This window comes from Hymenobacter arizonensis (genome assembly GCF_900115775.1).
Classification (GTDB): Bacteria; Bacteroidota; Bacteroidia; order Cytophagales; family Hymenobacteraceae; genus Hymenobacter; species Hymenobacter arizonensis.
Genome location: NZ_FOXS01000011.1, coordinates 50722 through 95452, shown reverse-complemented (window position 1 = coordinate 95452; position 44731 = coordinate 50722). Strand labels below are relative to the sequence as shown.

50 protein-coding genes are annotated in these 44731 nt (G+C 62.5%); 21 read left to right on the top strand and 29 right to left on the bottom strand.

Features of this window, described 5'->3' with window-relative positions:
• Positions 1-111: 111 nt before the first annotated feature.
• Complete coding sequence (locus BMZ66_RS25905; RefSeq protein ID WP_214607064.1) at positions 112-312, top strand: hypothetical protein; 201 nt, start codon at positions 112-114, stop codon at positions 310-312.
• A gap of 21 nt (positions 313-333) precedes the next feature.
• Here the strand turns inward: BMZ66_RS25905 and BMZ66_RS25900 are convergent, their stop codons facing one another.
• From BMZ66_RS25900 to BMZ66_RS24425, 4 genes are all read right to left on the bottom strand, one after another.
• Positions 334-801, bottom strand: a complete 468-nt coding sequence (locus BMZ66_RS25900) for an MBL fold metallo-hydrolase (RefSeq protein ID WP_214607063.1) — start codon at positions 799-801, stop codon at positions 334-336.
• Between the two features lie 165 nt (positions 802-966).
• Positions 967-2151 carry an acyltransferase family protein gene (locus tag BMZ66_RS24435; protein ID WP_092679012.1) on the bottom strand — a complete coding sequence of 395 codons (1185 nt, stop codon included), beginning with the start codon at positions 2149-2151 and terminating at the stop codon, positions 967-969.
• Positions 2152-2268: 117 nt separating this feature from the next.
• A complete protein-coding gene (locus BMZ66_RS24430; RefSeq protein ID WP_092679011.1) occupies positions 2269-3630 on the bottom strand; it encodes a M23 family metallopeptidase in 1362 nt (453 codons plus the stop codon).
• On the bottom strand, positions 3627-4574 hold the full coding sequence (locus BMZ66_RS24425) for a GlxA family transcriptional regulator (RefSeq protein WP_234795220.1): 948 nt from the start codon (positions 4572-4574) through the stop codon (positions 3627-3629). The genes BMZ66_RS24430 and BMZ66_RS24425 overlap by 4 nt, the downstream gene beginning before the upstream one ends.
• Before the next feature lie 410 nt (positions 4575-4984).
• On the opposite strand from BMZ66_RS24425, the gene BMZ66_RS24420 reads away from it, so the two are divergent.
• Together BMZ66_RS24420 and BMZ66_RS24415 are read left to right on the top strand one after the other, a co-directional pair.
• Positions 4985-8188 (top strand): PAS domain-containing sensor histidine kinase, encoded by a 3204-nt coding sequence (locus BMZ66_RS24420; protein WP_177204908.1) that lies wholly within the window; start codon positions 4985-4987, stop codon positions 8186-8188.
• Positions 8189-8217: 29 nt separating this feature from the next.
• Positions 8218-8640 carry a response regulator gene (locus BMZ66_RS24415; RefSeq protein ID WP_092679008.1) on the top strand — a complete coding sequence of 141 codons (423 nt, stop codon included), beginning with the start codon at positions 8218-8220 and terminating at the stop codon, positions 8638-8640.
• A 139-nt stretch (positions 8641-8779) separates the two neighbouring features.
• On the opposite strand, the gene BMZ66_RS24410 is transcribed toward BMZ66_RS24415, so the two are convergent.
• Positions 8780-10072, bottom strand: coding sequence for a sensor histidine kinase (locus tag BMZ66_RS24410; protein ID WP_177204907.1), 1293 nt, complete (start codon positions 10070-10072; stop codon positions 8780-8782).
• A 333-nt stretch (positions 10073-10405) separates the two neighbouring features.
• On the opposite strand from BMZ66_RS24410, the gene BMZ66_RS25395 reads away from it, so the two are divergent.
• From BMZ66_RS25395 to BMZ66_RS24400, 3 genes are all read left to right on the top strand, one after another.
• Entirely contained in the window at positions 10406-10672 is a 267-nt protein-coding gene (locus tag BMZ66_RS25395; protein WP_143080447.1) for a hypothetical protein, read from the top strand.
• Between the two features lie 83 nt (positions 10673-10755).
• Positions 10756-12753 (top strand): sensor histidine kinase, encoded by a 1998-nt coding sequence (locus BMZ66_RS24405; protein ID WP_177204906.1) that lies wholly within the window; start codon positions 10756-10758, stop codon positions 12751-12753.
• A gap of 28 nt (positions 12754-12781) precedes the next feature.
• Positions 12782-13186, top strand: a complete 405-nt coding sequence (locus BMZ66_RS24400) for a response regulator (RefSeq protein WP_092679005.1) — start codon at positions 12782-12784, stop codon at positions 13184-13186.
• 125 nt (positions 13187-13311) lie between these two features.
• On the opposite strand, the gene BMZ66_RS24395 is transcribed toward BMZ66_RS24400, so the two are convergent.
• The gene (locus BMZ66_RS24395; protein WP_092679004.1) at positions 13312-14070 is read right to left on the bottom strand and encodes a DUF72 domain-containing protein; all 759 of its coding nucleotides are present in this window, start codon (positions 14068-14070) and stop codon (positions 13312-13314) included.
• 544 nt (positions 14071-14614) lie between these two features.
• Between BMZ66_RS24395 and BMZ66_RS24390 the strand changes: the two genes are divergently transcribed.
• From BMZ66_RS24390 to BMZ66_RS24375, 4 genes are all read left to right on the top strand, one after another.
• The gene (locus BMZ66_RS24390) at positions 14615-15079 is read left to right on the top strand and encodes a hypothetical protein (protein WP_092679003.1); all 465 of its coding nucleotides are present in this window, start codon (positions 14615-14617) and stop codon (positions 15077-15079) included.
• Between the two features lie 265 nt (positions 15080-15344).
• Positions 15345-16088 carry a hypothetical protein gene (locus BMZ66_RS24385; protein ID WP_092679002.1) on the top strand — a complete coding sequence of 248 codons (744 nt, stop codon included), beginning with the start codon at positions 15345-15347 and terminating at the stop codon, positions 16086-16088.
• Positions 16089-16241: 153 nt separating this feature from the next.
• Positions 16242-16745 carry a hypothetical protein gene (locus BMZ66_RS24380; protein ID WP_092679001.1) on the top strand — a complete coding sequence of 168 codons (504 nt, stop codon included), beginning with the start codon at positions 16242-16244 and terminating at the stop codon, positions 16743-16745.
• A gap of 103 nt (positions 16746-16848) precedes the next feature.
• Positions 16849-17364: a hypothetical protein gene (locus tag BMZ66_RS24375; protein ID WP_092679000.1), complete on the top strand. Its 516-nt coding sequence runs from the start codon at positions 16849-16851 to the stop codon at positions 17362-17364.
• A gap of 183 nt (positions 17365-17547) precedes the next feature.
• On the opposite strand, the gene BMZ66_RS24370 is transcribed toward BMZ66_RS24375, so the two are convergent.
• On the bottom strand, positions 17548-18183 hold the full coding sequence (locus BMZ66_RS24370) for a Type 1 glutamine amidotransferase-like domain-containing protein (RefSeq protein ID WP_092678999.1): 636 nt from the start codon (positions 18181-18183) through the stop codon (positions 17548-17550).
• Positions 18184-18438: 255 nt separating this feature from the next.
• Complete coding sequence (locus tag BMZ66_RS24365) at positions 18439-18921, bottom strand: hypothetical protein (RefSeq protein WP_092678998.1); 483 nt, start codon at positions 18919-18921, stop codon at positions 18439-18441.
• A 160-nt stretch (positions 18922-19081) separates the two neighbouring features.
• On the opposite strand from BMZ66_RS24365, the gene BMZ66_RS24360 reads away from it, so the two are divergent.
• On the top strand, positions 19082-19345 hold the full coding sequence (locus BMZ66_RS24360; RefSeq protein ID WP_092678997.1) for a hypothetical protein: 264 nt from the start codon (positions 19082-19084) through the stop codon (positions 19343-19345).
• Between the two features lie 150 nt (positions 19346-19495).
• Here the strand turns inward: BMZ66_RS24360 and BMZ66_RS24355 are convergent, their stop codons facing one another.
• Positions 19496-19822, bottom strand: coding sequence for a hypothetical protein (locus BMZ66_RS24355; protein ID WP_092678996.1), 327 nt, complete (start codon positions 19820-19822; stop codon positions 19496-19498).
• Between the two features lie 178 nt (positions 19823-20000).
• Between BMZ66_RS24355 and BMZ66_RS24350 the strand changes: the two genes are divergently transcribed.
• Complete coding sequence (locus BMZ66_RS24350; RefSeq protein ID WP_092678995.1) at positions 20001-20519, top strand: DUF6896 domain-containing protein; 519 nt, start codon at positions 20001-20003, stop codon at positions 20517-20519.
• Between the two features lie 87 nt (positions 20520-20606).
• Here the strand turns inward: BMZ66_RS24350 and BMZ66_RS24345 are convergent, their stop codons facing one another.
• Together BMZ66_RS24345 and BMZ66_RS24340 are read right to left on the bottom strand one after the other, a co-directional pair.
• Complete coding sequence (locus BMZ66_RS24345; protein WP_092678994.1) at positions 20607-20819, bottom strand: hypothetical protein; 213 nt, start codon at positions 20817-20819, stop codon at positions 20607-20609.
• A 214-nt stretch (positions 20820-21033) separates the two neighbouring features.
• Positions 21034-21309 (bottom strand): hypothetical protein, encoded by a 276-nt coding sequence (locus tag BMZ66_RS24340; protein WP_092678993.1) that lies wholly within the window; start codon positions 21307-21309, stop codon positions 21034-21036.
• A 155-nt stretch (positions 21310-21464) separates the two neighbouring features.
• Here BMZ66_RS24340 and BMZ66_RS24335 point away from each other — a divergent pair, with 155 nt between their 5' ends.
• From BMZ66_RS24335 to BMZ66_RS24325, 3 genes are all read left to right on the top strand, one after another.
• Positions 21465-21749, top strand: a complete 285-nt coding sequence (locus BMZ66_RS24335; protein WP_092678992.1) for a hypothetical protein — start codon at positions 21465-21467, stop codon at positions 21747-21749.
• 170 nt (positions 21750-21919) lie between these two features.
• Positions 21920-22834 carry a hypothetical protein gene (locus BMZ66_RS24330; RefSeq protein ID WP_143080446.1) on the top strand — a complete coding sequence of 305 codons (915 nt, stop codon included), beginning with the start codon at positions 21920-21922 and terminating at the stop codon, positions 22832-22834.
• Between the two features lie 74 nt (positions 22835-22908).
• A complete protein-coding gene (locus BMZ66_RS24325; protein WP_092678990.1) occupies positions 22909-23259 on the top strand; it encodes an SCO4402 family protein in 351 nt (116 codons plus the stop codon).
• Positions 23260-23285: 26 nt separating this feature from the next.
• Here BMZ66_RS24325 and BMZ66_RS24320 read toward each other — a convergent pair whose 3' ends face one another.
• The gene (locus tag BMZ66_RS24320; RefSeq protein ID WP_092678989.1) at positions 23286-23903 is read right to left on the bottom strand and encodes an SMI1/KNR4 family protein; all 618 of its coding nucleotides are present in this window, start codon (positions 23901-23903) and stop codon (positions 23286-23288) included.
• Between the two features lie 72 nt (positions 23904-23975).
• A complete protein-coding gene (locus tag BMZ66_RS24315) occupies positions 23976-24311 on the bottom strand; it encodes a hypothetical protein (protein WP_092678988.1) in 336 nt (111 codons plus the stop codon).
• Between the two features lie 249 nt (positions 24312-24560).
• Between BMZ66_RS24315 and BMZ66_RS24310 the strand changes: the two genes are divergently transcribed.
• The 3 genes from BMZ66_RS24310 (at position 24561) to BMZ66_RS24300 (ending at position 26635) form a co-directional block, all read left to right on the top strand.
• Entirely contained in the window at positions 24561-25676 is a 1116-nt protein-coding gene (locus tag BMZ66_RS24310; RefSeq protein ID WP_092678987.1) for a PDDEXK nuclease domain-containing protein, read from the top strand.
• Between the two features lie 132 nt (positions 25677-25808).
• On the top strand, positions 25809-26147 hold the full coding sequence (locus tag BMZ66_RS24305) for an Imm32 family immunity protein (protein ID WP_092678986.1): 339 nt from the start codon (positions 25809-25811) through the stop codon (positions 26145-26147).
• 80 nt (positions 26148-26227) lie between these two features.
• Positions 26228-26635, top strand: coding sequence for a hypothetical protein (locus BMZ66_RS24300; RefSeq protein WP_092678985.1), 408 nt, complete (start codon positions 26228-26230; stop codon positions 26633-26635).
• Between the two features lie 130 nt (positions 26636-26765).
• Here the strand turns inward: BMZ66_RS24300 and BMZ66_RS24295 are convergent, their stop codons facing one another.
• The 8 genes from BMZ66_RS24295 to BMZ66_RS24260 form a co-directional block, all read right to left on the bottom strand.
• Positions 26766-30332: a M1 family aminopeptidase gene (locus tag BMZ66_RS24295; RefSeq protein WP_092678984.1), complete on the bottom strand. Its 3567-nt coding sequence runs from the start codon at positions 30330-30332 to the stop codon at positions 26766-26768.
• A gap of 12 nt (positions 30333-30344) precedes the next feature.
• Entirely contained in the window at positions 30345-31241 is an 897-nt protein-coding gene (locus BMZ66_RS24290; RefSeq protein WP_092678983.1) for an ABC transporter ATP-binding protein, read from the bottom strand.
• Positions 31242-31448: 207 nt separating this feature from the next.
• A complete protein-coding gene (locus BMZ66_RS24285; protein ID WP_092678982.1) occupies positions 31449-32189 on the bottom strand; it encodes a LytR/AlgR family response regulator transcription factor in 741 nt (246 codons plus the stop codon).
• A gap of 29 nt (positions 32190-32218) precedes the next feature.
• Complete coding sequence (locus BMZ66_RS24280; protein ID WP_092678981.1) at positions 32219-33502, bottom strand: sensor histidine kinase; 1284 nt, start codon at positions 33500-33502, stop codon at positions 32219-32221.
• Between the two features lie 567 nt (positions 33503-34069).
• A complete protein-coding gene (locus BMZ66_RS24275; protein ID WP_092678980.1) occupies positions 34070-35188 on the bottom strand; it encodes a Fic family protein in 1119 nt (372 codons plus the stop codon).
• 53 nt (positions 35189-35241) lie between these two features.
• Positions 35242-35856 carry a recombinase family protein gene (locus BMZ66_RS24270; RefSeq protein ID WP_092678979.1) on the bottom strand — a complete coding sequence of 205 codons (615 nt, stop codon included), beginning with the start codon at positions 35854-35856 and terminating at the stop codon, positions 35242-35244.
• Positions 35857-36036: 180 nt separating this feature from the next.
• Positions 36037-36870, bottom strand: a complete 834-nt coding sequence (locus BMZ66_RS24265; RefSeq protein WP_143080445.1) for a hypothetical protein — start codon at positions 36868-36870, stop codon at positions 36037-36039.
• A 105-nt stretch (positions 36871-36975) separates the two neighbouring features.
• Positions 36976-37245, bottom strand: coding sequence for a DUF1294 domain-containing protein (locus tag BMZ66_RS24260; protein ID WP_092678977.1), 270 nt, complete (start codon positions 37243-37245; stop codon positions 36976-36978).
• A 127-nt stretch (positions 37246-37372) separates the two neighbouring features.
• Between BMZ66_RS24260 and BMZ66_RS24255 the strand changes: the two genes are divergently transcribed.
• Positions 37373-37702, top strand: coding sequence for a hypothetical protein (locus BMZ66_RS24255; protein WP_143080444.1), 330 nt, complete (start codon positions 37373-37375; stop codon positions 37700-37702).
• A gap of 54 nt (positions 37703-37756) precedes the next feature.
• Here the strand turns inward: BMZ66_RS24255 and BMZ66_RS25390 are convergent, their stop codons facing one another.
• From BMZ66_RS25390 to BMZ66_RS24215, 8 genes are all read right to left on the bottom strand, one after another.
• Positions 37757-37993: a hypothetical protein gene (locus tag BMZ66_RS25390; protein ID WP_143080443.1), complete on the bottom strand. Its 237-nt coding sequence runs from the start codon at positions 37991-37993 to the stop codon at positions 37757-37759.
• Positions 37994-38628: 635 nt separating this feature from the next.
• Positions 38629-39252 (bottom strand): hypothetical protein, encoded by a 624-nt coding sequence (locus tag BMZ66_RS24245; RefSeq protein ID WP_092678974.1) that lies wholly within the window; start codon positions 39250-39252, stop codon positions 38629-38631.
• A 162-nt stretch (positions 39253-39414) separates the two neighbouring features.
• Positions 39415-39792: a TrbG/VirB9 family P-type conjugative transfer protein gene (locus tag BMZ66_RS24240; RefSeq protein WP_143080442.1), complete on the bottom strand. Its 378-nt coding sequence runs from the start codon at positions 39790-39792 to the stop codon at positions 39415-39417.
• Between the two features lie 71 nt (positions 39793-39863).
• The gene (locus BMZ66_RS24235; RefSeq protein WP_092678972.1) at positions 39864-40985 is read right to left on the bottom strand and encodes a Fic family protein; all 1122 of its coding nucleotides are present in this window, start codon (positions 40983-40985) and stop codon (positions 39864-39866) included.
• Between the two features lie 217 nt (positions 40986-41202).
• Entirely contained in the window at positions 41203-41559 is a 357-nt protein-coding gene (locus tag BMZ66_RS24230; RefSeq protein ID WP_092678971.1) for a hypothetical protein, read from the bottom strand.
• A gap of 127 nt (positions 41560-41686) precedes the next feature.
• Positions 41687-42472 carry a toxin-antitoxin system YwqK family antitoxin gene (locus BMZ66_RS24225; RefSeq protein WP_177204904.1) on the bottom strand — a complete coding sequence of 262 codons (786 nt, stop codon included), beginning with the start codon at positions 42470-42472 and terminating at the stop codon, positions 41687-41689.
• Positions 42473-42596: 124 nt separating this feature from the next.
• Positions 42597-43121 carry a hypothetical protein gene (locus BMZ66_RS24220; protein WP_092678969.1) on the bottom strand — a complete coding sequence of 175 codons (525 nt, stop codon included), beginning with the start codon at positions 43119-43121 and terminating at the stop codon, positions 42597-42599.
• Positions 43122-43251: 130 nt separating this feature from the next.
• A complete protein-coding gene (locus tag BMZ66_RS24215; protein WP_092678968.1) occupies positions 43252-43638 on the bottom strand; it encodes a hypothetical protein in 387 nt (128 codons plus the stop codon).
• A 137-nt stretch (positions 43639-43775) separates the two neighbouring features.
• Here BMZ66_RS24215 and BMZ66_RS24210 point away from each other — a divergent pair, with 137 nt between their 5' ends.
• Both BMZ66_RS24210 and BMZ66_RS25895 read left to right on the top strand, forming a co-directional pair.
• A complete protein-coding gene (locus tag BMZ66_RS24210) occupies positions 43776-44297 on the top strand; it encodes a hypothetical protein (protein ID WP_092678967.1) in 522 nt (173 codons plus the stop codon).
• A gap of 76 nt (positions 44298-44373) precedes the next feature.
• A partial coding sequence (locus BMZ66_RS25895; protein ID WP_214607062.1) for a hypothetical protein occupies positions 44374-44731 on the top strand: 358 nt, incomplete at its 3' end.

Here is a 44731-nt window from a genome sequence, read left to right as displayed (position 1 = left end):
TTACGTCGTTGGTCGGGCGACGACCCGCTCTTTTTGGCTGTCATAACAGAAGAAATATACGTCCTTCTTCTGTCCGGCATTCCTAGACCACCTCAATTCTAACCCCCCGGCTTGGCCATGCCCGGGGATGAGCACCCGCGCATGGGGGTAGGTTTGTTTGAGCTTCGCCACAGTCCGGGGCCACGCCCCCACGTTGGCGTCTCCCAGGAACCCCTTGCCGGCGCCCAGCTCTTTGAGCAGGCACCCGCCGAAGAGCACCTGCTCGGCGGGAACGTAGGCGACGACATTGTCCTTCGTGTGCCCCTCGCCTAAAAAGTGGGCGATGACTTCGTACTAGCCCACGCGCAAGGCGAGCCGTTCCGCAAAGCCCCGTTGCGGCACCACGGCCTGGCTGCCCGCCGCTAAGGCGATGGTCGATATCAGGGCGTACGAACGAATGCGGCGGCGGTGAAATTCGGCCAGTCCGGCCACGCAGTCGGCATGAAAATGCGTGGGCACCACGGCCTTTACCCGGACCTTTAGTACCCGTTCGGTGTAGTTCAGCAGTTCGACGGTGGCGCTGTCGGTGGCGGGGGTATCGAACACAACGGCCTCTCCTGCATCGGCGACGATCATCCCGTTGCAGGCAACCCGGCCGAAGCTGTTGGTTTGGAGAAAGGAGGTGTGCCGGTAGACGTGCGGGGAGACCTGTTGAATGGAGAGCGTGACGGACTGGTAGGGCACAAACCCTTGCTTAGGGCCGGAAGAACGGCAGCCGTTGAGCAACAACAGCAGACAAGCAAGAGCACGTACAAGGGGCATTTTCAAGGGAAAGAGCCGGAAGGCGGGGGTAAAAACGATGTCAAAAGTGCCGTTTTCGTGAACTGGTATGATGACCCTGAGGCCGCTCAAGTAGTGATTTTCTGCGGACTGCCTGGTCCGTTACGGGCAGCTCTCTTCCATCCCCTGGTCAAGGGAATGCCGGGATCAGACCTCCAGGGGTTGCACGGGTTGCACGAGTGGGACGGTCCGGGTGGGTTGTTTCGCCCGCAACACCCGCTGGCGCAGGGCCAAAAAGGGCTTTTCCACCACCCGATGCAACACATAGGCGCTGCTCCCAATGGCCACCATGCACAGCCCCAGCATCGTGTTGCTATCCGCCGGCACTTGCCACGCCTCGGCTTGCCCCTGCACCAGGTGAATGATGCCTTTATGAATGAGGTAGATGCCAAAGGAGAGGGCGGCGAGCTGGGCCGTGACGGGCGATTTGAGCCGGTATAAAAAGCAGGTCGGGCTGATGGCTCCCACGAGCAACAGGCCGTAGCCAAGCGCTACGACCGGGAACCCGTAGAGCGAAGCCGCGTACCCGCGGGCGTCTTGGCAGAGGAAGTACGCGCCGGTGAGCACCGCCGCGCTGGCCAGCACCCACCAGTTGCCATACCCCCGCATCCGTGCACTCCACGCGGGGTGATAGTGACAGAACGCGGCGATGGCGATGCCCACGACCAAGCCGTCTAAGCGGTTGTAGGTCGGATAATATATCCACTGGTACCACGCCAGGGCCACGTCCTCTTGCCCCAGCCGCGGGGCCACGAACTGGTGCCAACTGCTCCAGCGGGCCAGCAGGCCCACGACCGGTAAGCCGAGCAGCACCCAAGCGAAGCGTTTTTCGGCCCGGAAACGGACCATCGCGGCCACGCACAGGGGCAGGACCAGGTAAAACTGTTCCTCGATGCACAGCGACCAGGCATGGGAAAAGGTGCCCGTTGTTCCCAGATCCAACCCAAAGTTTTGGGTAAAGGTCAAGAAGCGCCACAGCGGCGGCAGGGCCACCCGCTCCCGGAACGCGGGCACGAGGAAGTACACGGCCACGACCAGCAGGTAGGCCGGCAGGATGCGAAAGGACCGTTTAAGGAAAAACTCCCGCAACGAAACCCGCTGCCGATGCGTGGCTTCCCCGAACAACTGCGTGGCAATGAGGTAGCCGCTCAACACAAAGAACAGGTCCACCCCGGTCCAGCCAAACGCGCCCACGGCCGTTAGCCACTCCGGATGGGCAAAAATGCGGTAGTGAAAACCCAAAACCAGGACAATCGCCAGGGCGCGCAGGTGGTCCAGGCCGTGCAGTTTCGGGAGCGTGGGGACAGGGCTCCCGCCGTTTAGGTGATTCATGGCGCAAGATGCGAAGAATGCCTTTCAAGAGATACAAACCCTCCATTGCTTGAACTACCGTTTCGTTCAACTAAATGCAGGAGGCAATGAAAACTCCTTTTAACGGCCTTAAAACGTTTAAAATGCGCCAGTTTGAAAGGGCATGCCGGTCGTTTTCCCATGGCGCATCTGCCGATTTTTGGGCTCTTTCCCAAACACGACGATGTGGTCATCCAAAGGCAATTCCCGCCGGCGGGGTTCTGTCGCCCCGTTCCTTGCCGTCTGACAGCGATAGCGGTCAATGAGATAGGGCACGCCCTCCCCCCGCAGCAGCCGGGGAGACGTCGTGACTTCGAAATGCAGGTGCGGCTCGCGGGCATCGCCGGAACCGCCGATGGCCGCCAGCACCTGGCCCCGCCGCACGCGTTCCCCGGCCTTCACGCGCACACTGCCCGGTTGCAGGTGCAGGTAATGCGCAAAATGCCCCCCGCCCAGGTCCAGCACAAGGAAATTCCCGGCCACGGTTTCCAGGGTAATCGGCACGGCCGGGCGAAACGAACCCCCGTGTCCTGGGAGGTTGTCGGGCAAGCCGTCGCGGGCCGTCACGACGCGACCGTCCGCGACGGCCAGCACGGCCTTTCCGTAGCAATGGTAGGCCCGCACCTCCCGCGCATCGCCCGCGAACGACGCGCCGTCCCGGAGCTGTTTCCAGTCGATGGCGTAGCGCCGGGAGTCCACGGCCTGCCCGCCCAACACGAGCACGCCGCGCCGGTGGTGGTTGTCCGCGTCGTTGCTGGGCCCGTCGGCGGCCAGCCAATTTGGGCCGTCAACCGGTGGGCCAAGCACTGGCAGAACCGTGTGATGAGTCCCGATGAGTGCGCCCTCCACGGCCGCGCCGTCCGTGTGCAGGCGGTGCACCAATTGCTTGGGCATCCGGGCGTTTCGGTCGACCGCGACGGCCATGAACACGATGACGCTCTGACCAGGTGCCAGCGTGAGCCGCTGCTGAGGGGTAGCCGGCGTGAAAACGCCACTGGACGGCAGCATGGCAGCCAGTGGCGCTTGCTGGAAGGTTGCCAGCGGCTGGGCACCCCTGGCGTTTGCGTCGAGCACCTCCAGCCGACGGGCCACCAGCGGAACCGGGCCAAAGTTTGTCAGGTACAACTCGTACAGCAGATGGGCATTCGCCCCGCTGGGAAATGCGGTGGGCTCAAACGGCACACGCATCTCCAGCTGCACGGGCCATAGCGACGGTTCGGCAGCCCCCGGTTGGCGTGCGGAGGCCTGGGCCCGCAGCGAATCGCGCGCCGCGCGTGGCACCAACGCCATGCCGCAATGCGTGCACGCGCCCGGCGCGGCGTAGGGGTCCGCGTCACAGGCCTTGCCGCAGGGCTCGCAAACCCAGGCCCCGGGGCCTTGTGCCGGGGCCCCTTGGGCAGTGGTGCGACCGGAACACCAACCAATCAACAGGAAAGCAATGAGCAGTCGGGCAGTTTTCATATGGTTGATTCGCCGGTTCGGGTTAGCTCCAGGCGCCGCAGTTGCCGCACGTTGCGGAAGCCGCACTGCGCGGCAATGCTTTCCTGGGTCAGGGCGGGGTTGTGGCGCAACGTAGCCGCCAGTTCCCGGCGCAGGGCCGTGGTGTAGGCGTGAATGCTGAGGCCGGTGGCCTGGCGGAAGGCGCGGGTGAGCGTGCGGGGGCTCATGTGCGCCACGTCCGCCAAGGCAGCGAGCGTGGCCCCGGCGGCGAGGTTGTCGGCCAGCCAGTCCTGCACCCGGTGCACGCCCGAGTGCAGGTGGTTGCGGTAGGCGAGGTAAACACTGCGCTGGCCGTGCTGTGCGCCGCGCCGGGCATAGACCACCAGTTCGCGGGCTACCTTGGTTGCGAACAAGGGCCCGTGCCGTTCCTCCAGCAGGTACAAGGCCAGGTCAATGCCCGCCGTTAAGCCCGCGCTGGTGTCGATGCCCCCATCCCGCACAAACAGCGTGTCGGGCTGCGCCCGCACCCGCGGGTAGCGGGCCTGCAGTTCGGCCAGTCGCCGCCAATGGGTCGTGCATTTTTTGCCGTCCAAGAGCCCGGCGTGCGCCAGGATGAACGCACCGGTACAAACGGAACACAAGTGCACGCCCCGGGCGTGCTGTTCGCGGAGCCACGCAAAGAAGGCGGCCCCTTCTTGCCGAAAGGCATCCGAGCGCAGGTAGTCCATGGCCAGCCCGGGGAGGAACACCCTGTCACCCGGGTCCAGGGGTACCCCGGCGAAGGGAACCAGGGGCCCCAGCCCGAGGCCGGCCGCACTGTTCACCAGGGGCTGATACGAACAAAACGTCAGCCGGTAGGACTGGCCGTAGGTAGCGGCTTCGTAGAAGACCTGGACCGGGCCGGTCAGGTCCAGCAGTTGCACCGCGGGCGGCACCACGAACACGAGATGAGGAAGAGGTTTCAAGCAGGCGACTAAGACAGGGGCAAAAGTACCGCATGGCAACCGCAACAATGGGCCGTTTACCGGACATTTCGGGCCAATCGCCCCCGGCAAAACCAGGGGCCGCCTCATCGGGCGCCCGAGCCGCAACTCCACCTGGCCAGCGAGTTCGATTTCTGCGAAGAGCCCCGGATGGAGGCGCTCGCGTGCAGACGGACACGACCTTGCAGGCGTAGCGCAAGAAAGTGTGCTAGGTGCAGCAAGCAGCTTCGCCTACAGGTCGGAGGCGAAAAGGGCCAGCAATGGCTGTTCGCGCAAGGCAGACGGTTTCATTACACTTGCGATTATTTACGCTGGCAGCGGCGGTTTTCGCCACTGTCTGGTCATATCAAGCCAGCTTTCGTATCCCAACATCCGAACCCAACCCTGTATTGATGCCCCAGGCCCCGCCACTGCCCGACCCGCTGCTCATCTTCAACGCCCAGCCCGGGGCCAACCTGTTGCTCTCGCCGGCGTGGGTAATTATGGGCGCCAGCGACGACTACCTGGCCGCGACGCTGACCGAACGGGCCGTCATCGTCGGGCAGTACATCTTCGACGCCTTTCCCGACAACCCCGACACGCCCGAGGCCAACGACATGGCCAACGTGCGCGCCTCCCTGGAGCAGGTGCTGGCCTCCGGCCAGCCGCACGAAATGGCCCCGCAGCACTACGACGTGCCCGACCGTGCCCACCCCGGCCGGTTTGTGGAGCGCCACTGGCTGCCGCGCCACACGCCCGTCCTCGACGCGGCCGGGCAGGTGCAGTGCATCATCCAGTCCGTGCAGGACATCACGGCCACCCGCGTGGCCGAGCGGCAGCTGCGCGAAAGCCAGGCCAGTGAGCAGGAAGCCCGGGCCGACGCCGAGCAGCAGCGCCAGCGCCTGCACGAGGTGCTCATGCAGCTGCCCGCCTACGTAGCGGCTTACCAGGGCCCCGACCACGACTACCAGTTCGTCAACCCGCCCTACCAGGGCATGTTCCCGCACCGCACCTTCCTGGGCCGGCCGTTTCGCGAAGGCATCCCCGAGGCCGAAGCATTGGGCGTCGTGGCCTTATTTGACCAGGTCTACCAAACCGGCGAGCCGTTCTACGCCCACGAAATGGAAGGCTGGTTCGACTTCCACGGCACCGGCGAGCCGGAGCAGGTGTTTCTCAACCTCTCCCTGCACCCCTTGCGTAACGCCCAGGGCGCAGTCGACGGGGTGCTGGATTTCTCCTACAACGTCACCGAGCAGGTCCGGGCCCGCCAGCAGCTGGAGCAGTTCAACCAGGAGCTGGAAACCCAGGTGCAGGCGCGTACCCGGCAAGCCCTGGCCCTGCAGGCCGAGGTGCTGGCCGCCGCCCAGCGCCAGGCCGGGGAACGCGCCCTGGTGTTTCAGGTCTTCGAGCAAACCCCGGCCTGTATTGCCCTGCTGCGGGGCCCCGAGCAGCGCTTCGAATATGCGAACCAGGCCTACCAGTCGCTCTTCCCGGGGCGCGAGCTGGCGGGCCACCCCCTGGCCCAGGTGCTGCCCGATGCTGCCGAACAGGGCTTCCTGGCGCTGCTCGACGGCGTGTACCGCACCGGCGAAACCTTCTTTGGCAGCGAACTGCCCCTGGCCATTGCCCAGCCCGACGGGCAGCCGCCGCGCCAGGCCTACTTCACCTTTACCTACCAGGCCTATTACGAACACCGGCAGGTCGTCGGCACCAGCATCTTCGCCTTCGACGTCACCGAGCAGGTGCTGGGCCGCCAGCAGCGCGAAGCCGAGCGCCAGCAGCTCCACGCCTTGTTCATGGGCGCCTCGGCCCCCATCTGCATCCTCGACGGCCCCGACCTGGTGTTTCAGCTCGTCAACCCGGCCTACCAGCGCATCTTCCCGGGCCGTGAGTTGCTCGGCAAGGCCCTGTTGGAAGCCCTGCCCGAGTTAACCGCCACGCCCGTTTTCACCGAATTACAGGCCGTGTACGACACGGGCGCTCCCCTCATTGTGCAGGAGCGGCGGGTGCCGTTGGCCCGCCTCGAGGGCGCCCGGTTGGAGGACCTGTATTTCACGTTCAACTACGAGGCCCGGCGCACGGCCGCGGGCGCCGTCGACGGCGTGCTGTGCATCGGCCACGAAGTCACCGAGCAGGTCCGGGCCCGCCAGCAGGCCGAGCTCAACCGCGAGGAGCTCAAACGCTTCCAGTTCATGGCCGACCAGGCCCGCGACCCCTTCATCTTGATGCGCGAAGACGGAACCTTCGCCTACCTCAACCCCAAAGCCCTGACTGCTTGGGGCTACACCGCCGAGGAGGCCCGCCACCTGCGCGTGCCCGACGTCGACCCGATTTACCAGGATGCGGAGTTCACCCGGGTCTTCGCGGAGGCCCAGCGCGACACCCTCCCGCAGTTTGAAACCCTGCACCGGCACAAGGACGGCCGCATCTTCCCCGTGGAGGTCAGCATGGGCGGACTTCGGCTAAACGGGCAGCCCCACCTGTTCGCCATTGCCCGCGACATCACCGAGCAGAAGCGCTACGTGGCCGCCCTGCAGGAAAGCGAAGCCCGCTTCCGCACCATGGCCGACGCCGCCCCCAACCTGGTGTGGGCCGTGCACCCCGATTCGTCGGTCCGCTACATCAACCGCGCCTTTCTTGACTTTGTGGGGCTTGACCGCGTGGAGCAGTACGTGGCCTCGGGCTGGAGTCCTTACCTGCACCCCGACGAACTGGAGCCGACCCGAAACACGCTGACGCAGGCCATCGCGCAGCGCCAGCCCTACGTGATGGAGCACCGCATGCGCCGCCACGACGGGCAGTACCGCTGGCTGCTGGCGCAGGGCGCGCCGAGCTACCTCTCGGACGGCGAGTTGTACGGCTACGTGGGCTCCGCCATCGACATCACCGACCTCAAGCAAACCAACGAGCTGCTCACGCGCACCAACGTCGACCTGGACAACTTTATTTACACGGCCTCCCACGACCTCAAAGCCCCCATCTCCAACATCGAGGGCCTGCTCTACCTGCTGCAAGAGGAATTGCCCGCCACCGTGGCGCAGGCCGAAGCGGTGGGCCCCACGCTCACCCGCATGCTCGACGCCGTGGAGCGCTTCAAGCGCACCATCGACCACCTCACCGAGGTATCAAAGCTGCAAAAGGAGCACACCCCCGCTACCGTTGCGGTCAACCTGGCCGCCATCATCGAAGACGTGCGCCAGGACCTGGTACCCCAGCTGCAGGCCGCCGGGGCCAAGCTCGTGGTCAACGTGGGGGCCCTGCCGCCCATTCAGTTCTCGGAAAAGAACCTGCGCTCGGTGGTGTACAACCTGCTCAGCAACGCCGTGAAATATCGCTCACCCGACCGCCCGTCCCGCGTCGACGTGCGGGGCCACGTCCGCGACGGCTACACCGTGCTCGAAGTGCACGACAACGGCCTGGGCCTGGCGGCCGACCACCTGCCGCGCCTGTTCACCATGTTCCAGCGCTTCCACGACCACGTCGACGGCACCGGCATCGGCCTCTACATGGTCAAGCGCATGGTCGAGAACGCCGGCGGCCGCATCGAGGTGCACAGCCAACTCGGGGCCGGTACTGCCTTCTTTGTGTTCCTGCCCCAGGCGGCCCCCACCGCGTAGTTTTCTTCTCTGACTTCTTCCTCCCCGCCATGTCCGCCATTTCGTGCGCCTTGCTTGTCGACGACGACGACACGACCAACTACCTCAACCAGCGCCTGCTCCAGCGAATGGCCATCACCAACACGGTGCTGGTGGCCGGCAACGGCCAGGAGGCCCTCGACCTGCTGCACGCCCATTGCGAAAGGGCCACCTCGACCACCTGCCCGGCCCTGATTCTGCTCGACATGAAAATGCCCCGCATGAACGGCTTTGAGTTCTTGCAGGCCTACGCCCAGCGGCCGGAACGCCAGAACCCCACGGTGGTCATCATCATGCTCACTACCTCCCTCAACCCCCGGGACGTCGAGCAAATGCAGCACCTGCCCATCGCCGGCTACCTCACCAAGCCCCTCACCCGCGAGAAAATCGACCACGTATTGCAGGAGCATTTCGGCCAACCCGCCAGCAGCTAACCGGTGGACCTCACGGCTCATCTACCCAAAGAGCGGAGCCGCTGGTTCGCTCTTTTTTATCCTTCCAATACCTTCAAAGCCCAGAATCTCAACACAGGAAGCCGTCTTTCGCAGGCCGGCTCATTTTCCCGAACTGCAGCTACGTAGCAAAGACCACAGTAAACGTGGTGCCCTGGCCCAGCTGGCTGTCGACGCGGATGGTGCCGCCCGCGTTGTCGAGGATTTTCTTCACCAGGTACAAGCCTACCCCGGTTCCCTCGACCTGCGGGTGAAAGCGCCGAAACATGCGAAAGAGCTGCCCTTGCTGCGACTCGCTCAACCCCAGTCCGTTGTCGTGCACCCGCACGACTAGCCGGCTCGCGTCGCGGTGGCCCTCCACGCGCACCACGGGCGGTCGGTCGGGGTGCGCGTATTGGAGCGCGTTGCTCACCAGGTTGAGCACCACCGTGTGCACGTGCTTGGCCGGGAACCAGAGGGCCGGGTCGCCGGTCAGCTCCACGTCCAGCCGCCCGGCCGAGGCGGCCAGCAGGGGCAACACGTCCTGCCGCACCTGCTCCAGCACGGCGGCCAGCACCACCTGTTCCCGCTGCCCGACCCGGTCCTGGTGCACGGCGCCGAAGTCAGCGAGGCGGTTCAGGGCATGGAGCAGGCGAACCAGCGAAACCTGCATCATGCCCAGCAGGGGAGCTATGGGCTCCGCGGCCCCGTCCGGAGCGGGCAGGTGCTCGCGGAGTGCGTTGAGGAGGCCTTGTAGGTTGGTCAGCGGCGTGCGCAGGTCGTGCGAAGCCGCGTACACGAACGTGTCCAGCTCCGCGTTGGCGCGGGCCAGCAGGGCGTTGGTTTCCTGCAGTTCTTCGTTGGCCGCGTGCAGCTCTTCGTTGTAAGAGGCCAGTTCCTGGTTGGCCTCCTGTGCTTCCCGGACCTTCTCCGCAGCCTGCGCTTCCAGGGCCCGGCGCTCCGAAATGTCTTCCAGGCTGGTGTAGCCCAGGTCACCGTTTTCGCCCGGCAGGAGCACCGACGTCACCCGGCACCAGCGATGGGAACCATCGGGCTGGAGCAGGCGGGTCTCCAAGGCAAACCAGGGCCGGCGGTGAGTCCACAGCTCCTGCTGCAGGCGGCGCCAGTGGGTCCAGTCGTCGGGGTGCGCATACTCCAGGATGGAGTGCCCCAACACCTCCACCGGCGAGTCCAGGCCCAGCAGCGTGGCCACAGCGGTGTTGGCATCCTGGATGCCCAGGTCCGCCCCAATGATTTTCATGCCCAGCGGCGAGTGCTCGAACACGGTGCGGAAGCGCGCTTGGTGGAGCTGGTGGTCCGCGGCGGCATCGGCGCGAACGGCCGCGGCCCTCAAGGCCTTGTTCTCAGCCCGTAAGGCCCTGATTTCTTCTTCCAACGAGGAGCGGGAGGCGTTGGAAAATGGGGGTGTGGGCATGCGAAGGGAGAGGGGTGCTTCTACTACTAAGATACGGCGAACCGGCACAGTAAGGCGGCCGCCCGGCCTCAACACCATACCCACAGCTAAGCGGTAAATTCTACAATTTGCTGAAACGCAAACGAGCAGGCTAGCTGGCTTAATTATTCTGGTTGTGGCCCAACCCCAAACACCGAATTCGTGCCCCGAATACCTAATTTGAGGCGAAGTGGTCAGCACCCTGGATTCGCTCAGCTGCCCCGGCCCTGATTCTGCTTGACCTGAAAATGGCGCGCAAAACAGCTTCGAGTTCCTGCAGGCTTACCCGCGCACCAGAACCCCACGGTGGTCATCATGCTCACCACCTTCCTCAACTCCATCGCCGGCTACCTCACCAAACCCCTCACCCGCGACGAAATCAACCAGGTGCTCCAGCAGCATTTTGCCAAATCCGCCGGGGCTTGGCAGGATAGTGGCTCTCGCCTGATTTCAGCCAGTTGTCTGGCCGCTCCCCGGTCCGCTTTGGCCCCGTGCTGTGCCGCAGGGGCCATAATTCTGACTCCCTCACAAGGGCAACTACCTAGCTGCGCTGGTGTTTTATTTTCAGTTATTTACAACTAATTCGCCTCCCCGGCCTACCGCCGGGCCGGGCCGCCGTACAGCAGGGAATAATGTCGGGGTGCTCCCTTCGGCTCCCTGTGCTTATGACCCCCCGTGTAGAATCGCAACCCCCCGGACTTCCCGCTTCGTTTCTGCCGGCCCTGCTCCAGCTCCTGCCCAACGGCGTGATGTACTACCTGCCCGCGTACGACGCCGCCGGCACCGTGGTCGACTTCCGCATTGCCTACCTCAACCCCAGCGCCCAGCGCATGCTCGGGCTGCCAGCCGAGCCCACCGCCACCTACCTGCAGCTCTGGCCGGGGACTGCCGCCAGCGGGGCGTTTGCCTTTCACCGCGACGCGTTCAATTCTTCCCAGCCGGCCCGGCTCGACGAGTTCTACCAGGCCGATGGCCACGACCTCTGCATTCGGGCCCACGCCTGCCGGCTCGAAGGGGGCTTGCTGGTGAGCTTCACCGACGCGGCCGACCAGCCCCGCACCGCCGTGGAGGAAGCCCTGCGCCAGCGCCAGGCCTTCCACGACATCTTCGAGCAAACCCCGGCCCTGATTGCCTTGCTGCGCCAGCCCGGCCACCGCTTCGAGTACGCCAACGCCGCCTACCAAGCCCTCTTTCCCGGCCGCCAGCTCGTGGGCTTGGACCTGGCCGCGGCCGTGCCCGAGCTCTACGCCCAGGGCTACGTGCAGGTAATGGACCAAGTATACCGGACCGGCGAAACCTTTGTGGGCGAGGAGCTGCCCTTTGTGCTGCCGGGCGCGGCCGGCGAGGCGCCCCGCACCCGCTACTTCAACTTCACCTACCAGGCCTACCGCGAGTCCGGCGCCATTGCCGGCGTCAGCATCTTTGCCTTCGACGCCACCGAGCAGGCCCTGGCCCGCCAGGAACGCGAAACGCATCGCCAGCAGCTGCACGACTTGTTCGAAAAAGCCCCGGTGGCCATTGCCATTTTCCGGGGGCCGCGCTACGTCATCGAGCTGGCCAACCCCGCCGTGTGCGCCATTTGGGGCCGCACGCCCGCCCAGGCCCTGCACACGCCCTTGTTCGAGCTGCTGCCCGAAGCCGCCGGCCAGGGCTTTGAGGCGCTGCTCGACGGCGTGATGGCCACCGGCGTGCCCTACTTGGCGCACGAGCTGCCCTCGGTCATCGACCGCCACGGGCGCCGCGACACCGTGTACTGGAACTTCCTCTACGAGCCCCTGCCCGACGCCAGCGGCGCCATCACGGGCGTCACCGTGGTGGCCACCGAAGTCACCGAGCAGGTGCGGGCCCGCCAGCAAGTCGAAACGCTCAACCGCGACCTGGCCACCGCCAACACCCACCTGCACAGCCGCAACACCGAGCTCGGCCACAGCAACCACGAGCTCACGCGCACCAACGTCAACCTCGACACCTTCATCTACACGGCCTCGCACGACCTGCGCGCCCCCATCACCAACCTCGAAGGGCTGCTGCATGCCCTGTGCGAAGAGCTGCCCGCCGCCGTGCAGCAGGCCGACGGCGTGCCCCCGCTGCTCGACCGGATGCAGCTGTCCGTGGACCGCTTCAAGCTCACCATTGCCCAGCTCACGGACCTGACCAAGCTGCAGCGGGCTGACCAACAGCCCGCCGAAACCGTGGACCTGGCCACCCTCGTTGCCGACATCCGCCTCGACCTGGAGCAGCAGCTTACCGACGCCCGGCTAACCGTCGACGTCGCCGGCTGCCCGAACATTTCCTTCGCGCCCAAAAACCTGCGCAGCATCGTCTACAACCTGCTCAGCAACGCCCTGAAGTACCGCTCGCCGGACCGCCCGCCCCAGGTGCGGCTGCGCTGCCGCAGCGCCGCGGACGGCACCGTGGTGCTCGACGTGCGCGACAACGGCCTCGGCCTGACCGTCGCCCAGCAAAGCCAGCTCTTTGGCCTGTTCCGCCGCCTGCACGACCACGTCGAGGGCTCGGGCATCGGCCTTTTCATGGTCAAGCGCATCGTGGAAAACGCCGGCGGCGCCATCGCCGTGCAGAGCGCGCCCGGCGTGGGCACCACCTTCACCATCACGCTCCCGGCACCCGTACCCGCGGCGGCTGAAGTCCTGCCCGCGCTTTAATTTTTTATCCTATCCTGGTATCCGTGCTATGTGCAAAATTCCCAGTATCCTGCTGGTCGACGACGACGAAACCACTAATTTTCTCCACCACCGACTGCTGTTCCGCCTCAACGTTTCCGACCAGGTGCTCGTGGCCAGCAACGGCGCCCAAGCCCTGGCCATGCTAACCCAGCCCAACGGCCCGTTTAGCCCCGCCAACCCCGTGCTGGTCCTGCTCGACCTCAACATGCCCGTGATGAACGGGTTTGAGTTTCTCGAAGCCTTCCAGGCCCTGCCGTCGGCCCAGCAGCAGTCCGCCGTCGTGGTCGTGGTCACCACTTCCATTAACGTCCAGGACCGGGAACGCGCCAACAGCCTGCCCGCCGCCGGCTTCCTCACCAAGCCCCTCACGAGCGACAAAATTACCCAGGTGCTGGAACAGCATTTTGGCTAGGCCGCACCGGCAGCCCCGCATCGAGGCCCTCTGTGCCACGGCCATTGAGAAAGCCCGCGCCGTGGTCTACCACGACCTGGCCCTGGATACCAGCGCCCCCTGCCCCCGGACGTGCGTCGTACCGCTCACGCCCGCTCCACTACCAGCCGGTACAGGTCTTGGGCATTGTCAAAAGCGGCGCCCATGGTATTGTTGAAGTAGGCGTACACGTCTTTCCCCTCTTGGAGGTAATCGTGTATTTGCTCGGCCTGGTCGTGCAGAAAGTCGTGCTCGTAGGACTCCCGGTAGTTTCCCTGCGGACCGTGGAAGCGCATATAAACAAAGTCGGCCCCCTCGTTGAGCCGGGCGTTTCGGGCGGGGCCTTTGTCGTGCAGCACCAGACTGGCGCCGTGGTGGTCCAGCATATCAAACGCATCATCTGTATACCAGCTTGAGTGGCGAAACTCCACCGCTTTGCGCCACTCGTGGGCGGGGTCTGCTGCGGCAAGCGCAGTCAAGAGGGCACTGACCGCGTTGAGCTGGCGAATGGTGTTGCTGGGCGGGAACTGAATGAGCAGGCAGCCTTTTTTGGGGCCCAACTCCCGTGCGGCAGCTAGAAAGCGGACTATGGCGGCGAGGTCCTCGGCCAGCGCGGTGGTGTGCGTGATATCGCGCCACAGCTTGAGGGTAAAGTCAAACGCCGGGCCGGTTTCCGCGGCCCAGGCCGCAAACGTTTTGGGCTGGGGGATGCGGTAGAAGGTGCTGTTGATCTCCACCGAGTTAAACAGGGTGGCGTAGTAGGTGAGGCGGCTTGTGGCTTGGTAGGCCTCCGGGAAGGTGGCCTTGGGGCCGGGCACTACGATGCCGCTGGTGCCAGTGCGCAGGGTGCCGAGGAGAGCAGGCATGGGAAGGAGTGATACGGGCGTTGCGGGGTATAACGGGCCCCGCGGCCGCGGCGTTTTACCCCAGGTGCCTCTTCCCGGGGTCCCAACGTATCACCGGCTTGTCATCGTAGCGCTCTTTGCAGGCCAGGCAGGAGGATGCCGCTAGGAAGGGCTTACCAATCGGCAATGCTAACGCTCCTTTCCGTGAACGATAGCAGTCAGCCCTACACTTGGTGGCCAATTGGCCTCTGTGGCACGGGGAGAGTTTAGGAAACCCGTCTACGAATCAACGTTTACGAAACGGGCTGGAGGGATGAGTTTCGTAAACTCGCCCCCAGTAGCCACGGGCCCCCGTCGTGCGCACCTACCGCGTCGAACACGGCCTTGACTCCGCCCGCGTCCCGCCGTCACCCCCGCGTGGGTGGCCCGCGCTGCCGCTGGTCTTTCCGGAGCGAAGTAGGGCCCAAAGGGCCTTCCGACTCGCTTGAATGGGGAGGCAACTTCCCTCCGGTTTGTTACTAACTTGCGTAGAGAACCTTACTTTCTACCCCCTCGCTTCTCCCGCATGCTCCCTCCTCGGCTTTCTCCCGCCCTCGCGGCGCTGCTCCTCCTCGGCACGGTCGGCTGCGCCAAACAAGAGACCCCTGACCCGCGCATTGGCACCGGACGCTACACCCTCGACGGCCGCCGGGTCCACTGCCAGGCCCGCCCGGTGCTCGATTCGACGGTGATCGGGGGCCAACGCTACCGCGTGCTGCGCATCGTCTTGACCGAAACGTCCCAACCTGCCGGCGCGGCGCCCGCCCTCACGCTCACCTTCCAACGGCCGGCCGCGGTTCCGAACGCGTTGTATGCTTTTTCTGCCCTGACCTATGCCGGTGGCGACCCGGCCCCCGGCACGCCCTACCGCGTGAGGCCGGAGTCGACGTTCTCTCAAACGAGCACCGGCCACTTCTCCGGCACGTTTGCCGGCAGTGGCCCTGGGGCTAGCACAATTGAAGACGGTTTCTACGCCAACGTGCGGCTGTAAAAACGTGCGGCTGTAAAAGCGATCGCACCGGGCGGCGGGGGCGGGGGAGGACTGGCAAGCCACGGGTTGGCCGGGGCAACGAGCCGGCACGGGGGCGTGGGGAAGAAGGACCAATACGGCCGCGCTCATCGCGGAAAATCCCCTTTCCATAAGAAGGGTGCTCGGACAAACCTTAAAAAAGTGGTGATTCTCGTTCACTCGGCTGCGGCGCTGGCTTTGGTATTGTGCGTAGCTTCGCGCCAGCTGCTTCTGTAACCGATTCGTCGTGCTCGCGAATGATGATTTCTGCGCCGGACACCCCCATGGGGCCGCTTATGTACACTTTTGGCAGCTTTTTGCCAGACGCCCGCTGAATCTTGCGCGCCTACAGGAAGCGTTTGCCTCGATGGGAGAGCTGGCGGTTCAGGAAGAGCCCAACACGCCTTGGCCGACCACCATAATCGCGGGCAATGGCGAGCGGATTCCGTTCACTGTCGAGTCCCTACTCGCTTATTTCGCTCGAACAAGTGGGCCTGCCCGTAGACCGGCTGTGTCCGATAGTACGATTCAGGAATTATTGCCACGCTGGACCAACGCCACCATCAAAGAAATAGTAGGCTGGCAAGGCGCTGGTTTTCAGGTACGCCTGGCTAAAAGAATCCGCTTAGCGTCCAAAAGCACCCGCACTCAGGACGGCAGTTTAGGGGTATCCTGCACGTGGCAACTGCTACGGGAACAAGAGCTGGTGTGCTCGTCAAGCGATACGGATTTGCACATCGCCGAATCACTACCAGCCCTAAAAGGCAAAAAGCTTCTTGACAGTCACTTGTCCTCCGGGGGGAGGCTGTCCCTAAACTTGCAGGCGGGTTTTTCTTTAGCGATACAGCCGGATAACCTAGCGCTCTATTCCGACTATTTCCTTAGCTTCGGCTGGGATGACCAAAGCCTGCTGCACTACAATTTCTTTAAAGGAGCTTTCGTCGCGTTTAAACAGGACAATGGGGAGCAAGATACCCTGGATAATTCTTAAAAGCACGGTCTTTTACCTACTGCAAATCACCGTTTTATTGAACGGCACCAGCTCGATGGTGCTCTGAAGCAACCCGACCGGAATGCGTCGGCGCCCGGTCGCGCGTCGGCGGCGATACCTTTGGGTTCACCCCCTGCTCCCCATCCGGCCCCCATGAAATGGTTCCTCCCCCTCGTGGCCCTCGGCCTCGCCCGCTGCACGCCCGATACGACGATGTTCGAGGCCACGAACACGTCCAGCGCGCATTCCAAAAAAGACGGGGTGTTCCTGCAAAGCTACCGCCTGAGCCCGGCGATTCCGGACCTGCCCGTCAAGGAAGTGTTCGTAGAGCAGCGCTTCATGGCCGGCGCGAATCCCGAGCGGCTGCGCCTGTTGGATTCGACCCAGGTGGCGGCCAACCTGGTGGTGGTGCTCAACAAGCCGCTGGAACTAGGGCTCATGCATTACGACTGGAAGCTGGTACTGGCCGATGGGGTGGGGTGGGATGACCGGCGCGAGCTCACGTACTGCAGCTCGCCGGGCCCGCTCGTGCTGCGCTTTCGCCTCGAGCCGCGGCCCACGTTCGACAACCCGACCTTTGCCCTGCGGCTGGAATTCATGCAGGACAGCGTCACCAACATCGTGAAGTCGGTACCCCTTACGGCTCGCCCCCTTTAACCCTCCCTGGCGTGAACCACCGTTTAAATGAACGTGGAATAGCCGCCGGCTCCAAGGTGGTAGCTTTATCCTTCCTTTTCCCCCGACCGAAACGCCTCCCCTGATGGCGACTTCCTTTCTTCGCGTTGCGTGCTGGCTTGGGCTGGCGGGCGCGGGCAGCAGCGGCTGCCGCACGGACGAGCAACCGCCGGCGCCGGCTTTGCCGGACGTCACGGTGCGCGCCGTGGTCTTCGGCACGGGCACCGACGCGGCCGACCCGTCGCGCCCGCTGCCCGGCGTCGTGGTCGGCACGACGTCCTATCGGAGTTGCTACACGCCCGGCAATCCCTGTACGCCCGGCACCCGCCTGCTGGACCAGCGCACGTTGGTGGACGGCGTGGCCACGTTTTCTCTGGGCAAACTCCCCCCCGGGACCCGGCTCTACGTCACCTCGTTCTTTCAGCGCCCCGCCCAGCGCCCCTTGACCCCCACGAGCGAACTGGTCGTCGGCCTGTCGGTCGACGGGCAAACCCGCCTTAACCAGGGGCTGAGTTACCGGCACGTCACCGCCGCCGATGCCTACACTTCCGCCGACCCCACGGCCGACCTGATCCAGGAGACGACGTTTGTGGTTCCCTAAAGCCAGCTCACGCCCAAACCGCGGGGCAGCCCCCAACCCGGCACACGCCGGTTGTTCCTTTCCAGAAATGCGGCGTTCAGGGCACGACCGTTTTCTTGAACGCAGGCATGATAGCACCGGTCCAAACAAGGGCCGGTGACCCGGAAACGGCTTGGCGGCCGTTGCTGCCGGAAGGAAGCAACATCAGGTCTGTTCTTCGTCTAGAAGCAGCACCTCGCCGTCCCGCAGGGCTTTGAACAAAAGCTTGTGCTCGATGCAATAGGCCACGGTTTGGCCAATGTCCGCGGATTCGGGGTGGTCGGAGTCGTAATGCGGCAGCAAGGCGTAATCAAGCAGCCCCAGGCCTTCCCAGATTGTCTGCTGGCCGTCGGCGTAGGGGTAGTCGTACGGGGCGTCCACCAGGTGCAAGTAGCGGAGCGAGGACGACAAGACGCAAATGCCGGCGCTGTAGCCCGCGTAGACAAACTCGGGCCGCTGGGCCAGCGCGTGCACCAGGCGGTCGAACCCGCTCAGGCGCATGGCCTGCCGCAACACGAACGTGTTGCCCCCACTCACCCAGAGCCCGTGCAAGCCCTCGAGTTTTGACCTCAGCGCGTCTTCGCGGTGGAAGTAGTCCTTTAAGTCCAACGCCTCGGCCGCAAAGCCCAAGTGGGTCAAGTGGGCTATTTCTTCCGCTTGGCTCCGGCGGCGCTTCGTGGCATCGGCCGCGGTGTGGTCGCGGGCGTTGTGCACGTGCCCGATGCGGGCCCCTGCGGGCAGCAGGCTAACCAGCCGGTCCACGCAGTTGCCGAACTTATAAGACGAGAGGTAATACTTCATCGCGCTGGGCGGGCCACCGCGGGCCCTTGGTAAATGAATCGGAGAAGCGTTGCCCTTCCGCCGCAGGCGGGTAACGGGGTCAGGCCAAAGCTACGCGTCTTCCGAGCCAGCGAGCAAGTGCGCGAGCGGTTTGCTGCTTAGCCCGAACGAACCACTAAACGCTCGTTTTGATGGCCCGGAGGCTGTCACGCACCGGTTGTCCTGTGCGGCCAGCGTGAGCGACGCCCGGCCGGGCGGCCTCTCGCCGCCCACCCCTTACGGCACCGGCCGGTAGATGGTGAGTTGCCCGCGTTGGACGTCGCGCAGGTCGAGCGGGGAGAGGCCGACTTTCCGGCCGACGGGCCCAACGTTCTGGTGGGCCAGCACGAAGGCGCCGGGGCCCGTTACCTGGTAGACAACGGCGCTGTGGTGGCCCATCTCCTCGCGGTAGCGCCGGCCGCCGCGCTCGTAGGCCACGACCACCCCCTCAAACTGGACCACGTCGCCGGGAAACACACAGGCCGTGCGCGGGTCAACGGGCCGGCCGAAGCGGTAGCGGCCGTCCCAGGTGGCGCCGGTACTGCGCAGGGCGGCGGCCGGCAGGTCCCAGCATTCCCCCCGGCCGACCTGCTGCGTCAGGTGGGCGTGCACGTAGGCCAGGACCTGCTGGTTGAGCGCGGGCACGTCGGGGCAGGCCACGTCCCGGGCAGGGGCCGCCCCCAGCAGCGCCAGGCAGCAAGTAAAGAGAAGCGGTTTCACGATGCGGTGCGGTGGATGAGCCGCGGGAACGTCAGCAGGTGGCGTTTGGTGCCGGGAAGCGCTTGTGCTTCCTCTTGTCTGCCTTCTGTTGCTATTCCGACCGTTTGGTTGGACTGGTGGCCAGGTGGTTCCGACGGGCCGTTTTATTCGTAAGTACCGCATGCCTGTTCCCGAACTCGCGCGGGTGGCCACGGGCCGCCGCTTAACGTTTGCCGCCCAGCCCGGCGAACGCGCCCACGTCTTTCGCCGCGTGGGCGGGGCCGCCGGCCCCTGGCACCGGGTGGCCGTGAACGCGCGCTGCCCCTTCCTCGACGAGGACGTGCTGGCCCCGGGCACCTTCGTCGAGTATTACGTGCACGTGCCGGCTGAGGCAGCTGATGGCACGGCCCGCGACCGCAGCCTCTTGCTCAGCACCACCACTTAGTGTCGAACTCACCGTTTTCTTGAACGTTATCAGGTTCCACTGGCTTCGGAATGGCGCTGGCCGCCTGCCCCGAAGGGCTTTGGACGTCCGCATGCGCTCGCTCGTGGGGTCAACCCGCCCGCTTGGAGGAGCCACAGGCTGGCGTACCGATTAGGCATCGTATAGGGAGTATTCTATTATCCGCTCTGCCCTAGCCAAGTCGGTGACATTCGGATGTTGCAGGCTGGTATCTGTTTCTATTAAGTCAAGGGCTATTTCAACGGGAAGCATTTCTTTGTAATAAATCCCATCCACCGTGACATGCGCCTCCCCGTCCACTTCTTCGTCCGTGAAGAGGCGGATGTCCGAATCCAAGCTGATGACATCCTGCATGTAGATGGAAAGGCTTTCCGCCTCTTGGTCTATACCACGCTGACGATACAATTCTGACAGCTTTTGTGGGTGGGTGAGGTACGGCACAAGTTCTAGTAATTTCATGACTCAGGTACGCTGGGTAAGGATGGCTCTGCTTTCGTTTTCGTTCCCCGGACAACTGGTCGACCAACAGGTAGGCCATTGATCACAGTGGCATGCGAGATCTTCCAGCAAATGCTTCTTTATTTCAATGGCTTCGTTTACGGCAGTACCCTTCAAGTGAAGTCCTCTTTTGTATGTAATGCCTTCACCCAAGCAGCAAGTCGCAGAACTTATTCAAGACTACCAAACAGCCGTTTACAAGGCCGTCAGTCTGTTAAATGCAAAATCAGAACGAGAGGTAGGCTTTCAAAAACAGGAAGAGAGCCCTGGATTCCGGGCCGGGTATCTCGATGACGCAAGGCTGGTGCGCTATTACTTCCATGGAATTGGATGCCACATTACCACGCCAGCGTTCGAGGTGGACTTCGATTATGCTTTAGAAGGCGGTTGTACGGGCATCGACGTTTGGTTCATGTTCGATTTTATGAAAAGCAACCCAGCCATACGGCTAAAATTTCCTCTACTGACGAGTGGGGAACAAGTCGAGCAGCTCTTGGAGGAGTTGGTACAAGAGGGAATACTAACCAAGTATCTGTATTCGGCACATGACCGGCGTTATTACTTGACAGCTGCCATTGGCAACCCCAATCTCCCTGAAGTAACGTTGCGCCGGTCTGAGGAAGACGAGGCGGAGTGGAACTCAGCAGTTTGGGAATAAGCTCGTTTTGGCAGAATCACCGTTTCAGTAAACCGAAGCGGGCAAGCCCATTTGCACGGCACCAGGCCGTCATTCATACGTGTCTTCTTAGCGCGGACTGGCTGGGTTGCCCTTTTGTTTTTTGTACACAGCGGAGGCATAGATGGATAAGGCCACACCCCCCCCAACGCCCAGCCCCAGCCCCAGCTTCACCAAGGAGTCGTTGCGGCCGGAATAGTAGCCCGCCATGAAGATTCCGCCCAAGGCCAAGAGCAGGCATAAGGTGGCAACAAAGTAGAAGGAGCGGGATGGGTTTTTCATCGGGATTCGCAATCGGGGGTGTCGTGAGAACAAAAAGGGGCCGAGGCCGTGGGTTTCTTCCGGTAAATCTGGCATTCGGACGAGCCGCACACAATACCTAAGTTTCGGGCATTTTTTGAAGTGCTGTCAGTCAGCTAAAGGTCAAATAAACACTACTTTGACTGAACGTGGCGAGTTTACCTTCGGACCGTTTTCTTGAACAAGTGGAGCGAGATTACGTGCTTTCTTGTGCCTGTAGCAACTGGTTAATTTGGGTGGCAAACAGCCGCGTTGCTCGGGAGAAGGCGGGGTTCACGTCGTAGCCCATCGGCTGGGTGTAGACCCACACCATCGCGGGTTTCACGTCCTGAGCACGGTTCCAGGACTCGACCAAGACGGCTACGTAACTCTGGTACTCGTCCTCGGCCGTGCCGTCGGGCACCCCAATAGGATTCCATTCCGCCAGTACGGCATTGATTTGGGCAAACAGGTCCTCGGTCAGGGTAACCATCGGTTTGTTAAGCCAAGTTGGTACGACTCCACTTGCTAGCAAACTTAACCGATACGCTCCTTTGCGTGAACTACTGTTTAGATGAACACAATCAGTTTGATGACTTAGCCCTTTGAAAAGAGGTAGCTTGTACCATCGTAGCCAAGCCCCTAAGCATGCGCAGTCTTCTAAAGTGGCGACCAACCCTAGCCAATTACATACTCGTCGTCTTTTCCCTGGGTGCTATCTACTACCTCTACCAAGGCTACGCCCTCCTGCAACTACCGGAAGTTCAAGGCGCGATAATGGCCATACTGGCATCGTTGGCCATGCTCTTGTGGTTCCTATGGCCGGTCATCTTCTTTCTGGCTGTTGGCTTGTTCTTTCTGGCTGTTGGCTTGCTGGTGCTCTCCCCCTTTATCCTTTTCTTAATCTGGGTAATCCGCCGCCTAACACGATAAGCGAGCCGGCCCTTTTCGTAGCTTTCGAATATGAAAAAACCTCCTTATTCTGAAAGAAGCGCGTTTATCTTCGGACCCTTTCGCTAGACAGTTTTTAACTGGGTGCGACAGCCCAGTTGCTTGCTGGGAGCGTTTAGCAGATACCTTGCGGCCCTATTACCCACGCGAACGTGCACCCCATGCAGAACGACAGCGACTGGCTCCAGGAACAGGTGCGGAACTGGGCTACCCTGGGCTTGGCCGATTTGCTCACCAGTTTGGGCACGCCCGTAAACAAGCACGCCGAGGACCCCGAACTGCACGTGCTCGTGCCTCATAACCCGCGCCTTCACCGGGTGGCGGTGCGCACGCGCGAAGGCCGCGTGCGCCTCATTAGCCTGGAAGGCCCGCCGTTCGCCGTGCCCCTGCCCGTGGTCCAGGCCTGGACGCGCGAGTACCGGCGCACGATCAACACCTACGATGCCATCGACGACGAGCAGTTCTTTTTCTACCCCGCCTTACCCGGCCTGCCCTTTGTGGCCGTGGAGAGTTGGGTGCCCCCGGCCGAGCGGCGGGCCGATCACCAGCAAGTCGTGTTCAACGAGTTGACCTTTTACTGCGCCGTCGAACCCGGGCACGTGCCGTTTCATTTCCGCGACGGCTGGCACTTCGCCGCCGGTGACCCCAGCCCCGTCCCGCCGCCTCCGGCCGGGCGCGGGGAGACCGGGCTCCGGCGCCTGTTCCGGCGCGTGAGGCGGTGGCTGGCCGACACCCCGCCCCAACCGCCGCCGACCCGCTCCGTTCCCCCATTGAACATTTTTGACACCCTGGCGCGCATCACCGACGCCCTGCGCGCCGCCGGGGGGAACGCCAGCGCGGAGAGCTTTGCCGACCGGGTTGCCGTGTTCGGGACCGCCGGGGAGGTGCTGGATTCGTCCTGTTCCCTGCTGGTGGGCCTCCAACAGCGCCACCCCATCCTCTATGCCGCGGCTCGGGAGCCCGCCGAAGAATTGCTGGCCTACGCGCAGCGCCTCGGCCACGGACCGTTCATTGCTACCGACCCCGCCCCCCCGCTGAGCCCACCTGAAAACGAAGACGCTCGGTAGACCCTCCTTTTACTTTTCGGACCGTTAATTTGAACTCCTTCTTCTAACTAACGGGACCACATTCCACCAGTGTTATGAATGATTTCACGCTATGGAAAAGGAAAGTACTAGATGCCATCCAGGACCTAGCGGATTTGGGTTATCAGAAAAGGGCTTGGTTGGGGGGCGGAGAGGAGGTTGCTTCTTTTGTCGAAACTGTGGCGGCGCTCTTGGACGACAGCTTCTTCGACCAGTTCCTGGATGAAGCGCCGCGGTCCCAAACCCAACTGGATGACGACTCTTGGGCCGCGATGGATCAATTGAGAAAGTTGATTTATGCTTATGAAGAAGCAGAAACCGACGACGCTATTTTGAAGGACCCCAAATGGCATGAAGTAGTTAAACAGGCCCGAGAAGTCATGAGTCTAGTAGGCTCCATTCGCTAGTTGGACCGTTTACGTGAACCGACGCTTCAGCACGCGCGTGCTTGCTCACTAAGCGTGTCTCGCTGCCGTTGCGCCGCGCGCAGGGCCACGAGCAGGTCGAAAAAAGAATGATAGAGCAGTTGCGTAGGTGCCGGATCTTGGTAGAGGTCCAGGACCCGCACGACGGCGCAATCCCGCCCGTCGGGCGTGGGGCGGTTCACGTCAAAGCACAGGGACTTCAACTCCGGGTCGTAGGCAAACATGACGAAGCCCTGCTGCGTGGGCGTGCCCGGGTCGGGCAGGTAGAAGTAATGGTGCAACAGGCCGGCCTTCCAGTATTTGACGTCGTGCATCAGAAACGAAACGCCCGCCGCCGCATCCAGCTCGTAGAAGTGGCGGTAGCAGAGGAAGTCGACGTACAGCGCCGGAAACCGGGCGCCGATGGCCGCTTCCAATTCGGCAATGTCCGCCGCGGTGACGGTGCTGGCTATGGGCTTCCAGGGAAACCAGTCGTCCCCCCAGCCGCCCCCCGCCGCGACCGGTCGCGAAGGGTCTTGCATGGCGTCCGCGACCGGAGGGAGAATCCGCATCAAATCGTGAGCGGCCAGAAAAGCCAAGGCCGCATCGACGTATTCCCGGACCAGTAGGTGACCCTCAGCACTCATGGTTTCAAAGTAACGCTCCTTTGCTTGAACCACCCTTTGGCTAAACTAGGAAACGCAGGCACCCCGTTATCCTTATCTACACGCGGTCGGGCTGCCCTCGTTGATTAGGGCGTCAGCGGCCGTTTTGACCAAGACGTCGGAAGAGGCCGCGTCGCCATTCGACACGGTGCTGATGCGGTAAGACGTATTTGGGCGCAACCGCACACCAGTGGGACGTGGGCGTCCGTCCCCTCCGCTCACCACGTAGCTTCCGTCCAACTGGTCCAACCGCAGGCGGGCGGATCCCGCGGACCCGGGGCGTTTTTCCAGGTGGTAAAAGTCTTTTCCATCCGTTCCTTCCACAAACACACTGGTGAGCGTGGCTCCGCTGCATGTCATCAGGGCGTGCGTGGCCGTGTCATAGTGCATCGCGTTGCCACCGCATGAAGAAACCACCCACGCCAGGGGGATGAAAAGAAGGACGGAGCGGGGCCGGAATTGCATAAACGAGGGCAGGGAGACAGGAGCATGAAAGTAACCCTCCTTTGCCTGAACGGCGCGCGTTTACGGCACCGCCCTTTCGCTGAGCGATGGTTGGGGCCAACTTTCCGGTAGAGGACCCGCTTTGGTGGTTACCGGCCTTGCCGCGGACTCACGGGCCCCGCGTAACTTGGTCCGATGGAAGAAACCACGCTTTCGCGGCTGGCGGAACAGATTGGTCAGCTGCACGCACAAACGCAACGGGCGGCGGCGCAACAGATCAACTACTGGCTGACGGTGCGCAACTGGCTCATCGGTTGGCACATTGCCGAGTACGAACAGGGCGGCAGCGACCGGGCCGAGTACGGCGACCGATTGCTGCCGGAGTTGGCGCGGCAGCTACGCGGCGTCAAGGGGCTCGCGGTGCAACGCCTCTACGACTGCCGGGCGTTCTACCGGGCGTATCCGACCATTCTCCAGACAGTGTCTGGAGAATTGCAACGGGCTGGTTTGCTGGGCACTGTTGATCTCCCAGCGCCGGTGGCACCGGAGCAACCGGTAGCGGCAGGTGTAATACTGGGCATTGCCCCTGACCTACTATTGACGCGGCTGAGCTTCTCACATTTTCTAGAATTGCTGGCCCTGGACCGGCCCTTACAGCGGGCGTTTTACGAGGTGCACGCGGTGAAAAACAGCTGGTCGGTGCGGGCGTTGAAGCGGGCCATTCACTCCGCGTTGTACGAGCGCACGGGGCTCTCCACCGACAAGGCCGCCGTGTTGGCCAGCCACGCCGACACCCAGCCGCTGGGGGTGGCCGATGTGGTGAAGAACCCGTACGTGCTGGAATTTCTGGGGCTGGACGAACGAACCAGTTACAGCGAGAGCGACTTGGAAGCGGCGATTATTGCACACCTGCAGACGTTTCTGGTGGAGCTGGGGCGGGGCTTCTGCTTCGAGGCCCGGCAAAAACGCATCACCTTCGACAACGAGCATTACTTTATTGACCTGGTGTTTTACCACCGCATTCTCAAGTGCCACGTGCTGGTGGACCTGAAGATTGGGGCGTTCAGCCACGCCGACGCGGGGCAGATGAACGTGTACCTGAACTACTACCGGGAGCAGGAGATGACCGAAGGCGACAACCCGCCGGTGGGGCTCATCCTGTGCGCGCAGAAGAACGACACGCTGGTGCGCTACGCGACCACGGGCCTGGCCGAGCAACTGTTCGTGAGCAAATACCAGATGAACCTGCCGTCGGAAGAGGAGCTGCAGCAGTTGGTGCGGGAGGAGCAAGAACGCCTGCGCAATACCTAAGAGCCGTTCGGAAGTCCAGCCCGGTGCGAAGACGCTTCCATTCCATTATCTCTCGCTTTTGCTATTCCGACGGTTTTCTTGAACGCTTCCTTTGTGGGTAATTCACTTCTACAAGCCCCCTGCCCCGCCGCTATGAAAGCGTATCAATCTGACATCACCGGCCATCTGGACCTCTTCGTGGGTAATCATGAGGAAGAGTTTGAAGGGGAAACGGAGAAGTGGCAAACCATTTTGATTCACGGCGACCCGGAGGGCCTCCGCTCGTTTGCCCAGTTGTTACTGCGACTGGCCGACACGGCGCAAGAGGCGCTACCAGCCCTGCCACTCGGAGCACGAGAACATGTTTCGCTGCGCCCGGACCTCGACCTTAGTCACAGTTCGGTGGAAGTCGTGGTTGGGCGACTCGACGCCAAAGGCACGGGGGCTTTTTATGACCGGTACGTAGCAAAAAAGCGACTACGGAAAAGATGACCCGAAACAAATCCTCGTTTTGCGATTCGGACCCTTTTCCTGCACCTAGTGCAGGGATTCTTTCCGCCATCTTCGCTGACATGAACCTCCGGCCGCTTTTAACGCTAACTATTGCCCCCCTCTTTTTGCTGGGCTGTGACTACTATGATGGTCGGCTGAAAATCGTCAACAAGACGCCTCAGGTGCTCGCGGCCGAAGTGTGTCCCGATACACTGCCGCGCTCTTCCTGCTTCAATCACCCCGCGTTTTATCAGCAAGCCCGCATTCGTCCGGATAGCACGTATTCGCCCCTGATGCCAGAGGCGAACGGCTGGGAGAAAGCGATCTTCCGCAGTCAGAATAACCAGCTGAATCTGTTCGTATTCCGCCTTGATTCGCTTGACAAGTACCAGTCGATCGATACGCTCATCGCCCGGAAAATGTACCGGCGCCTATCGCGCTCGAAGCAGCAGTTAATTAACGACAACTGGAGGATTACGATTCAGTAGCTACCCTTTTTCTGAACACTTAATAATGAAAACGTTTTAACATTAACAGCTCCTGCTGACAAGCCAATGCCGGCAGGAGCTGCGTATAGTTTACGCTCCATAAGTAGCGAAAAAAGCCTTAATGACTTGACTACCGGCTAATTTCTACGGCAGCGCGGCTGTTGTCCTCCGGCCGACGGTCCACAAGGAGTAAATCCGGGTCGATGACAGCTTTTTGTGGGACGGCGGACACGGTTATCTTCAGGACTTTGCGGGGCCCTATTACCAGTACCCGCTGCCGGTAAAGTACCTGGTTGGCGGCCCCGTACAGCGCTACGTCGATGTAATCGTGCAGCTGCGCTTCGGTTTCCTTGCCTAGCTGGTCGGCGTAGCGCTTATGGGCTTCCACCTGGATGATGGCCTGGTAGCGGCCATTGGGGAGCTTCTTGTAGGCAACTTCCTGCACCTGGTTATCATACAAGGTGATACGCTTGAGCTGGTCCTGCACAAAGTACTGGAGGGAGTCGGGAGCGGCTCGCATGATATAGCCGTACAAATCCTCGGAAGTGGGGTACGGGGCGGGGCGGCCCTGGTAGTCGCGCAGGAACTGCGCCAGCGCGCCATGGAGGCGTTGTTCGCCCAGGTAGCTGCGAAGCGAATACAGGGCCAGCGAGCCTTTGGCGTAGTGGATGTGGGGCTGGTCTTCGTTGTAGAGCAGGGGCAGCTCACGCACCTTCTCGGAAGCCCGGCCTCGCAGGTAGTAGTCGAGAGCGTAGCGCCGCAGCGTGAGCACCTTGGCCGGGCCGTAGAGACGTTCCAGCATCAGCACCGACAGGTATTCCGACACTGACTCCGACAGGAAGGTGGCGCCCTGCACGGCGGCGCCGGTGACCTGGTGGCCCCACCACTGGTGGGCCATTTCGTGGGCCACCACGCGGTAGGTGCGGTCCACGTCGTGGTCTTCGGAGCTGGGCTGGGCAATGAAGCCGAGGCCCTCGGAGTAGGGCATGGTGCCGGGAAAGGCCTGGGCAAACTGCTGGTAGCGCGGAAACTCGATGATGCGGGCCTGCTGCTGGGGGTAGGCCCCGAACTGCTGGCCGTAGTACGCCACCGAGGCGCGCATCGAGCGCATCATGCGGTCGAGGTTGTAGGGGTGGGCGGCGTGGTAGTAGATTTCCAGGTCCACGCCGTTCAGCTTTTCGCGCCGCACCTGGTAGCGGGCCGACGTGATGGAGTAGAAGTTAACGACCGGCGCGGCCAGGCGGTAGTGAAAGTAGCGGCGGCCTTTTGCCTGCCACTCCTTCAGTAACGTGCCGGGGGCCACGGCAGTCTGGTCGGAGCTGGTGCTCACGGTGGCCTCGAAGCGCAGGCGGTCGGCGTCGGTGGAAATGTAGGTATTGGCGTAGGCGGCGCGGTCGGTTTGCGGGGCCATGCGGGGCCGCTCGGGCAGGCCCAGCCTGGCGCGTTCGGTGGCGCTTTCCAGCTCCAGGTTGCGGGTGTAGCCGATGGTGGGCGCCAGCTCGAAGTTGTTGAGAAAGGTGCCGTTGCCGTTAATCAGGGGCCGTGATACCTTGTTTTCGAAGCCCCGGGCGCGGTAGTGGGCCGAGTAGCTCAGCACGAGCGAGTCGCCAGCGGCCAGCGCGGGCTGGAGCGCAAAGCTGCGAAAGCGCAGGCGCTCATCGTTGAGCACGGGCCGGGCGCCGGGGACAGTGAACTGGTAGTTTTCCAGGTAGCTGCCGTAGGACAGCAGCAGGGTGTCGAGCGGGCGGCTGGTTTTGTTAACGAGCGTCAACTGGCCTTGCACCTGCACGGCGCGGGCGGCGGGCTCCAGGTCGACTTGCAGGCTCACGGCCGTCACGCGGGGCTGCGGGGCATGCTCGTAGCGCTTGTACTGCTTTTCGTAATCGGCTTGTACCTGTTGCTCGCCGGCCGCCGTGGCGTAGTCGTTGCGTACGGTGGTGTTGTAGTAAATCCAGCCGCCCAGGCCCAGCCAGGCAAGCAGGCCGGTGGCCGCCATTACCCGCAGCACCGGGGTGAAGGCCTGCCGCAGCTGCGAACCGCTGAAGGCGCCGCCCACGGCCCGGCCCCGCACCCACAGCCCGGCGGTGAGGGCCACCAGCAGCAGCGTAAAGGCTGCCCAGTAAAGCTTAAACCACACGATGCTTTCCGCGAAAGGCCCGAAGCCGTTCATGTCAGAGTAGGTGAAGGCAGGCGTGTCGGCGAAGCGGAAGAGGTTGTTGTTCCAGTCCAGGGCTGCGCCGCTGATGCTTTGAAACAGGATGATGGCCACCGTCAGGCCATAGGCCAGGAACTTGTTGCGCAGCAGCACGTGCAAAAACACCGTGCCCACGGCCACCATCACGTAGCGGGTAAACTCGATGCCGAACACGGCCTTGCCGTACAGGCTCCACTCGAAGTTGGTGTAGCCTTGCAGGGCCTGCGCCGCCACGCACACCATCACCCCCACGCCCGTCAGCAGCGCCGCGATGACCACCAGGGTCAGCAGCTTGGCCACGTAGAGCACCCACGAAGGGCGCGGCGCGGCATCGAGGATGCCGTCGAGGCGGGCGTCCTGCTCTTTCCACACCAGCACCCCGCCGTAGTATACCAGCACGGCGATGACAAACAGCCCGTAGGTGCCGTTAATCAGGTCGAGCATGGTGTAGGTGACGGGGAGGAAGTGCCCGCCCTCCCGCTCCGAGGCCGTGGCCGCAATGCTAAGCAGGTTCACCACGCCCAGCCCGAGCAGTAGCCAGAACGGCACGCTCTTGAGAATGCCCAGCAAGTCCAGTTGGACCTGCTGCGTGAGCTGCACCAGGGCCGCGCCGCGGTCGTGCCGGGGCTGTACCCGGGGCCGGGGTGTGGGCGTCGAGGTCCGCGCCGGGGCCGGCGCGTCGGCCAGCCGGCGCTTTTTGGCGGTGCCGGTCGAGGTCGTGAAGGAGAACAGGCCGTGGGTCAGGCCCATCAGGGCGCCGGCAATGCCGAGCCACACCAGCCGGTTGGTGAGCAGCGGTCCGGCCAGGGCCAGCACCTGGGTATTTTTCTCCGATACCGTCCAGTACTTGGTCAGGGCGTGGAGGGTGCGCAGGCCGAAGGGGTCAAGCAGCAGCACGGAGGCTGGGGTTTCCAGGTTGGAGGTCATCAGGCCCACCAGCAGGAAGCCCACCAGCAGCCCCAGCGCTGCAATGAAGGCGTATACCGTGTTGCGCGTCAGCACCGTGAGGCAGTAGATGATGGCCCCGGCCAGCACTGCGTTGGGCACGATAAACAAACCAAAGGCCTGCAGGTAAGGCGCCAGCTGAAACGTACTCACCCGGGCGGGCTCGTTGAGCGGCGTGCCCAGCGCGATGGCCAGCAGCATGCTCAGCAAGGCCAGCACGGCCACTGCTACGCCGCCGGCGAAGCGCCCCCAGAGGTAGCCGGCTTTTTCGAGTGGCGCGGCGTACAGCACCGGCGCGTAACCGGAGCCGGAGTCGCGGGTGGCCGTGCTGGCCATGATGGCGGTGATGAACAGCAGGCACAGCATGGTCATGGCCCCGGCCCGGCTCAGGATGGCAAAGGGGGCGTTGACGTGCAGGTTGCGTAGGTCCTGGCCCATCTGCAGGTTGGGCCACAGCATGGCCAGAAACGTCATGCCGAAGGTAACGGCCAGGAAGATGTAGGTCAGCGGGTGCTTGCGCCAGGTGGCCAGCTCGAAGCGAAGGAAGGCAGTGAACATGAGCGGGCGGGCTTAGGCGTGAACGAGAGTTGACTGCACGGCTTTCCCCTGGATGGTGGAGAAAAACACGTCTTCGAGGCTGGGCTCCACGGCCTGGAAACCGGCGGCCCCCAGCTCGTCGCCCACCACGTGCAGCAGCGGCTGCCCGGCCAGCAGCTTGGTCGATATCACGGCGTATTCCTGCTGGTATTCGGCCAGCTCGGCTTTCTCGATGGTGCGCTCCCAGATGCGGCCTTTCAGCTCGTGCAGGGCGGCCTGGGGCTGCCCGGCAAACAGCACCTTGCCCTCGTTGATGATGGCCATGTTGCGGCACAGCTCGCGCACGTCGTCCACGATGTGCGTGCTCAGAATGACGATGATGTTCTCGCCGATTTCGCTCAGCAGGTTGTAGAAGCGGTTGCGCTCGCCGGGGTCGAGGCCGGCGGTGGGCTCGTCCACAATGATGAGCAGCGGGTTGCCAATGAGGGCCTGGGCAATGCCGAAGCGCTGCTTCATGCCGCCCGAAAACGTGCTGATGCTGCGCTTGCGCACGTCGTAAAGGTTGGTTTGCTCCAGCAGGGCCTTCACCGTGTCGCGCCGCTCGCCGCGGTGCACGATGCCCTTGACCACGGCCATGTGGTCGAGCAGGTCTTCGGCGCTCACCCGCGGGTACACCCCGAACTCCTGGGGCAGGTAGCCCAGTACCCGGCGCAAAGCCATTTGGTCGTGCAGCGCGTCGATGGCGTCGAGGTGGATGCTGCCGCTGTCGGGGGCCTGCAGCGTGGCGATGGTGCGCATCAGCGAGCTTTTGCCGGCGCCGTTGGGCCCGAGCAGGCCAAACATGCCCTGCGGAATGGTCAAACTCACGTTGTCGAGGGCCTTCACCCCGTTGGGGTAGGTTTTCGACAGATTTTTGATGGTCAGTTCCATGCGGGTCGGGGTATGAGGGTGGTGTCGTGGCAGTTGCCACGCGGTTTACTGGGACAAACATCCTCCGCTCCGGGCCACCCCGCAAGGTGAAATGAGTAAGTGGTCAGCCCCGGCGAGTATCCGGCAAACTTGACTTAGTTCTTCATCGCGAGAAAACTGGCGGTCCCGCGTCCGGCTTCGGGCAGAAATGGCCGAATGAATCTGACATCACGCCTGAAACCGCTTCATCAGTTCGTCCTTCTTGCGGCGCGACACTTCAATAATGGAGTCGTCGCTGAGCTGCACGTAACCGCCGCTGCCCTTGATGTAGCGCTTCACGTGGGCCGCGTTGATGAGGTGGGACTGGTGAATGCGGATGAAGCCGTAGTCGCTGAACAGCTCCTCGTATTCCTTTAGCGTGCGGCTGACCAGGATTTTCTCCTTGCCTTCCAGCACGAACAGCGTGTAGTTGTCGTCGGCCTGGCAGCGCACTACGCGGGCCACCTCCACCACTTCAAAGCCCTGCATGGTGGGCAGCACCACCTTGCCGGCCGGCCCGTTGCGCTCTCGCAGGTTGTCGTAAAACGTGTGCAGCTGCGCGGCCACGGGGGCCTGCTGGCGCTGGGCTTTGGCCACGGCCTCGCGCAGCTCGGCCACGCCCACGGGCTTGAGTAGGTAGTCAAGAGCGCAGAACTTGATGGCGCGCAGCGCATACCGGTCGTGAGCCGTGGTGAAGATGATGTCGAACGAGGCCGTGCCCAGCATATCGAGCAAGTCGAAACCCGACCCCAAGGGCATTTCTACGTCCAGAAACAGCAGGTCGGGCGTCTGTTCGCGCAGCAGTTGCAGGCCCGCTTCCGCCGAAGCCGCTTCGCCGATGATGGTCACGTCGGGGCAGTAGTGCTGCAGCAGGCCCCGCAGGGCCTCGCGGGTGTTGGTTTCGTCGTCGATGAGGATGGTGCGGGTCACGGTTAAATTGCAGAGCTAAGGGCGGAGAATCAGGAGTGCAGGCGCGGAATGCGCACCACGACGCGGGTGCCCTGGGGCGGGGAGTCGGCGCTGCCCAGGTCGGTGATGACGACGGAAATGGGGCGCCGCGCCTGCCGGTTGAGCAGCGCAATCCGCTCCTCCATGATGGCCGAGCCCCGGGACGGGTAGCCCGTGTGGTTGCCCGCCCGTCCGGCCGCGCGCAGGCGGCCCACGCCGTTATCCTGCACCATGGCCACGAGGTAATCGCCTTCCCGGGTCACGCGCACGTCGATATGGCCCCGGCCGGCATGGTGGGCTAAGCCGTGCCACACAGCATTTTCCACTAGGGGGTGCAGGAGCATGACGGGAATCTCCTCGTCCAGCAGGGCATCGTCGGCCGCTACTGCGTAAGTGAACTGCTGCTCAAAGCGCAGGGACTCCAGCTCCAAATAGCTGCACAGCATGCTCAGTTCGTCCCGCAGCGGGAGCAGCGGATGGCGCGACTGTTCCAGAATCAGCCGCATCAGCCCACCAAACCTGGTGAGGTAGTGCTGCGCGGCCTCGGCCTGGTGCCGCAGGATGTAGTTCTGAATGGACTGCAGGGAGTTGAAGATGAAATGGGGATTCATCTGGGCCAGCAGGGCCCGCTGCTCGGTTTGGGCCAGGCGCAGCCGCACCTGCTGCCCCCGGCGCCACTGCCAGCCACTCCACAGGCCGCCCCCCACCAATAGGAGCCCGCCCGCCGACCACCCCAGCCACTGCCAGCTAATAGGCTGCTCTTTCGGCAGGCGCCGGATGCCCGTATTGGTGACAAAAACCCAGTTGTGGGCATCTTCGCCGATAAACTGCACGGCTGTGCCTTGCAGGGCAGGCAACGGCACTAACTGACGACCAACGTAGCGCACTGCGCCGGCCCGGGTGCCCACCCAGAAGTCTCCGCTGGGGGAGGCATAGAGCGCCGTGATTTGCTTGCTGGGCAGTCCCTGCGCGTAGGTGATTTCCCGAAACCCCGCGCCATCGTACGCCAGCAGCCCTTCGCGGGTGCCCACCCATACCTGGCCGCTGGCGTCCTGGGCGAGCGCCGTAATGGTGTCGTTGCTCAATCCGTTTTGGGTGGTGAACTGGGTTTTCCTGGTACCCTCACGGAGCCAGAGGCCCCGCTTAGCGGCTTCCCATATCCTTCCCTGCTGGTCAACTAGACTTGCACCCCCGGCCGGCCATTCGCGCTCGTTCTGCCCGGTAACAGCAAGGGGGAGCAAGACCAGGAAAACCAGCCACGCCAGCCCGCGCAGTACCATCACGTATATGCCCATCGGCTAAAAGTAGGGAAATTAGGCGCAACCTGTTCTGCCGGAAAGCGCCATCGGCGCGGCAACAAAAAAAGCGGTGTACTCCTCGGCTACTTACATATAAGGCGGCGCCTCTTTGATTACCAGCGCACTTGATTTTGCGCGATGATAAATGCAGGCGATAAAGCAGGAAAGCTTGGCAGCAGCTGTTAGCGAAACCTGCGGTCATTGCGGGTAATGGCTGTGCCTCTCGCCAGGAACTGAACCCACGACCATCGGGGCCTTGTGCAAAGTGCTGCACAGGGTTCCCCTGATGCCGCTGCACCAATCGCGCGCTCGATTGGTGAAGGAAGCCGGTGTAGGGTTGCAGCTAAAGTCGTCGGGCCCCGTCATCTCGTGGTAATACCGGAACGCTCTTAAAAATAAACGAGCTTTCCAGATACCCTATCCTTGCGCTGCTGGTGAGCCTACGGTGAGCCGATTCGCCGCCAAAAGTGTATTTAGATGCCTGTAAGCGGCTTTTGAGGGGCCGCGCACGACTGCTGTGAGCCCATTGCGAGCCCTTTCCCCGTTCTCCAGACAGCCGGGGACTTACCAGGCTTCTGGTTCGGGCGCCAAGCGGTAGCTGGTGCTGCGCCCGCCGGCGCCTTCGTGCACCAGCACGCCCTTGGCCAGCAAGTCGGCAATGTCGCGGCCGGCCGTGTCCTGTGAACAATGGGCCATGCGCGCCCACTTGGCGGTGGTGAACTTGCCCTCGAAGCCGTCGAGCAGGCGCGTGAGCAGCTGCCGCTGCCGGTCGGTGAACGGAGTCGGCCGGTGGCGTTCCCAGAAGCGAGCCTTGGCCAGCACCTGCGCCAGCGTCTGCTCGGCCGCCTGCAAGGCCCGCCCCAGGCAGCCCAGAAACCAGTCGAGCCAGGGCGTCACGTCCAGGGGGCCACGCTGGCTGGCTTCGAGCAGGTCGTAATAGGCCTGGCGCTCGGCCTGGATTTGCGCCGACAGGCTGTAGCAGCGCTGGCCCGTGCCGTCGGCCCGGGCCAGTTGCAGGTCGGCAATGGCGCGGGCAATGCGGCCGTTGCCGTCGTCGAAGGGGTGAATCGTCACAAACCAGAAATGGGCCAGCCCTGCTTTGAGCACCGGGTCCAAGCCCTGCTCGGCGTTGAACCAGTTGAGGAACTGCTGCATCTGCGCGTCCAAGTCCTCGGCGGCGGGCGCGTCGTAGTGCACCCGTTCGCGGCCCAGCGGCCCAGACACGACCTGCATGGGCCCCGTGCGCCAGGCGCCCACCTGCAACGGGTAGAGCCCGCTGTAGCCCGTGGGGAACAAGGCCGCGTGCCAGCCGAACAGGCGTTCGGCCGTCAGCGGCTTCAGGGCCTGCTGGGTGGCGTCGAGGAGCATGGCCACCACGCCCTCCACCCGCCGGTCCGCGGGGGGCAGGGCGGCCTGTTCCAGCCCCAGGCGCCAGGCGATGGAGGAACGCACCGAGGCCGGGGGCAGCAGCTCGCCCTCGATTTCGCTGGACTTGAGCACGTCGAGCGTGAGCGTGCGTAGCGTGGCTTCGGCCCGCAGGTCCACGCCCAATGCTTCGAGCCGACCCAGCAGCCGGCCTTGTTGGTGGCGCACCGTGCCCAGCAGCGCTTCCAGGGCCGCCGGGTCCCAGGTGAAGGCCGGCCAGTCCGGACGTTGATGAATGTAAGGCCCTATTCTCCGCATAATGTGCGGCGAATATACCCGCTATTCTCCGCATCCGGTGACGCAGGGCCCCGTTACGTCCCAGGACTGGCCACGGGACTGGGCAAGGGTTGAGCGTGCAGGGCGACCCTGCGGTGGCGCAGGTACTTGTAGAAGGTGGCTTTGCAGATGCGCAGGCTCCGGGCCATGTCGTCGACGCTCAGCTCCTGGGCCTTGTAGAGTAGCTCGGCGGCGCGAGCCGTGCGCTGGGCTTCTTCCGACAAGCCCGGCTTGCGCCCGCCAACGCGGCCCCGGGCACGGGCGGCGGCCAGCCCGGCCAGGGTGCGCTCGCGGATAAGTTCGCGCTCGAACTCGGCCAGCGAGGCAAACAGGTTGAGCACGAGCCGCCCTTGGGCCGAGTGGGTGTTGATGGCGTCGGTCAGCGAAATCAAGCCGATGTCCCGGCGCTGCAGCTCGGCCACCAGGTCGAGCAGGTGTTTAAGGGAACGGCCCAACCGGTCGAGCTTGTAGATGTAGACCGTGTCGCCCGGGCGCACTTGCAAGAGGAGCTTGTCGAGTTCGACCCGGGCGGCCAAGGCACCGGAGGCTTTCTCTTGGTAGATGAGCTCGCAACCAGCCTGGGTCAGGGCGTCGAGTTGCAGTTCTAAATTCTGGTCGCGGGTCGAGACGCGGGCGTAGCCAATCTTCATGGGGTGGAGTTTACGGAACTCATCTCCTAACGGGGTTTCGTAAACTTTGACTGGTAGACGGGTTTCGTAAACTCAACAGGCGCCTTGGCGACGGGTCCACGCTCTTGCGGAACTTCGATCCCGTCTAATTTAGCGGTTCACCGAAAGGAGCATTTAAGTAAGCCTATTGACTCTTTGACGTTAGCGGTAGGCAATGGAATCCGCTAGGGCCGGTGCGGCACCGAAGTACAGCTGCTGGATGGCTCCGTCGCTTTCTTCCAACCGCTGGCGTTCCGTCGCGCTCAAGGCGAATTGCCGCTCGTCGATTTGGCCCTTGTACGGGGCCGAAACGTAGCGGCTGTCCCCGTTCTGCAGCCGCACCCGCAACAGGGTCTGGTACGCGCCACTGTACTTATCCATCAGAAACACGCCCATCTGGCCGGGGCGCAGCTTCAGCACCCACCGCCCGTTGCCGCAAAAGTCCGGCCCCTTGCTCTCAATAGGTCGCCATTGTCCGTTGCGGTCTTTGGCTTCTTGGATGGCAAAGACCCAGCGGTCCTTGCCATACAACAGCTTGCGGTGGCGCGACGTGTTGGCCACGTAGACCGGAAAGGTGCGCCGCGGCGGAAACAAGTGGGCATAGGGCCCGAAGTTGCCGGGCTTTTGATAGACCACGGACTGGCCATAATCGGCGGCAATTTCCAAGCCGTCGGTGCCCAAGGTGCTGCTGTCCTCCAACACGCGGTACCGCGCAAAGTCCGTGAGGTGTTCTTCCGGGCCCACGCGGTCGGGGTGCTCCAAGGCAATGCGGGAGGCGAAGGGAAAGCGGCCCACAAAAGGCGGGTTGACCCCTCGGATGCGCTCGGCTGCGATAAGGGCCGGCACGGGCGTTTGCCGTTTTGGCGGGGCAATCACCGGAAGGGCAAACAGGGCCGTGGGGCTGGAGGCCGCCGGCCGGTTTTGCTGGCACCCCGCGCCCACCAGCGTACTCAAGCCAACGAGAAGACGGCAGACGGGCATTCGGGCGAGCAGCATGAGCAGGGGATTGTAGCCGGAAGGTACACCCGCTAACGCGCAACGGAGTTGTAGCGGCATGACTGGGGCGTTCAGCAAAACGGTCCCGCCGTAAACGTGCGCTGTTCAGCTGAAGGAAAGCCACGCGAAATAGAGCACCGCCCCTTGGAGCAGCGTCAGCGCCAGGGTCACGCCCCAGAACGCCGCTTTGCGGGTTTTATGGTGCAGCAGCCACATCGCCGCCCACGCACCGGGGGCGGCGCCCGGCAGCGTCGCCCAGTGCAGTGTCGTTTCGGCAAGGCGCCGCTGGCCGCGTTGGGCGTTGCGTTTGTCCCAGGCGAAGAGCCCGAAACACAGCAGATTGACCAACAACAGGCCGCTCCAGACTATTTTCATCGTGCCCGCAAGTTATCGAACGGCGTTCCAGGAAACAGTCGAAAAGGCAAAAGAGGGTGATTCCAGGTATACCTTCACTTTTACTTGGTCGGCGGGGTATCCCCAGCCTCCCGGTGTTCACCTCTCCATGTCCTCGGAACTCACCGCCGCCGACGTCTTCAATGCCGTGGCCATCCTCGAGGATGACCACACCGAGCTCTGGTTCCTGGTCGCCGAACTGCAGAAGGCCCACCCGGGGGCATCGTTGGCCCACCTGAACAGCTTAGCCCAGCAGCTGGTCGTCACCTTACTGCGCGAGCACCGGGTGCAACTCTTCGACCCGTTCACCGAACAACCCGTGCCGTTGCCTGCTGCGCAAGTAGGGGCGTTAGTGGACGACTTGTTCCGCACCCTAGGCCGAGTCCCCGACATCGGCGATGGCATGTGGTTAGGAATACCGATTCAAAGTGAGATTTGAGTTCATTCAAAGGGTGGTGCCTTGAACGCGCTCCGTTCAAAGTAAGGAGCGTTATCAGCTATTGCCGAACGTACTGCCGTCGCGGGAGATGAAAGCTAAAAAGTACCGGCACGCTTCGTCCTCCGTGGTAAAATTGCGCACGTTGTACTTCTTGCCGCGTTCGGTGTAATACACTTCCCACCCGTCTACGGTGCGGTTGAGCGTCACCGTATCGTCCAGCATTCCCCCGGCCAGGTACCAACCGTGGTGGCCACCAGCTATAAGTTCTTTCTCTAAAGCAGCGATGTCCATCTGATATTGGTTTAGCGAAACGGTACTGCCGTAAACTTGCTTCGTTCAAGGGAAGGAGAGATTATTTGACTCGCTCCAAACCCCTGCACCACCAGCGGGACCAAGCTCGATGCTCATAGGCCGAGCTTAATTGCCAGCCGCCCTCCAGCCATTCCGGGTCCGTTGCTAACGTACTTAACCTTAGATTGTAAGTTGAGCCATTCTGGTAGATGGCTTCCCCTTGTTCTCGGGCGCAGGGAATAACCACGAGGACTGTATCTCGGCCCGGCAGGAGCCGGAACTGCAGCACGGTGGCCGATTTGGAGTAGCCGCAATAGGGCCCAATCCGGGCCGGCGTAAAGTCGGTGAGCTGTGCTCGCACCATTTGCGCGCACGCCACGCTGGGCCATAGAAAGCAGAAGAGCAACACGTGTTTCATCGAAGGGCGAAAGCGCAGCCTATGCCGCAACGCAAGCTATGAATGGTTCATTCAAACGGTGGTGGCTGTTGCAAAACTCCTTGATTGGCCTCTCAAACTGGGTAGTGGCGTTCGTAGCGGCCTAAAAACGGTGCTTTTCGGGCCTGGTTCTCTCGTTTGCACGCGCTTGGGCGGCTGTTCTGGTCCTTGCGTTGACTTCTGCAACAGCCACGGTGATTCAAGCAATGCAGGGAAACTGCGGAAGCCTATATCCAATGCCGACGCCGTAAATGGCGCTTTGTCCGGCTTTATTGAGGTCCACGAACTTGACCTTTCCACTTAACAGGAGCTGGGCGGTCAGCGCGTATTCGTATTCTACCAACACATTAAAGCCGTAGTTCAAGGCCTCTTCCTGCCGCCATTTGAGCTGCACATCGGTCACCTCCCCCGTGGCCACGTTGACCGTGTAGCGGCCCCCGTCCAGCAGCTCGTCCTGCCGGTACCAGAGCGAGGGCCCGGCGCCCAGCCGCAGGGCGTGGCGGGCGTGTTTCAAAAAGTCGAAGGCCAGCGTGACGTCCGCCGAAATCCGCTCCCGGCGTTTGCCATACACGTAATAATGGTTGGTGTTGGCCAGGTACCGCTTGTTGAGCACGTTCAGGTAGCCCAGGTTGGCCCCCACGACCAGCCGGTCGTTGCGAAAATGGCGGCTGTAATTGAGCAAGCCGCGGTTGCCGATGGCATCCGGGGCGTCCAAGCCGACGCGTTCAAACCCAATGCCAAGCGAGTGCCGGTGGGTGGGGGTCTGGGCGTGCGCGCCGAAACCGAGCAGCAGGCCAAACAACAGGGAAAGAGTAGTTTTCATCAAGCACGGAATACCCACCATAGCTGGTCTAAAAGGCTACAAGATGAGAACCGGCAGACGAGCTTCCTACACTGCAGATTTACTATTCCTCCATAATGTGATGCCTGCAGCCTATTTCGCCAAATCCACGTTCAGGAAAACGGTCCCGAGGTAAACGAGCCTTTATTTGATGGAGGTGTTTTTGCTTTGCCAGTACCGCGCGTACTCCTCGGCTAACATGCCGCCTGCGACAAAGCGGTCCGGCGACGCGCCGTAGGTCTGCACGGCATACGCGACGGCTTCCTCAACCGAATCAAAGGCAGTATTCTCCTCGGCATCGGGGTCCAACAGGGAGAACTCGGGCACGTGCTGCCAGTCTTCATCGCCTTCATCAAACGACTCCATGTACGTGACGCTATACTGGTGGCGGTCCTCTTGCGCCAGGTACAGCCATTTAATCACCGTATACTCGCCTTCGTCGGCATGGCCCAGCCATTGTTCGGCTTCCTTGCCCAGGTGAAGCCGGGCCTGTAATTCCAAGCGGGAGAGATATAACGCCATGGGAGCGGAAGAGGAATAGACGTTCAAATAAACGGTCGAGAAAGCAGACTGAAGAACTTTTCGTTCTCCAATTACTCGCTCAAAATGCGATTCAACTCCAGATTCAGGTAGTAATGATGCCCAGAAATTACCTTTTTGCCGAGTACCCCCATGTCCACCAACTGATTGAGGTACTTGCGGGCCGTGTTCTCCACGTACAGGCGTTCGTCGGTCAGGTGCTTGACTTTGGTGAACGGTTGGGTGAAGAGGCTGTTGACCAACTGCTCGGGCCGCTCGATGGCCGTGTCCGCGACGAGGGCCTGCAGAATGGCGTCTTTGGCGGCCACCAAGTCGTTGATTTTGTCATACGTCAGGTTGGCTGTTGTTTCGACCGCCCGCAGCATGTACAAAATCCACGATTTCCAGTCCCCGCGCTGCGACACGCCGGCCAGGAAGGCATAGTACTCGGCCTTGTGGTCCATGATGTAGCGGCTTAGAAACAGAATGGGGTAATCCAATAGCCCTTTGTGGGTCAGGTAGTGGATGTTGAACACCCGGCCCGTGCGGCCGTTGCCGTCGCGAAACGGGTGAATGGCTTCGAATTGAAAGTGGCCAATGGCCATCTTCAGCACCGGGTCCAGGGGGTAGCGCGCGTCGTCGTTCATGAACGCAAGCAGGTTGGCCAGCTTGGCCTCCAGGAGGCCCTTGCCCCGCGGGGGCGTGTACGCGGCCTTGCCCGCATTGGGCCCGGAACCGCCTTGCTTGATGTAGATCTGCGCCACCGGCGGCCGCAGGCCGTCCGTGGCCTGCGTGATCTGCCGGTACATTTGCGGGAAGTACTCCAGGTCAAAGGCTGGGCGCTGTTGCAGGTACTCGTGTCCGTGCCACAGGGCCTCCCGGTAGCGCAGCACTTCCTTGGCCGCGCCTTCAACCCCCGTCGTGGCCTGCTCGCTGTAGGCTTTGTAGAGTTCGTCGTCGGTGGTGAAAATGTTCTCGATGGCGCTGGAGGCCTTGGCTTCCTGCAGGCTGATGCTGTTGATCAGCAACCCTTGGTTGGGAATGACCGCGCTGCGGCCTTGCAGCCGGCCTAACGCGGCCCGGGCCTTCACCAACTGGCTCAGGATTTCGACGGTTTCCACCAGCTCCGGGGCCAGGGGCAATTCCGGCAGCGCATTCCAGGGGGTGTTGCGGTCCGGGTTAATGGGATAGCTCATCTACGCGTATTCGGGAGCCAAGTGGCCCACGGCAAGCACAAACCTACCGCTTGCCGTGTAGACATTACAAGTGCTGCGTATTTAATGTCTACTCCGAATTGGACCTCATCATTTATCCATCCCAGCAGACCAGACATTAAAATAACAGCCCTTTTAATGTTTGTAGCCAATTTGGTCTCATCTTGTTTAAAAAAAGGAGCCTTTAAGCAGGCCCTGGCTACTCGTTTCTATGGGGGCGGTTATACGCTGGGGCATCGAGTGCATAATCGACGACGAGACTATCCCCTACATGCAGAGCTGGGTCTTGGGAATTGCCTTCAAACCATTGTCCATTCACCTGGAACCGGTAGGAATAGGCGAACTGCTGCGACACGGGGCTATTGCCCAAGTAGTTTTTCTTGTCAATCACCACCGCCTTGGTGGTAGTGGTGCTCCCTTCCAATCCCTTTGTTATCTGGTTCCCTTGCTCACAGGTGCGAAGCACATAGGCCAGCGTCAGCAGGATGACCACTATGCCCAACCAACCCGAAACGTCCACCGAGGCCCCACGGGAGTTTTTTTTGTTTGTTGTCAAAGTGGATGAAGTAATGCTTATCTAGAATCGAAGCTAATAAACCGAGTGGGCTAAGCTGATTCCTGTGGTAGTGCTAGTTCACCAAAAGGGTCGTGGCCTAAACTTACTGCGTTCCGAAAAACGAGCGTTATTCTGCGTCACTCGCGGGATGCACCCAAAAGGTCTGCCGAAAATCGTACCGGTCGGTCCAGACGGTGTCGCTTCCCTTGCGGGCCCACTTGTTGCGCACCACGCCCGTGACGACGTGCGGGCCGGGGGCGGGCCGGCGGAGGAGGAACCGGGTGCGGGCGTACATGCCCTTGGTGCTGTCTATCCCGGCGACGGGGCGCAGAATTTTCACGCTCACCACATCGGAGCGCCGGTTGCCCAGCACCACTTCGAAGGCGTAATCCTGACCTTCGGGAATCGTGTCGCGGTCCGACAGCACCAAGGGGCGGGTGTAGCCGCGGTCCCGCAGGCCGGAAGGGCTCCACACCCCGTAATCGATTTTGCGCCCCTGGCCATCGTAGACAATCATCTGCCGGAGTTCGCCGTTGGGGTGGTACAGGAACGCCGTGTCCGCGTAAACGCTGCCATATAGTTTCGCTTCGTACTTCAGCTGCCCGGTCGGATAGTAGTGCCGCAACAGCCCGAACGTTTTGTCGTTTCTAAAATGCTCCTCGGACTCTAGTTGCCCACTGGGATAATACCTTTGGGCCACCCCGGTGACGTGGCTTTTACGGTACGGCGTCACCCCTTTGACGGCGCCGTTGGAATGGAATGTTTTTACCTCGCCGTCGTACAAGCCTTGCGCATCGAGCGGCGCGCGGTACCTCACCTCCCCGCCCGGGTAGTACCCGACCTCCTCGCGGGGACCGCAGGCAGGCAGCAGCAACGCGAAGAGGCGGCCTAAAATGCTGAGAGTCCTTCGCACGCCTCGGTTTTTTTGTTTCTGGGGTGGTGTTGTGCCCACTGCAGGCCCTTAGCAAAGGTAAAGTGGTTAACAGGCTATTTATCCAAACGGTGGTTCACTGAAAGGAGGGTCACGCTCTGCTTGGCTAGGGAGGGGACGGGCGCACCCCATGCGAAGTGGTGCCGTCGGCATCGCGCCGGCCGGTGGCCGACAAGCGCCCGCAGTTGCGCGGCGTGAGCCACGCCACCTGCGTCGCGGGCGCCTCGGCGTTGACAAATCCCACCCAGTCGACGAGGCGGGAAAACACGCAGTACGCCGTGTAGCGGCCCTCTTTGACGAACAGCAAGGTGGCCGTCCCTTCGTTGTATTCTTGGTCCGCCACGGCCCCCCGGACGGCCCAATAGTTGTCCACGGGCAAGGACCGGATGAAGGCGGGCTCCTTGTACGCCACCACCACCAGGGCCGAGTCCCATTCCGTGCCCAGGCCCTGGCAGAGGCGGCTGTCGGCGAAGCGCAGGACGCCTGCGGGCCGCCGGGCCGCCGGGACCGGCAGCAGCTGCGCCGGGGCGTAGGTGGTGACCGGGGTGGAGCAGCCGGCCAGGCCGCTGGCCAAGGCGCCGCACAGCGCCCAGGCGGCCCGGCCGGCGGCGAGCGCAGCAAAAGGGTTCATCTCGGCAAGATACAGGGCTTTGGGCGAGCGCGGAGGCAACCCAATTGCTCCTGTTTACTAAAACGGTGGTGCGCTAAACTGCTCCGTTCAGTTGAAGGAGAATACAGACAAAAAGGCAAATTCTCCTCTCTTAATGGTAGGGCCAAAGCTTTCCCCCGGTAGGCACATAGCTTATGCTTCCAGCGGCCACAAAGAAGAACAGGTTGTCTTCGTTGTGCAGTTGAAAGAGCGTGTTTCCGGTTTCGACGCCGAAGCGGACGTTGACCTCTATGCACGCGGGCACCGGGATAATGGAAAGCCACGGCAACAGCGTTTCGATGCGAAACGAGCTGTTCAGCGACACCGTGAAAACGTCCTCAAAGACTACCTGGAAGTCATATGAATATGTCAAGTCTTCGCCCACCACCACCGTTAACCGGTTATTGGCAAAGGAGTGAATGTCCGCTTCCAGGTGGAAAGAGGCCTTCACCCGGGCGTTAATCAAGTCGAGGGTAACGCCAACAGAATGGTCATCCATATACAGGCCTGTATCAGTTAATAACCTGCAAAGTAGGAACTGCGCTATCTGTTCAGGAAAACGGTAGCAAGGTAAACGGCTCTGTTCAGATGAAGGAACGTTCTTGCAAGAAGATAATCCTCTTTACTTAGTCTTCCATGCGCGCTCTCCCTATTTCCCTGCTGCTCGCCGCCTCTTTGGGGCTGAGCCACTGTATGCCCCCCGACGCCGAAACCCCGCCGGTGGCTGCGGTCCCCTTGGCGCACACGAGCTCTTCTTCCGGGGTGTCCACGGGCGGCGTGGGCCCGGACCCCGCCCAGCGGTCCGTTCCGCTCCACGACATCCTGGCCGGGGATACGGCCTATGCCGCGACCCTGCCGGTGCTACGCGACGCCGACGGCACGATTCGCTTGCGCGTGGCGGTCAACTCGCGCGCCCACACCCTGGAGCAAACCAGCCTCCTCTTCGTCCCGCTCGCCCCGGGCGTGCGCTACCAGCAAATAGGCCGGGGCGTAGGCCGCTACGATGTCAAAATGGGCCGTTACTACTTCAGCGTGGGCTACCAAAAAATACGCAAGCGCGACGACGGGCGCACCGACTCGGGCGACTGGCAGGAAATCACCGGGTGGGTGCACCCCGGCACGAACGCCGCCGCCGTGGCTCAGGCCGTGGCCCGGTAAGGCTTGTTCAGTAAAACGGTCAAAAGGGTAATTCACCGCAATGTCTTACTTTGTCGCGGGTTGAAACCAAAAGCGCATGCACCAAGTCAAAGACTATCCGTGGGGCCTGGTCATCGCCGATGACCGGGCGGGCATTCCGGCGACTTGCACGGTGCCGCTCGACGGCGACGAGTTGGTCGTGGACGTGGAGGCCCTGCTGGCCACGCACTGGGCGGGCGGCAACGAGGGGGCCGGCCGGGAAGTGCTGCAGCGCTTCGTGCCCCTGGGTCAGTACACCAAAGCCCCCTGCGGCGGGTTCGTCAACTGCTTCCGCGTGCGCAGTGCGCGCGGGAGGACCTACTACCTCTATTCGGGGGTGAACGAGGTGTCCAACTCCTGTTTCGTGGCGACGCTGCACAGCGTGTGGGAAGACGAAGACTTGGGGAATAAGCCGC

Coding starts and splice junctions, on each gene's coding strand:
- BMZ66_RS24270 (WP_092678979.1), bottom strand. CDS start 35,856: ATGAAGATTGGCTACGCCCGCGTCTCGACCCGCGACCAGAATTTAGAA.
- BMZ66_RS25395 (WP_143080447.1), top strand. CDS start 10,406: ATGCTCACCACCTTCCTCAACTCCATCGCCGGCTACCTCACCAAACCC.
- BMZ66_RS24405 (WP_177204906.1), top strand. CDS start 10,756: ATGACCCCCCGTGTAGAATCGCAACCCCCCGGACTTCCCGCTTCGTTT.
- BMZ66_RS24280 (WP_092678981.1), bottom strand. CDS start 33,502: ATGGGCATATACGTGATGGTACTGCGCGGGCTGGCGTGGCTGGTTTTC.
- BMZ66_RS24355 (WP_092678996.1), bottom strand. CDS start 19,822: ATGAAATTACTAGAACTTGTGCCGTACCTCACCCACCCACAAAAGCTG.
- BMZ66_RS25390 (WP_143080443.1), bottom strand. CDS start 37,993: ATGGACATCGCTGCTTTAGAGAAAGAACTTATAGCTGGTGGCCACCAC.
- BMZ66_RS24345 (WP_092678994.1), bottom strand. CDS start 20,819: ATGAAAAACCCATCCCGCTCCTTCTACTTTGTTGCCACCTTATGCCTG.
- BMZ66_RS24260 (WP_092678977.1), bottom strand. CDS start 37,245: ATGAAAATAGTCTGGAGCGGCCTGTTGTTGGTCAATCTGCTGTGTTTC.
- BMZ66_RS24265 (WP_143080445.1), bottom strand. CDS start 36,870: ATGCTGCTCGCCCGAATGCCCGTCTGCCGTCTTCTCGTTGGCTTGAGT.
- BMZ66_RS24295 (WP_092678984.1), bottom strand. CDS start 30,332: ATGTTCACTGCCTTCCTTCGCTTCGAGCTGGCCACCTGGCGCAAGCAC.
- BMZ66_RS24310 (WP_092678987.1), top strand. CDS start 24,561: ATGGAAGAAACCACGCTTTCGCGGCTGGCGGAACAGATTGGTCAGCTG.
- BMZ66_RS25900 (WP_214607063.1), bottom strand. CDS start 801: ATGCCCCTTGTACGTGCTCTTGCTTGTCTGCTGTTGTTGCTCAACGGC.
- BMZ66_RS24240 (WP_143080442.1), bottom strand. CDS start 39,792: ATGGCGTTATATCTCTCCCGCTTGGAATTACAGGCCCGGCTTCACCTG.
- BMZ66_RS24375 (WP_092679000.1), top strand. CDS start 16,849: ATGGCGACTTCCTTTCTTCGCGTTGCGTGCTGGCTTGGGCTGGCGGGC.
- BMZ66_RS24215 (WP_092678968.1), bottom strand. CDS start 43,638: ATGGATGACCATTCTGTTGGCGTTACCCTCGACTTGATTAACGCCCGG.
- BMZ66_RS24210 (WP_092678967.1), top strand. CDS start 43,776: ATGCGCGCTCTCCCTATTTCCCTGCTGCTCGCCGCCTCTTTGGGGCTG.
- BMZ66_RS24220 (WP_092678969.1), bottom strand. CDS start 43,121: ATGAACCCTTTTGCTGCGCTCGCCGCCGGCCGGGCCGCCTGGGCGCTG.
- BMZ66_RS24340 (WP_092678993.1), bottom strand. CDS start 21,309: ATGGTTACCCTGACCGAGGACCTGTTTGCCCAAATCAATGCCGTACTG.
- BMZ66_RS24360 (WP_092678997.1), top strand. CDS start 19,082: ATGCCTGTTCCCGAACTCGCGCGGGTGGCCACGGGCCGCCGCTTAACG.
- BMZ66_RS24325 (WP_092678990.1), top strand. CDS start 22,909: ATGAATGATTTCACGCTATGGAAAAGGAAAGTACTAGATGCCATCCAG.
- BMZ66_RS24415 (WP_092679008.1), top strand. CDS start 8,218: ATGTCCGCCATTTCGTGCGCCTTGCTTGTCGACGACGACGACACGACC.
- BMZ66_RS24430 (WP_092679011.1), bottom strand. CDS start 3,630: ATGAAAACTGCCCGACTGCTCATTGCTTTCCTGTTGATTGGTTGGTGT.
- BMZ66_RS24410 (WP_177204907.1), bottom strand. CDS start 10,072: ATGCCCACACCCCCATTTTCCAACGCCTCCCGCTCCTCGTTGGAAGAA.
- BMZ66_RS24390 (WP_092679003.1), top strand. CDS start 14,615: ATGCTCCCTCCTCGGCTTTCTCCCGCCCTCGCGGCGCTGCTCCTCCTC.
- BMZ66_RS24315 (WP_092678988.1), bottom strand. CDS start 24,311: ATGCACTATGACACGGCCACGCACGCCCTGATGACATGCAGCGGAGCC.
- BMZ66_RS24400 (WP_092679005.1), top strand. CDS start 12,782: ATGTGCAAAATTCCCAGTATCCTGCTGGTCGACGACGACGAAACCACT.
- BMZ66_RS24255 (WP_143080444.1), top strand. CDS start 37,373: ATGTCCTCGGAACTCACCGCCGCCGACGTCTTCAATGCCGTGGCCATC.
- BMZ66_RS24335 (WP_092678992.1), top strand. CDS start 21,465: ATGCGCAGTCTTCTAAAGTGGCGACCAACCCTAGCCAATTACATACTC.
- BMZ66_RS24290 (WP_092678983.1), bottom strand. CDS start 31,241: ATGGAACTGACCATCAAAAATCTGTCGAAAACCTACCCCAACGGGGTG.
- BMZ66_RS24435 (WP_092679012.1), bottom strand. CDS start 2,151: ATGAATCACCTAAACGGCGGGAGCCCTGTCCCCACGCTCCCGAAACTG.
- BMZ66_RS24300 (WP_092678985.1), top strand. CDS start 26,228: ATGAACCTCCGGCCGCTTTTAACGCTAACTATTGCCCCCCTCTTTTTG.
- BMZ66_RS24380 (WP_092679001.1), top strand. CDS start 16,242: ATGAAATGGTTCCTCCCCCTCGTGGCCCTCGGCCTCGCCCGCTGCACG.
- BMZ66_RS24305 (WP_092678986.1), top strand. CDS start 25,809: ATGAAAGCGTATCAATCTGACATCACCGGCCATCTGGACCTCTTCGTG.
- BMZ66_RS24350 (WP_092678995.1), top strand. CDS start 20,001: ATGCCTTCACCCAAGCAGCAAGTCGCAGAACTTATTCAAGACTACCAA.
- BMZ66_RS24395 (WP_092679004.1), bottom strand. CDS start 14,070: ATGCCTGCTCTCCTCGGCACCCTGCGCACTGGCACCAGCGGCATCGTA.
- BMZ66_RS24420 (WP_177204908.1), top strand. CDS start 4,985: ATGCCCCAGGCCCCGCCACTGCCCGACCCGCTGCTCATCTTCAACGCC.
- BMZ66_RS24275 (WP_092678980.1), bottom strand. CDS start 35,188: ATGCGGAGAATAGGGCCTTACATTCATCAACGTCCGGACTGGCCGGCC.
- BMZ66_RS24235 (WP_092678972.1), bottom strand. CDS start 40,985: ATGAGCTATCCCATTAACCCGGACCGCAACACCCCCTGGAATGCGCTG.
- BMZ66_RS24320 (WP_092678989.1), bottom strand. CDS start 23,903: ATGAGTGCTGAGGGTCACCTACTGGTCCGGGAATACGTCGATGCGGCC.
- BMZ66_RS24370 (WP_092678999.1), bottom strand. CDS start 18,183: ATGAAGTATTACCTCTCGTCTTATAAGTTCGGCAACTGCGTGGACCGG.
- BMZ66_RS24245 (WP_092678974.1), bottom strand. CDS start 39,252: ATGAAAACTACTCTTTCCCTGTTGTTTGGCCTGCTGCTCGGTTTCGGC.